Source organism: Pseudoxanthomonas sacheonensis, from assembly GCF_010093305.1.
Lineage (GTDB): Bacteria > Pseudomonadota > Gammaproteobacteria > Xanthomonadales > Xanthomonadaceae > Pseudoxanthomonas_A > Pseudoxanthomonas_A sacheonensis.
On record NZ_PDWS01000009.1, the window covers coordinates 1 to 57671 of the forward strand.

At 63.4% G+C, this 57671-nt stretch carries 47 protein-coding genes, 2 tRNA genes and 2 pseudogenes (1 of these 51 running past the window's edge); 7 read left to right on the plus strand and 44 right to left on the minus strand.

What is annotated here, in order from left to right:
* The 22 genes and pseudogenes from CSC73_RS09250 to CSC73_RS09355 form a co-directional block, all read right to left on the minus strand.
* A pseudogene (locus CSC73_RS09250) lies at window positions 1-180 on the minus strand (sugar porter family MFS transporter); the annotation flags it as partial.
* Between the two features lie 35 nt (window positions 181-215).
* Window positions 216-1562 (minus strand): xylose isomerase, encoded by a 1347-nt coding sequence (gene xylA / locus CSC73_RS09255; protein WP_163840162.1) that lies wholly within the window; start codon window positions 1560-1562, stop codon window positions 216-218.
* Between the two features lie 40 nt (window positions 1563-1602).
* Window positions 1603-3096 (minus strand): xylulokinase, encoded by a 1494-nt coding sequence (gene xylB, locus CSC73_RS09260; protein WP_163840163.1) that lies wholly within the window; start codon window positions 3094-3096, stop codon window positions 1603-1605.
* 284 nt (window positions 3097-3380) lie between these two features.
* Entirely contained in the window at window positions 3381-4076 is a 696-nt protein-coding gene (locus CSC73_RS09265) for a DUF6445 family protein (protein WP_163840164.1), read from the minus strand.
* 28 nt (window positions 4077-4104) lie between these two features.
* Window positions 4105-5628, minus strand: coding sequence for a tryptophan halogenase family protein (locus tag CSC73_RS09270; RefSeq protein ID WP_163840165.1), 1524 nt, complete (start codon window positions 5626-5628; stop codon window positions 4105-4107).
* 48 nt (window positions 5629-5676) lie between these two features.
* Window positions 5677-6699: a cupin-like domain-containing protein gene (locus tag CSC73_RS09275; protein ID WP_163840270.1), complete on the minus strand. Its 1023-nt coding sequence runs from the start codon at window positions 6697-6699 to the stop codon at window positions 5677-5679.
* 5 nt (window positions 6700-6704) lie between these two features.
* Window positions 6705-7463, minus strand: a complete 759-nt coding sequence (locus tag CSC73_RS09280; RefSeq protein WP_163840166.1) for a SapC family protein — start codon at window positions 7461-7463, stop codon at window positions 6705-6707.
* A gap of 167 nt (window positions 7464-7630) precedes the next feature.
* Complete coding sequence (locus CSC73_RS09285) at window positions 7631-10720, minus strand: TonB-dependent receptor (RefSeq protein ID WP_163840271.1); 3090 nt, start codon at window positions 10718-10720, stop codon at window positions 7631-7633.
* A gap of 602 nt (window positions 10721-11322) precedes the next feature.
* The gene (locus CSC73_RS09290; protein WP_163840167.1) at window positions 11323-12747 is read right to left on the minus strand and encodes a glycoside hydrolase family 47 protein; all 1425 of its coding nucleotides are present in this window, start codon (window positions 12745-12747) and stop codon (window positions 11323-11325) included.
* 117 nt (window positions 12748-12864) lie between these two features.
* Window positions 12865-14076 (minus strand): AGE family epimerase/isomerase, encoded by a 1212-nt coding sequence (locus CSC73_RS09295; RefSeq protein WP_163840168.1) that lies wholly within the window; start codon window positions 14074-14076, stop codon window positions 12865-12867.
* Window positions 14060-15064, minus strand: a complete 1005-nt coding sequence (locus tag CSC73_RS09300) for a carbohydrate kinase family protein (protein WP_163840169.1) — start codon at window positions 15062-15064, stop codon at window positions 14060-14062. Before CSC73_RS09300 ends, CSC73_RS09295 begins: the two co-directional genes overlap by 17 nt.
* 8 nt (window positions 15065-15072) lie before the next feature.
* Window positions 15073-15291, minus strand: coding sequence for a sugar MFS transporter (locus tag CSC73_RS09305; RefSeq protein ID WP_163840170.1), 219 nt, complete (start codon window positions 15289-15291; stop codon window positions 15073-15075).
* Between the two features lie 48 nt (window positions 15292-15339).
* Window positions 15340-16416, minus strand: coding sequence for a LacI family DNA-binding transcriptional regulator (locus tag CSC73_RS09310; RefSeq protein WP_163840171.1), 1077 nt, complete (start codon window positions 16414-16416; stop codon window positions 15340-15342).
* 122 nt (window positions 16417-16538) lie between these two features.
* Window positions 16539-19010, minus strand: a complete 2472-nt coding sequence (locus CSC73_RS09315; protein WP_163840172.1) for a GH92 family glycosyl hydrolase — start codon at window positions 19008-19010, stop codon at window positions 16539-16541.
* A 53-nt stretch (window positions 19011-19063) separates the two neighbouring features.
* Window positions 19064-21286 carry a family 20 glycosylhydrolase gene (locus CSC73_RS09320; RefSeq protein ID WP_163840173.1) on the minus strand — a complete coding sequence of 741 codons (2223 nt, stop codon included), beginning with the start codon at window positions 21284-21286 and terminating at the stop codon, window positions 19064-19066.
* Window positions 21287-21413: 127 nt separating this feature from the next.
* Window positions 21414-21599, minus strand: coding sequence for a hypothetical protein (locus tag CSC73_RS09325; protein ID WP_163840174.1), 186 nt, complete (start codon window positions 21597-21599; stop codon window positions 21414-21416).
* Window positions 21600-21601: 2 nt separating this feature from the next.
* Window positions 21602-22975: an alpha-L-fucosidase gene (locus CSC73_RS09330; RefSeq protein WP_163840175.1), complete on the minus strand. Its 1374-nt coding sequence runs from the start codon at window positions 22973-22975 to the stop codon at window positions 21602-21604.
* Between the two features lie 298 nt (window positions 22976-23273).
* Window positions 23274-26093 (minus strand): annotated as a pseudogene (locus CSC73_RS09335) (TonB-dependent receptor plug domain-containing protein); the annotation flags it as partial.
* A gap of 666 nt (window positions 26094-26759) precedes the next feature.
* The gene (locus CSC73_RS09340; protein ID WP_163840177.1) at window positions 26760-27767 is read right to left on the minus strand and encodes a glycosylasparaginase; all 1008 of its coding nucleotides are present in this window, start codon (window positions 27765-27767) and stop codon (window positions 26760-26762) included.
* Window positions 27764-28735 (minus strand): glucokinase, encoded by a 972-nt coding sequence (locus CSC73_RS09345; RefSeq protein ID WP_163840272.1) that lies wholly within the window; start codon window positions 28733-28735, stop codon window positions 27764-27766. The genes CSC73_RS09340 and CSC73_RS09345 overlap by 4 nt, the downstream gene beginning before the upstream one ends.
* A 439-nt stretch (window positions 28736-29174) precedes the next feature.
* Complete coding sequence (locus tag CSC73_RS09350) at window positions 29175-29714, minus strand: DsbA family protein (protein WP_163840178.1); 540 nt, start codon at window positions 29712-29714, stop codon at window positions 29175-29177.
* Window positions 29711-30208 carry a redoxin domain-containing protein gene (locus tag CSC73_RS09355; RefSeq protein ID WP_246197478.1) on the minus strand — a complete coding sequence of 166 codons (498 nt, stop codon included), beginning with the start codon at window positions 30206-30208 and terminating at the stop codon, window positions 29711-29713. Before CSC73_RS09355 ends, CSC73_RS09350 begins: the two co-directional genes overlap by 4 nt.
* A 222-nt stretch (window positions 30209-30430) precedes the next feature.
* Between CSC73_RS09355 and CSC73_RS09360 the strand changes: the two genes are divergently transcribed.
* Together CSC73_RS09360 and CSC73_RS09365 are read left to right on the plus strand one after the other, a co-directional pair.
* Window positions 30431-30856, plus strand: a complete 426-nt coding sequence (locus tag CSC73_RS09360) for a YciI family protein (RefSeq protein ID WP_163840179.1) — start codon at window positions 30431-30433, stop codon at window positions 30854-30856.
* 75 nt (window positions 30857-30931) lie between these two features.
* On the plus strand, window positions 30932-32224 hold the full coding sequence (locus tag CSC73_RS09365) for an RNA polymerase sigma factor (protein WP_163840180.1): 1293 nt from the start codon (window positions 30932-30934) through the stop codon (window positions 32222-32224).
* A gap of 168 nt (window positions 32225-32392) precedes the next feature.
* Here the strand turns inward: CSC73_RS09365 and CSC73_RS09370 are convergent, their stop codons facing one another.
* The 7 genes from CSC73_RS09370 to CSC73_RS09400 all read right to left on the minus strand — a co-directional run bounded on the left by CSC73_RS09370 (window position 32393) and on the right by CSC73_RS09400 (window position 39071).
* Window positions 32393-32980 (minus strand): YceI family protein, encoded by a 588-nt coding sequence (locus tag CSC73_RS09370; RefSeq protein WP_163840181.1) that lies wholly within the window; start codon window positions 32978-32980, stop codon window positions 32393-32395.
* Between the two features lie 193 nt (window positions 32981-33173).
* The gene (locus CSC73_RS09375) at window positions 33174-33821 is read right to left on the minus strand and encodes a glutathione S-transferase family protein (RefSeq protein WP_163840182.1); all 648 of its coding nucleotides are present in this window, start codon (window positions 33819-33821) and stop codon (window positions 33174-33176) included.
* A 33-nt stretch (window positions 33822-33854) separates the two neighbouring features.
* Window positions 33855-34214, minus strand: coding sequence for a DUF1428 domain-containing protein (locus CSC73_RS09380; protein WP_093280185.1), 360 nt, complete (start codon window positions 34212-34214; stop codon window positions 33855-33857).
* Window positions 34215-34395: 181 nt separating this feature from the next.
* Complete coding sequence (locus tag CSC73_RS09385; RefSeq protein WP_163840183.1) at window positions 34396-35298, minus strand: SDR family oxidoreductase; 903 nt, start codon at window positions 35296-35298, stop codon at window positions 34396-34398.
* A gap of 40 nt (window positions 35299-35338) precedes the next feature.
* Window positions 35339-36118, minus strand: coding sequence for an SDR family oxidoreductase (locus tag CSC73_RS09390; protein WP_163840184.1), 780 nt, complete (start codon window positions 36116-36118; stop codon window positions 35339-35341).
* A 24-nt stretch (window positions 36119-36142) separates the two neighbouring features.
* The gene (locus CSC73_RS09395) at window positions 36143-37969 is read right to left on the minus strand and encodes an acyl-CoA dehydrogenase (RefSeq protein ID WP_163840185.1); all 1827 of its coding nucleotides are present in this window, start codon (window positions 37967-37969) and stop codon (window positions 36143-36145) included.
* 34 nt (window positions 37970-38003) lie between these two features.
* Window positions 38004-39071, minus strand: a complete 1068-nt coding sequence (locus CSC73_RS09400) for a phosphotransferase (protein WP_163840186.1) — start codon at window positions 39069-39071, stop codon at window positions 38004-38006.
* Between the two features lie 255 nt (window positions 39072-39326).
* Here CSC73_RS09400 and CSC73_RS09405 point away from each other — a divergent pair, with 255 nt between their 5' ends.
* Window positions 39327-40145, plus strand: a complete 819-nt coding sequence (locus CSC73_RS09405; RefSeq protein WP_163840187.1) for an IclR family transcriptional regulator — start codon at window positions 39327-39329, stop codon at window positions 40143-40145.
* A gap of 45 nt (window positions 40146-40190) precedes the next feature.
* Here the strand turns inward: CSC73_RS09405 and CSC73_RS09410 are convergent, their stop codons facing one another.
* From CSC73_RS09410 to ppsR, 5 genes are all read right to left on the minus strand, one after another.
* On the minus strand, window positions 40191-40346 hold the full coding sequence (locus CSC73_RS09410) for a hypothetical protein (protein WP_163840188.1): 156 nt from the start codon (window positions 40344-40346) through the stop codon (window positions 40191-40193).
* 123 nt (window positions 40347-40469) lie between these two features.
* Window positions 40470-40545: transfer RNA gene (locus CSC73_RS09415), tRNA-Glu, on the minus strand.
* 48 nt (window positions 40546-40593) lie between these two features.
* A tRNA-Ala gene (locus CSC73_RS09420) sits at window positions 40594-40669 on the minus strand.
* A gap of 119 nt (window positions 40670-40788) precedes the next feature.
* Window positions 40789-41283 (minus strand): DUF1249 domain-containing protein, encoded by a 495-nt coding sequence (locus tag CSC73_RS09425; RefSeq protein ID WP_163840189.1) that lies wholly within the window; start codon window positions 41281-41283, stop codon window positions 40789-40791.
* A gap of 141 nt (window positions 41284-41424) precedes the next feature.
* Window positions 41425-42246: a posphoenolpyruvate synthetase regulatory kinase/phosphorylase PpsR gene (ppsR, locus tag CSC73_RS09430; protein ID WP_093280192.1), complete on the minus strand. Its 822-nt coding sequence runs from the start codon at window positions 42244-42246 to the stop codon at window positions 41425-41427.
* A gap of 162 nt (window positions 42247-42408) precedes the next feature.
* Between ppsR and ppsA the strand changes: the two genes are divergently transcribed.
* Entirely contained in the window at window positions 42409-44796 is a 2388-nt protein-coding gene (gene ppsA / locus CSC73_RS09435; protein ID WP_163840274.1) for a phosphoenolpyruvate synthase, read from the plus strand.
* A 7-nt stretch (window positions 44797-44803) separates the two neighbouring features.
* The gene (locus CSC73_RS09440) at window positions 44804-45733 is read left to right on the plus strand and encodes a mechanosensitive ion channel family protein (protein ID WP_163840190.1); all 930 of its coding nucleotides are present in this window, start codon (window positions 44804-44806) and stop codon (window positions 45731-45733) included.
* A 113-nt stretch (window positions 45734-45846) separates the two neighbouring features.
* On the opposite strand, the gene orn is transcribed toward CSC73_RS09440, so the two are convergent.
* Complete coding sequence (gene orn, locus CSC73_RS09445) at window positions 45847-46407, minus strand: oligoribonuclease (RefSeq protein WP_163840191.1); 561 nt, start codon at window positions 46405-46407, stop codon at window positions 45847-45849.
* A gap of 105 nt (window positions 46408-46512) precedes the next feature.
* Between orn and CSC73_RS09450 the strand changes: the two genes are divergently transcribed.
* Window positions 46513-46980 carry a DUF2721 domain-containing protein gene (locus CSC73_RS09450; RefSeq protein WP_163840192.1) on the plus strand — a complete coding sequence of 156 codons (468 nt, stop codon included), beginning with the start codon at window positions 46513-46515 and terminating at the stop codon, window positions 46978-46980.
* 83 nt (window positions 46981-47063) lie between these two features.
* On the opposite strand, the gene tadA is transcribed toward CSC73_RS09450, so the two are convergent.
* The 4 genes from tadA to folD all read right to left on the minus strand — a co-directional run bounded on the left by tadA (window position 47064) and on the right by folD (window position 51791).
* A complete protein-coding gene (tadA, locus tag CSC73_RS09455; protein WP_163840193.1) occupies window positions 47064-47543 on the minus strand; it encodes a tRNA adenosine(34) deaminase TadA in 480 nt (159 codons plus the stop codon).
* The gene (gene guaA / locus CSC73_RS09460; RefSeq protein ID WP_163840194.1) at window positions 47543-49111 is read right to left on the minus strand and encodes a glutamine-hydrolyzing GMP synthase; all 1569 of its coding nucleotides are present in this window, start codon (window positions 49109-49111) and stop codon (window positions 47543-47545) included. The genes tadA and guaA overlap by 1 nt, the downstream gene beginning before the upstream one ends.
* A 102-nt stretch (window positions 49112-49213) precedes the next feature.
* A complete protein-coding gene (gene guaB / locus CSC73_RS09465) occupies window positions 49214-50671 on the minus strand; it encodes an IMP dehydrogenase (protein WP_093280197.1) in 1458 nt (485 codons plus the stop codon).
* A 238-nt stretch (window positions 50672-50909) separates the two neighbouring features.
* Window positions 50910-51791 (minus strand): bifunctional methylenetetrahydrofolate dehydrogenase/methenyltetrahydrofolate cyclohydrolase FolD, encoded by an 882-nt coding sequence (gene folD / locus CSC73_RS09470; RefSeq protein WP_163840195.1) that lies wholly within the window; start codon window positions 51789-51791, stop codon window positions 50910-50912.
* A gap of 49 nt (window positions 51792-51840) precedes the next feature.
* Here folD and CSC73_RS09475 point away from each other — a divergent pair, with 49 nt between their 5' ends.
* Window positions 51841-52137 carry a DUF1244 domain-containing protein gene (locus CSC73_RS09475; protein WP_163840196.1) on the plus strand — a complete coding sequence of 99 codons (297 nt, stop codon included), beginning with the start codon at window positions 51841-51843 and terminating at the stop codon, window positions 52135-52137.
* A gap of 210 nt (window positions 52138-52347) precedes the next feature.
* Here CSC73_RS09475 and CSC73_RS09480 read toward each other — a convergent pair whose 3' ends face one another.
* From CSC73_RS09480 to CSC73_RS09500, 5 genes are all read right to left on the minus strand, one after another.
* The gene (locus CSC73_RS09480; protein ID WP_163840197.1) at window positions 52348-54195 is read right to left on the minus strand and encodes a monovalent cation:proton antiporter-2 (CPA2) family protein; all 1848 of its coding nucleotides are present in this window, start codon (window positions 54193-54195) and stop codon (window positions 52348-52350) included.
* Between the two features lie 71 nt (window positions 54196-54266).
* A complete protein-coding gene (locus CSC73_RS09485) occupies window positions 54267-55457 on the minus strand; it encodes a low temperature requirement protein A (RefSeq protein WP_163840198.1) in 1191 nt (396 codons plus the stop codon).
* A 34-nt stretch (window positions 55458-55491) separates the two neighbouring features.
* Window positions 55492-55743 (minus strand): hypothetical protein, encoded by a 252-nt coding sequence (locus CSC73_RS09490; RefSeq protein WP_163840199.1) that lies wholly within the window; start codon window positions 55741-55743, stop codon window positions 55492-55494.
* A 65-nt stretch (window positions 55744-55808) separates the two neighbouring features.
* Window positions 55809-56942 (minus strand): molybdopterin-synthase adenylyltransferase MoeB, encoded by a 1134-nt coding sequence (moeB, locus tag CSC73_RS09495; RefSeq protein WP_163840200.1) that lies wholly within the window; start codon window positions 56940-56942, stop codon window positions 55809-55811.
* A gap of 165 nt (window positions 56943-57107) precedes the next feature.
* Window positions 57108-57671 carry the end of a molybdopterin molybdotransferase MoeA gene (locus CSC73_RS09500; protein WP_163840201.1) on the minus strand. The gene runs 654 nt beyond the window's last position, so only the last 564 of its 1218 coding nucleotides appear in the window; its start codon lies beyond the right edge, outside the window — the gene reads right to left on this strand; its stop codon occupies window positions 57108-57110.

Genomic DNA, 57671 nt, shown 5'->3' on the forward strand with positions numbered 1-57671 from the left:
ACCGGTTCCGGCCGAACTGGAGTGGAAGGTCTGCTTGAGCCCGTCGACGGTACCGTTGATCACGCCGCTGTCGAAACCGAACAGGAAGCCGCCGATGGTGGCCACGCAACTGATCAGGATGATCAGCGGGGTGTTCTCGCCGCTGTCGGCACTGGTACTGCTCAGGGTGGCACTGGACATGGGTTCACCTTGGTAGAGGGCGGCGGCGGGTCGGATCAGGCGCGTAGCAAATACTGGTTCAGCAGGTTTTCGTAAGCTTCCTGCCGACCGCTGCGCTGCTGCGGCTCGCCGGCCTGCGAAGCCTGCGCGACCAGGTCGGCCAACGTGCGCTGTCCGTCCTCGAACGCCTTGCCTTCGCCGCTGTCGAAGCTGGAATAGCGCTGCTTGCGCCAGCTCTCCCAGGGCGAGGCCGTCAGCAGCGCATGCGCCACTTCCAGGCCGCGTGCGAAGCTGTCCATGCCGCCGATATGGGCGAGGAAAAGATCTTCACGATCGGTCGATTCGCGCCGCACCTTGGCGTCGAAATTCAGTCCGCCAGGTTGCAGGCCGCCCTGGCGCAACACCACCTGCATGGCGCCTACCGTGTCGTAGAGATCGCTGGGGAACTGATCGGTGTCCCAACCGTTCTGCGCATTGCCGCGGTTGGCGTCGATGCTGCCCAGCATGCCCGCGTCGGAGGCCACCTGCAGATCGTGTTCGAAGGTGTGTCCGGACAGCGTCGCGTGGTTGGCTTCGATATTGAGCTTGAAGTCTTTTTCCAGACCATGCTGGCGCAGGAAACCGACCACCGTGGCGCTGTCGAAGTCGTACTGGTGTTTCATCGGCTCCATCGGCTTGGGCTCGATCAGGAAGTTGCCGGTGAAGCCGATGCTGCGGCCATAGTCGCGCGCCATGGTCAGGAAACGCCCCATGTGCGCCAGCTCGCGTTTCATATCGGTGTTGACCAGGCTGGCATAGCCCTCGCGGCCGCCCCAGAACACATAATTCGCGCCGCCCAGTTCCACGGTGGCGTCCAGCGCGGTTTTCACCTGTACCGCAGCGCGCGCGACCACATTGAAATCCGGATTGGTCGAAGCGCCATTCATGTAGCGCGGATGGCTGAACAGGTTCGCCGTTCCCCACAGCAGCTTCATGCCCGTGGCATTCTGGCGTTCCTTGGCGATGGCCACCATATGGCGGACGTTCTTCTCGTACTGGCCGACATCGTCGTTGTCAGGGGCCAGGTCGATGTCGTGGAAGCACCAGTACGGCACGCCCAGCTTGGTGAAGAATTCGAACGCCGCATCGGCCTTGGCTTCGGCCTTCTGCAATGCGCTGCCGGTGCCTGCGTCCCATGGATAAGCGCGGGTGCCGGGACCGAAAGGATCGTGGCCGGCATTGCAGAAGCTGTGCCAGTAGCACACCGCGAAACGCAGATGTTCGGCCATGGTCTTGTCGCCGATGCGCTTGTCGGCGTCGTACACCTTGAAAGCCAGCGGGTTATCCGAATCGCGGCCTTCGAACGGGATGCGTCCGATGCCCGGGAAGAATTCTTTTTCGCCGACGAAATATTGACTGCTCATGAGGGGGTCCTACGGTTTTGTATCGGGTTGGAAAGGCTTGTCACGCGGCGTAGAGGCGCTGCGCGGCGGCAAGGTGGTCCAGGAAACGGCGGTAAGGCTCGCGGTAGGCGACCACCTGCCCGGCATCGGGCGTGCAGGTCAACGCCTGGTCGCTGATCGCGTGCGCGCCGACCAGTTCGGGCAGAGGAGTCCTGTCCCCCTGCGCTTGCGTGAGCGACCACAAGGCCTGCAGCGCAGCGCCGAATGCGGCGCCCTCGGCTTCGCGCGGTACTTCCACGGTCAAGCCGAACACATCGGCGACCATCTGCCGCCAGGCAGCGCTCGCGGAGCCTCCACCGGTCAGAACGATGCGGTCGAACGACATTCCCGCCGCGAGAAAGGCGTCGTATCCGTATTTCAGCGTGAACGTGGCGCCTTCCATGGCGGCGCGATAGAAATGGGCCGGGCTGGCGTTGTGCAGGCTGAGACCGGTCAGCACGCCCTTGCCCAGCGGCAGGTCGGGCGTACGTTCGCCATTCAAGAATGGCAGCATGGTAAGACCGTCGGCACCAGCGGGCGTAGCCGCGATATGCGCATCGCCCGCGCGCGTGCTGAAGCCGAACAGCCTGGCGATGGTCTCGGTGGCCACCGTGCAATTCATGGTGCAGATCAGCGGCAGCCATCCTCCGGTGGAGGAACAGAACGCCGCCCAGCCGCCGGCCGGATCGATCACCGGCGTATCCGAATACGCGAACAGCGTGCCCGAGGTCCCCAGGCTCATCGCCAGCCTGCCGGGCACCACGCAACCGGTGCCGATGGCGGCCATCATGTTGTCGCCGCCGCCTACCGCGACCAGCACGCCTGGCGACAGGCCCAGTTCTTCGGCACGGTCGGCGCGCAGGGGGAACACGCTGTCGGCGGCAACCAGCGGCGGCAGGCACTCGGTGAGATCGCGTTGCGGATCGATGGCTTTCAGCATCGCGGGCGACCATTGCCGCGTGCGCACATCCAGCCAACCGGTGCCCGAAGCGTCGCCGTGTTCGCAGAAGGCTTCGCCGGTAAGCCAGAAATTCAGATAGTCGTGCGGCAGCAGGATCCTGGCCAGGCGACGATAGACCTCGGGCCGGTGTTTGCGCGTCCACGGCAATTTCGAGGCGGTGTAGCCGGCCAGAATCGGATTGCCGGCGATGGCGATGCTGCGTTCTGCCCCACCCACCGCGTCCATGATTTCGACGCATTCAGCGCTGCTGCTGGTGTCGCACCATAGCTTGGCGGGGGCCAGGACTTCACCGTCGGCGCCGACGGGCACGAAGCCATGTTGCTGTCCGGAAACCGCAAGCGCCTGGATGTTCCTGCGAAGGCCCGGATCGATGTTGGCGAAGCATGCGCGTACGGCTTTGACCCACTCGCCGGGATGTTGTTCGCGGCTGCCGTCGTCGCCGCTGATGAGCTCCAGCGGCGCGCTGGCGGCCGCGACTACGCGCCGCGCTTGGTCGTCGTAGACGACGACTTTCACGCTCTGCGTTCCCGCGTCGATTCCGGCGGTAAAAGTCACTGCAGCAACTCTGCCGGAAAAAAAGTTAGCGCTACCATTCCGGTGGCAAAAAAAAGACCAGCTGCTTGAAAGACTCGATTTCACTTCCCGCCCCGATCTGTGCCGCTGATGTTTCGCACTTTAACTATCGCTTCAAGAAAAAGCCTGCTGCAACGCAGAATATGTTTTAAATCAATGCGTTACTAGGCAGCAGTACGCGAATCCTTTCGGGACGCCAGTCGACAGGTTTTCGTTTCGGCGCCTTTTCAGCCTGGGTATGAAGACATCTCTTCCTGCTGGAACCATCAGGGAACCACATCGATGAAGGTATTGATCGATAGCCGCCCCGTCACCGGATCGGCGGGCGGAACCCGCGCCTTGTCGATGCTGCCGGAGGGCAACGAATTTCGCCGATAAACCACCATCCGGTTGAACACGCCTTCCACCTTGGCGACCCGCTCGAACAGCGCCGTGTCTTCACCGATGTAACCGTCCGCGACATCGCTGCCACGGCTCTCCTGTTCCAGGCAATCGAAGTACTCCTTCCGTCGTTGCTCGTCGATGTACTCGAAACCGGTGCGGCGGTGACGATAGAAGGCCGTTCCGCCCCAGTCTGCGTGGAACAGGTAATGCACGGTCGCCAGCCCCTCGCTGCGAAGCGAGTCGATGTGCGGTATGCGCTGCAGGAACAACAGCTTTTCCGCAGGCAGGGTCACCAGCGAAAAGTGGCACATCGGGAACACGAACCGGCCGGGTTCCAAGCCGAAGCATTCCTTCAACAACGGGTTCAGGGTCGTCTCGAGGAAGCGCTGGTACGACAGCGGCGCCTGGGCGCGGATGCCGGGGAACATCGAGGCTTGCCCGACGAAGTGGCTGCGCGCGGCTTTCCGCACCAGCCGCTCGGGATCGGAAACGAGATTGTCGATGACCAGCAGCGGAGCGCCCTCCGTTCCGATCGAAAGCTTGCGGACCTGGAGGCCGGGGTGATGGTTCAGAAGCATGCGTATTCCTCGCTGGCCCCACGCATGGCTACGCCGGCGTCGATCTCGCCCCCCACACCTCGGGCGCGGCCTTGCAATAGCGCTCTATGAATTCCTGCTGCGACGGCATCTGCGCGACCGTCCGCTCGATCGGCTGCCGGATCGAATCCAATAGCTTGCGCATGTCCTGATCGGGCAACGCGCGCGCCAGCGGGTGATGCTGCTCCGGCTCGATGCCCTGCCCCAACAGCACGTGCGTCCACGAGTCCACCCGGAACAGTTCATCCGCGCCCTGCCATGCGTGTGCACGCTCGCGCCACGCGCGCAGGCGCATCGCCAGCGATTCGGGCAACTCCATCTCGCGGCATTCTTTCCACATCGGCTCGTCGCGCTGGTTGGCGTGGTAGTGCAGGATGATGAAGTCGCGCACATGCTCCATTTCGGCGCGGCTGACGTCGTTGTAGATATCGACCAGCGAGGGTGCGATTCCATCGAATGGGAACAGCTGGATCAGGCGCACCACGGCGCTGATGGCCAGGTGGATGCTGGTCGATTCCAGCGGCTCGATGAAGCCGCTGGCCAGGCCCAGCGACACCACGTTCTTGTTCCACGCCTTCAACCTGCGGCCGGTGCGGAACGGTACCAGCCACGGATCCTTGATGGGCCTGGCGCCGACGTCCTGCAACAGCTTTGCCCGTGCTTCGTCGTCGGACATGTGGCGGCTGGAAAAGACCAGCCCGCAGCCGACGCGGTGCTGCAGCGGGATATGCCAACGCCAACCGGCTTCGTGGGCGATGGCGCGGGTGTAGGGCACGGGCGGACCGACCGATTCGGTCTGCACCGCCACGGCGCGGTCGCTGGGCAGCCACTGGTTCCAGTCCTCATAACCGGTGTGCAGGGCCTGCTCGATCAGCAGGCCGCGGAAGCCGGTGCAGTCGATGAACAAGTCGCCCTCGACGACCTGCCCGTCTTCCAGCACCAGCGCTTCGACGAAGCCGCTATCCGCATGCTGCCTGACTTCGTGGATCTTGCCCTCCATGCGCTTCAATCCGTAGCCCTCCGCAATGCGGCGCAGGAAGCGCGCATACAGGCTGGCGTCGAAATGGTAGGCGTAGTTGACCTGCGGCTGTTGCGGCAATGCGAACCGGTCGTCGCGCGAAGCGACGGTTTCCAGACAGAAATCGCCCAGTTCCGATTGCATGCCGCGGCGCAGGCTGTCGAGCCAGAAATGATGGAAAGGACAGACCAGCGTGCCCTGCCCTGTGGTTCCGAAAGGATGGATGTACCGCTCACCGGGCCGGCGCCAGTTCTCGAACGAGATCGAAAGCTTGAAAGTGCCGGCGACGGCGCGCAGGAATTCCTGTTCGTCGATCTGCAGGAAACGGTGGAAAGTGCGGATCGGCGGCACCGTCGATTCGCCGACGCCGACAGTGCCGATCTGTTCGGACTCGACCAGGGTGATGTCCAGCCTGTCACGGAACTGGTGCGACAGGGCGCAGGCGGCAAGCCAACCCGCGGTGCCGCCGCCGGCGATCACCACCTTGCGTATTTGCCCTTTATCCGATCTGTCCAATTCACTCTCCCCTTTTGCAACGGATGCGGCACGAGGACCGTTCGCACCTCAGCGATTCAGCTTTCCAATCAGCATGGCGCGGATCCGCCGCGCGAGCGTTTCGTCCACGGGCCCCAGCACGTTGCGCGCCGCATCCGGCAAATGTTCGCCCGCCCGCTCGGCCGGCCCGAAGACGTAGTACTCGAACACGTCCCGCCAGGCCTGCTTTTCCCTTTCCGGCCGGTCGCGGATCGTCCACAGCGCGTGGTAAAGCGCATGCATCGGCGTGGGCACGTAAGCGGGCGAACTGCTCCACCAGTAATTGACCAGCACGTTGAACGCGTCCAGCGCCTGCACATGGTGCCACCACATGCTGGGGATGAAGATGGCGTCGCCCGGCTCCAGCAACGCGCTTTGACCGCGTGCCAGCGCGTCGCGGAAGTGCGGATAACGTTCGAAGTCGGGAGCGGCGAAATCGACCACGCTCACCGCCTGCCCGCCGGGCGTCGGCTCCAGCGGACCAGGATAGAGATTGGCGATCTGCTCCGGCGGAAACAACGTGAACCGCCGCCGCCCGACCGTGCAGCAGGCGATGTTATTGGGCGCGTCGTAATGGCACGAGGCGGTAACGCGATTACCGACCCAGATACTGGGCGGAGCCTGCACACCATGCGCGGCGAAGTCGAGATCGTTCCCGGCCCGGAAGCCCGGCAGACAACCCTCGATCGGCAGCGACGCCACGTAGTAGGTGGGCGGATGCGCGTCGTCCGCATGCGCGGCGATTTCATCCAGCACCCGATCGAGCCCGCCGCGCCGTACTTCGCAATTCAAGCCGGTGAAATCGTCGTTGTAGAACGGACGCCCGGCCACTTCCGGTCCGCCATAGGAATACTGTACCGGCGCGCCGTTGTAGTAGCCGCGCAAATAAGCCATCGCCGCCTGCATGGATTCCAGTCCGGCCCGCACCAGTCCCCAGTCGCGCGCGATGCCTTTCAGCAACGCCGGCTGTCCCACTGCCAACAACTCGTCCAGCGGCAGCGCGTCGGGCCGGCAGCCTTCGATCACGCGGATATCGCCGGCCACCTCGACCATGCCGTTCACGCCGCGCGTTCGGGCGCCGCAGCGTCGCGCTCGCGCAAGCGGCGCTGTTTTTCGGCCATCAACCGGCGCACGTTGTGCAGCGAAGCCAACACCAGGTAGGCGCCTTCGAGGAAGCCGGCCTGGTTCAGGCGGTGCAGCGATCCGGCGTCGAGCGCGGCCAGTCTCTCGCGATCGATGCCGTACAGGCCGCTCACGCTGACGCGGTGCTTGTCCTCCAGTTGAACCTCCAGATTGACCGGCTGGATGAGGCTCATGGAATCGAACGCGGCGAACATGGCCGCACCGAACTCCACACCGTCGCGAATGCCGCGCAGCACGCCGGCGATGTGTTGCAGGTAAGGACTGTTGCCGCCTTGCGGCAGGAACACCGGTTCGCCTTCGCTGAAACTGACGCGCGGATGCTCCAGATCGACATGCATGACCGGCTCGTTACGCAATTCGCCGTCGATGCGCTGCTCCTGGAAGCCGATCAGGAACGGCCCCTTGGCGATGGCGCCCGGCAGGTAGGCGGCATTCCAGCGGCCGTCCTGCAGGAACAGATTCTCATGCTGTTCGAACCCCAGCAGCGCCACCGATTGCCATTGGCCGCTGTCGCCGTCCTTGCGGAAGAAGATCGGATACTCCCTTTGCAACTCGGCGTACTCGCTAGGGAACGCCGGCACCATGCCGATGTCGTCGCCGAATTGGCGGCCGAAGCCGGTGACCACGCGCAGGTCCTTGTGGGTCACGTTGTCGAGCAGTTCGTATCGGGCCATCAGGATTCCAGCGATTGAATGGATGCGACTCGGTCCACGGCGACGATTGCAGAAAAACCTTGCGCCGGCAAGCGAAAACGCTTGTGCCGAAGGCCCCAATAAAAGGGACCGCTGCTTGCGCAGCGGTCCCGCTTTTGACGACGTTCCAAGCGCGGACTTCGCTGAACTCAGAACTTGTAGCGCACCCCGAGCATGTAGCGCGGGCTCTGATCGGCCAGTTTGACGATCTGCTTGTCGGTGCGGGCGTGCCAGCGCACGTCCTCGCCGGTCAGGTTGATCGCCTCCAGGCCGAACGACCAATGGTCGTCGAGCGCGTAGTTCACGCTCAGGTCCCACTGCTCGTAGGCTTCCACGTAGTACGGATTGCGGCTGCCGCCCTGGTTGGCCAGGATCAGGTACTCGTCGCGCCAGTTCCAGGCCAGTCGCACCGACCAGCCATACTTTTCATACATGAACATGGCGTTGGCGGTATCGCTGAGGCCCGTCAGGGCGAACTGGTCGATGCCCGGATCACCCGCATCGTCATAGCCCACATCGCCCTTGACGACAGTGTAGTTGGCCAGAACGCCGAAGCCGCTGTCACCAAAGAAGTACTGGCCACCCAACTCCCAACCGTGCAACTTGGACTGGTTCTGATTGACCGGCCGGTTGACGTTGAACATGTACAACGGATCGTCGGCTTCGCCGACCAGGTTGTACGCGGTTTCCGTCGCCAGTTGCTGCGCGCCGGTACCGTTGAAGGCCGCCAACCCGGCGGGATCGTTGCGCAATAGCGCCAGCGCGGTGAACAACGAAGTGTCGTTGGCCGAACAGGCCGCGGCGTTGGCGGCGCCCACCTGGGTCACACATGCCGCACTGGTAAGGAAAGCCAGGGCGGCCTGCGCATCCGGACCCGAAGTCGGATCCCGCAGCCCGTAAAGCGACTCTTGGCCGACGGTATTACCGATGAAGTTGTCGACCGACTTGTTCCAGTAGGTCAGCGACAGGTAACTTGCATCCGCGAAATACCACTCCAGCGCCAAGTCCAGGTTGTCCGATTCCAAGGGCATCAGGCCTGGGTTCTGAGCGTTCCCGCTGGCGCGAGCTGCGGAGTCGAGCAGGACCGAGCCAGACGGTTGTTGTGCGCCAGGACCGGCATACAGGTTGCCGTAGGGTGCACGCGCGATGGTTCTGCCGAACGAGGCGCGGCCCTTCAGCTCATCGGTGAAATCGATGCTGAAATCCAGATTGGGCAGGATATAACTGTAGCTGTTCTTCTCGCTGTACGGCTGCTGCTCATCGGACAGCACGATCCTGAAATCGTTGTTCGCCGACCATTCGATTGCTTCCGGTATGGCGATCACCGAAGTCGAGACCAGGTCCGTCTTCTCGTAACGAATGCCGATGCGGGTGTTGGTGCGCATCCCGCCCAGCTCGCCCTCCAGCTGTATCTGCATGTAGGCGGAGTTGGTCTTTTCTTCGACACGGTTGTCAGCCGCGTTCTGCGGACTCACGCCGATGCTGGCACCGTAATGGTCGGCGGCCCATTGCGCCAACTCGCCAGCATCGCCCCGCCACGCGCCATTGCTGCTGCCGACGTTGTAATCGTTGAACAGACCCGCGATGTCGTACGGCTTGATCAGATCCATCAGGCCGTTGGCGACGTCGCTATCCACGTTGGCAACGCCCCAGTCGCCCAGGGTCGAATAGTTTTCCGCAGCCTGCAGCCGGTGGGTCGAAGACTTGGAGCTGTCGACGCCGAACTGGAAACGGCCGCTGTCGAAAGTCCATTCGCCGTCGATACGGCCCTGCTTGATTTCGCTGACCTGGGTCTGTGCGTTGATTCGCAGCACCTGCGAGCCGATTTCGCCCTCGACGAAGCCAGGGTTCACGACACCGTTGGTACCGGCCAGCGCGTCTGCGGTGCTCGGATACCAGGTCTGCGAGCCCCGTGGCAGTCCGCTGTTGAAGAACAGCTCCTGTACCCACGACCCGCCGCAGTGCGGGCCGGTGGTGCAATTGTTGGTGCCCGCGATACTCGAGAAGATCGAGCCGCCGCCGGTCAACGGGTCGTTCGGCCGGCTCTCGTTCTTGGAGTTGTGCGCGTCGAAACTCAGGCGGAAGTCGTCGCTGACATCCCAAACCGCATTGAAGCCCAGCGAGCTCAGCTTGTATTTCTGCATGCTGCGTTGCTGTTCCAGGCCGAAGTCCTTGGTGCCGGCGATTTCGCGGATGTAGACCGGGGTGGCCACTGCGCCGCTGGTATCGAACTCGACGTCGGTGTACTGGCTGTTCTGCAGCCACATGCTTTGCTCGCCACGATTCTCGGTGATTTCGTTGGTCGAGTAGGTGTAGTCCAGGGTCAGGGTCAGGCTGTCGATCGGCGCGAACTGCACCACCGCCTGTCCGTTGACCCGCTCGCGCTCGAACTCGGAGAAGGCATAGCGCAAGTCGTTGGGACGGGCGTAGAGCTCACCGATGGCGGGCGCGTTCACTACGTTCGGGTTGCCGGGCATGGTCCCGGTCCACTGCTGTATGTTCCAGTAGTTCTCGGTCGCCTGCACCGAGCCGCCCTTGCGCTTCTGCGAACTCGCGCTGACGCCTATGCCGAAGGTCTTGTCGGCATTGGTGAAGCTGAAGATACCGGACACCTCCGGGGTGATGTCGTTCCCGAACGGCTGCGACCGGTCGGAGACCGCCTTGACGCCGGCACTGGCGACAATGCCCTCATGGTTGAAGGGCTTGTCGGTCAGGATGTTGATGGTCGCGCCGATGCCGCCGCTCGGAACCTGCGCCTGACCGGTCTTGTAGACCTCGATGCCGCTGATCGCCTCGGCCGCAAGCTGGGCGAAGTTGAACGCGCGGGTACCGCCGTCCACGCCGCCGATCGCCACCTGGCCGGCCGCACCAAAGGCGTCTGCGCCGGGCATCTGGCGGCCATTGAGGGTGACCATGTTGAACTGCGGACCGAAACCGCGCGCGGTGACCTGCGCGCCTTCGCCATCGCGGCGCTCGATCGAGATGCCGGTGATGCGCTGCAAAGATTCGGCCAGGTTGGTGTCCGGGAACTTGCCGATGTCCTCGGCGCTGATCGCATCGACCACGCCGGCGGAGTCGCGCTTGATTCCCATCGCCTGGTTGAGGCTGCTGCGGATGCCCGTCACCACGACGGTATCGAGCGTCGTGGCGTCGTCGGTCGCCTGCTGCGTGCCCTGTGCGGGTGCGTCCTGCGCAAAAGCAGGATTGATGATCAGCATACCGCCAACGAAGGTGAACATGGCCTTCGACTTGAACCGCTTCGACTTGTGACTCATGAGTATTTCCTCAGCACTGGAGTTGGACGGCCAACGGCAAAGTCATTTACTGCATGCGACGCGGCCTTGGCCAAGGCCGCCTTTCGTGCGTGGCACCGGAATCTGCACCCTGTCATGTGTTCTCCCCTCTCTGTTTCGATCCATGGATGTACCGCCCTCCCCTTAGGGCCCCGCGGGCCGCAGCCCGTCCTCTCTCCTAAACCAGGCATTCTGCGAACGCCCTTGCAGCAATATCGGTTGCTGGCTCTGGCAAATCGAAACTGTGTGCAACCGCAACGCTTCACAACGTTTCCGCACAAATCAGCCCATGCCGGGATTCTGTCGTTTTGGTAGCGCTAACATGGGATTGAAGCAATCTACTGACGCTCGCCTGTGTTTGTCACCATGCAGTGCAGCAGAAACCGCTTCCACAGCGATTGCTCGCGTACGCGACGCGATGGAATCCGCTAGCGACGCCAGCGACTGGATCGATTCAAAAGCGCTGGAGACGATGGTCCGACGTGTCATGAGCGGGGCGACCAGCAACAGCGCACCGACGAACGAAGCCTCAGGCGGATCGACGTGCGTCAATCGTTCCAGGTGCGCCTTAAAGGATGGGCCTCGGTGTTGAACACCATGCCGTCGAAATCCAGCGCCTTGCCCGGAGCGAACAGCAAGTAGTAGTACTTGAAGGTTTCCGCGAACAGGAAGCTCTCCATCGAATCTTCCTTTTCCTTGCTGCGCACGTCCTTCAGAGCGGCGAAACCGTGCCCGGTACGGGTATGGCGGACGAAATCCCGGAAGAACTCCTTGCCCATGCCACGATAACGCGCGTCGCCGGTGTAGCGGTACAGGTAATAGGCCGATTCCACTATCTCCGGGCGCAACGGATAGCCGGGCGAACGCACCTGCATATCCGCATAATCGATCGATTCCGGTTCGATGCCGTGCAGGCGCCACATCTTCAGACCGGACTCCTGCAGGCGTTTGGCGCGGTCCAGGTCGCCGCCCAACGCCAGCAGTGCCGGCATGAACGCATCCAACGCACCGTAGACCGTCTGCGTGCGGGCGCCGGTGTTCATGTCGGCATAGCCGTACCAGAGTTCGCCACCGCGCACTTCATCGGACAGGTAGCGATTGATCGGGCCGATGCTTTCGTCCCACATGCGTTTGCAGTCGTCGTCGCCGAAGAGTTTCCAGCATTTGTAGAGGTATTCGTAGTACGAATCGATGCCGCCGGCGATGTGGCTGGTAGGATTGGTCCACTCACCGGTTTGCACGTCGATGCTCAGACCAACCAGCCCGATCTTCGAGCGGCGGTTGAAGGTTTCCACCAGAGCACGCTTGGCCTTGTCGTAGTAGACCGGATCGCCGGTGAGCTTGCTCAGCGTACCGAATTCCAGCAGCAGCGTACCGGTTTCCGCAGGATTGCTGATGGTTCCCCGCACTTTGCCGGTACGCAGGTTGACGTGGGTATAAGGCAAGCCGGTCCGGGTATCGAATACCGGCAACAGGCGCTTTCCGAGGTCTTCGGCAAGACTCAGCAGGCGCTTGTCGCCGGTCAATTGATATCCGGAAATCAGGCCGCCCAGTAGGCGGATGGTGATTTCGAAGTTCTGTACGTACATGTCGCGATCGAACGACAGCTGGCCGACGATCAGTTCGCGGGCTTCACCGGCTTCCTTGTCCAGTCCCAGCAGCACCAGGGTATCCAGCGCGTCGACAGGCGACATCAACAGGGAGTGCTGGTACCAGTCGCGTGGCGCGGCGCTGAGCGGCTTCAGATCGTCGTGGCCTTTCGCGAAACGCATGTAGCCCTGCCAGGCGTGGCGCGCCTCGGCGCGCACTTGCTCGGCCAACCGCGCGGACTCCCGGGCCTCGACGGCCGGCACGGCTTCGACGACATGCTTCGGCACGCCGTCGCTATCCGGCGTTTGCGCACCTGCCGTCCAAGCCAACAACGACAACAATACGATGCCGGCCACTGCCCTGCCCTGCTTTCCCTGGAACATCGGATTCTTCCTTGTCATCTATGGAATACGGTCATGGCTTGCCGGCCGCAATGGCGCCGGCCAGCGAATGTCGCGCCATTGCGCAGCGCCAAGACCCGTCACGGGCCTGGGCAGGCCCTAGTTGCGGTCGCCGTGCCTCACCACGTTCAACACTTCGTGGCAGGCGCCCATGGTGTGGTAGTCGGTCTTGCCGGCCGGGCTCTTTTCGTCGCTGTATTTGCGGTTGTCCGCATCCAGGATGCGGTACCACGCGCCGTACCGGTGGTCGACGAAATGCTTCCAGGCGTAATCCCACAACCGGTCGTACCAGCGCCAGTACGTCTCGTCGCCGGTGCGTGCGGCCAGCAATGCCGCCGCCGCCAGCGATTCGGCCTGCACCCAGAAGTACTTGTCGTCGTCGCAGACGCTGCCATCCGGCGCGAAGCCGTAATAAAGGCCGCCTCGCGCCTCGTCCCAGGATCGCGAGACTGCGGTGTCGAACAGATGGCGCGCGGTAGGTACCAGCCAATCCGCGTCCACGTGCCGGTCCAGGATCAGCAGCAGTTTGGTCCATTCGGTCTGGTGGCCGGGCTGGAAACCCCAGGGGCGGAACAGATGCTTGGGATCGTCCAGGTTGTAGTTCCAGTCGATGTTCCACTGCGTGTCGTAGTGCTCCCACACCAGACCGTCGGCCTTGGCCGCCTGGCGCCGGGTCATGTGGTCGGCCAGGGTCAATGCGCGATCCAGGTAGCGACGCTCGCCGCTGGCCTCGAAAGCCGCCAGCATCGCTTCGCACATGTGCATATTGGCATTCTGTCCGCGGTAATCGCTGAAGTTCCAGTTCGCATCGGCCTCGTCCTTGTACAGGCCGAACTCGGCGTCCCAGAAATACCGTTCCAGCAGCGCCCAGGTTTCGTCCATCCAGCCGCGCGCCTCTTCGAGGCCGGCTTTCAGGCCGCAGGAATAGGCCAGCAACACGAAGGCCACGCCGTAGCAATGGTTCATGTCGTCTTCGACCCGGCCATCGCGCAGGGTCCAGGCATAACCGCCCGTCGCCGGATTGCGATGGACCTCGCGCAGATAGCGCAGCCCATGCTTCACGGCATCCAGATACGCGGCATCGCCGAACTCGCGGTAGGCCATCGCATAGTTGAAGACGAAACGCGTGCTGCTGACCAGATGGCGGTGCGTAGCGTCGTAGACCGAGCCGTCGTCGCGGAAGTAATGGAAGAACCCGCCCGCCGGATCGATGGCCCGCGGGTGGTAGAACGCCATGGTCTTGGCGATGTGCGCGCGCAGGAATTCCGCAGAGCGGAAATCGGGCGGCGTGGCGTCAGATGGAGTGCTCATATTTTCCCTGCAAGAGATGGTTGACTTCTGCTAGCGACGGCATGGCGGCGAAAGCGCCTTTCCGGGTCACCGCCAGCGCGCCTACTGCGGCGGCGAAGCGGATGGCGTCTTCGATGGCTTCCTGGCGCAGGCAGAATTCCGCGAAGCCGTGCCCATCGCCTCCCGCTTCGCCCATGCGGAACAGCAATCCGCCGACGAAGGCGTCGCCGGCAGCGGTGCTGTCGCGTACTTCCACGCGGAAACTTTCCACCTGCCCCGAGGCATGGCGGGTGAACCAGCGGATCGCCGCGGCGCCGTCGGTCACGATGATCCATCGCGCCTCGCCTCCGAACAGGCGCTTGAGCACCGCCGATTCGCCGGTGGCGCCGCCGCCGAATGGATGCGCCAGGTATTCCAGTTCCTCACGCGCCAGTTTGATCAGATCGGCGTTGGCGAGCGCCTCCCACAGGCGCGGCGCCGGATCGATGCCTGCGGGCCACAGCGCTGGCCGCAGGTTCAGATCCAGGCTGACCACCGCGCCTGCCGCACGCGCGCGCAGCATGCCGTTGAACGTGGTTTCGGCGATGGTCGCTTCGGTCAGGCTGTTGGAACAGACATGGAAAGCGCCCGTGCCGGCAAAGCAGCTGGCCTGGAAATGCTCGGTACGGAACAGCAGATCCGCGGCGGGCGGACGATAGAAGCTGAAACTGCGCTCGCCCGTCGCATCCAGCGCGACGAAAGCCAGCGCGGTCTTGGCCTCGCCGGTGCGCACTACGCAATCGGTGGCGACGCCGGCCGAGGCCAGGCTTTGCAACAGGAAATCGCCGAACATGTCTTCGCCCAGCATGCCCGCGAAATGCGCATCCGCGCCCAAGCGCGCCGTCGCGACGGCCACGTTGGCCGGCGCGCCGCCGGCGTATTGCAGGAAGGCGCGCGGCGTATCGGCCGTTGTCGGCGGTTGCGCCAGCAGATCGATCAGGGCCTCGCCAAAACAAACGATCTTCGACATCGCCGGCCTCACGCTTCCTTCGCCAGGGCGACGGAAGCCGGGCGCATGGCGCGCTCGCAATTCGATTCGAATGCCGCCTTCAGATGCGGGATCAGGATGCCGTTGAGGCAGGCCATGAATCTCTTCGTGAAGAAGATCGTGGCGACCGCCGGAAGCGCCATGCGCGTATCGATCGCAAGGGCCGGCGTACCGGCCTCGCGCGGAAGGAGGGTATGGGAAACATGCATGCGTTTACGCGCCTCGTAATGCGGCAGGAACGGACGAAGAAAATGGCATCAGTTGCGCGGCGGACCGCTGCTCTCCCGGACGCGCAGCTCCGCTGGCGCGATGGTGCGCTGCGACTTGGCATCGGGTTCGCCGACCCGGCGCAGCAGCAGTTCCGCCGCTTGGCGGCCGCGTTCGCGCGGATCGACCGCCATTGTCGTCAGCGGCGGCGTGGTGACGGCGGCCTCGGAAATATCGTCGAATCCGGTGACGGCGAAATCGCTGCCCGGGCGGATGCCGCGCGATATCAGGCCCAGCATCAGGCCCAGGGCGACGGTATCGTTGTAGCAGACGGCCGCCGTGGGCGCCCGCTCGCGCGCGAACAGCTCGCCCGTGCGCGCTGCCGCCTCCAGCCGGTTAGGCGCCGATTCGATCATCCATTCCTCTTCGACCTTCAATCCAGCCTCGGCCATCGCTTGCGCATAGCCCGCGCGGCGTTGTTGGCAGGAACTGGAATCGGCATGGCCGCCATAGAAAACGATGCGGCGGTGTCCCAATTCGATCAGGTGCGCGGTCGCGGTATGCGCACCCCGCTGATTGTCCAGCGCCAGGAAGTCCCACTCGGCGCCGGACAGTTCGCGATTGAACAGCAGGACGTTGCTGTGCGCACCCAGCACCTGGCGCAGTTGCGCGGCATCGCTGCCTTCGGCCGGTGACAGGATCAACCCGGCCGGGGTGTGCTCCATCAACGAAGCGAGCACGGCCTGCTGGCGTTCCGGCGACTCGCCCGTACTGCCCAGCAGCGTCACGTAGCCTTTGGCTCCCAGCGCCTCATCCACCCCGGCTGCGAATTCGGCGAAGAACGGGTTGGACAGATCGTTGATCACCAGCGCGATGCTGGACGAGACCTGCCGGCGCAGATTGGCCGCGCCCCGGTTGTAGACGTAGCGCTGGCGGCGTAATTCCGCCTCGACCTTGGCGCGCGTATCCACGTGCACCAGCGGACTGCCGCGCAGCACCAGCGAGACGGTGGCGCGCGATACGCCGATGGCGTTGGCGATATCGGTCACCGTCACCGGCCGATGGCCGGATTTGCGCCCCCCGGCCGAACGTGCGCCTTTTCCTGCGGCAGTGTCTTTGTTTTTCATTTGGATCGAACTATTCCCTATGGAGACGCCAGCCTAAACCATCGCGTTGCGGAAAAATGCCATGCCGGCCGCCTGTCGGCGGGAGAGAGGACCAACTCGGCGGCAGGCACGGCGCAACCGGATTACTCGGGTACCGCGGCCGAAGGCTGCGGCACCGCACAAAACGACGTCGGCAGATCCTGGGGCCGAGTGCCCCATCCCGCCGTCGGTGGGACGGACGTCAAGGAATAGGCGATGGTTCCGCCCTGCCGCAACTTGCTCCAATCCAACCAGACCTGCGGATGCGCGGCGCCGTCCACGCGGACGCCTTCGACGTACTGCAGGCGATCGCCATCGGCGCCCGGCGCATCGATCCGCAGCGTCTTGCCCCGGCCGATATCCAGTTCGATCCGGCTGAAGCGCGGCGCGTGCAGCAGGAACTGGCCGCTACCCGGCACGGCGGGATACAGGCCCATCGCGCTGAACAGATACCAGGCCGACATCGTGCCCAGGTCGTCGTTGCCGGTGACGCCGTTCGGCGCATCGGTGAACAACTGTTGCGCCGCGCGCAGCACGGTGGAGGTCTTCCACGGCTGTCCGATCAGGGTGTACATCCACGGCGAATGCAGATCCGGTTCGTTGTTGGGGTTGTAGCGGTACTGGTTGTAGTAGCTGTACGGCCCCACCACCCACTCCTTGCGCGCGGCATGCAGCGGGTCCTTCGCCAGTGCGTCATAGGCGAAGAAGGCGTCCAGCCGCTGGCCGGTCTTTTCCGCGCCGTGCATGGCCTGGACCAGGCCGGGCACGTCCTGCTGCGCCAGCCACTGGTACTGCCATGCCGTGCCTTCGTGGAACCCATGATTGGAGCGTGGACTGTAGTGGCCTTCCGCAGGCGTGTACCAGCCGCCGCCTTGCAGGCGTGGACGCGGAAAACCGGTGAAGCCGGTTTCCTCGTCGCGTACATCGGCATCCCAAACCTGCCGCCAGTTGCGTCCGCGCTGGCGCAGAACGGCCGCATCGCCGGGCAATCCAAGGCCGTCGGCCATCTGCGCCAGCGAACAATCGGCCAACGCGTATTCCAAAGTAGCAGAGCCGCCATGATGCGGGTCCACGTCCATGCCCTTGGACGGGAAAGCGCGGTCGTACTGCACGAAGCCCTGCGCCAGATAGTTGGGGTTGCCCGATCGTCCCGCATGGCGCGAATTCGTCGGCGGAACCCCGAAAGCGTTCTGCCGCAGCGCCGCGTACGCTTGTTTTTCAAGACCATCCAGCGCGCCGAACCGCCACAAATCCACCAGAGACGGCGTCACCGGATCGCCGGTCATGATGTTGGTGTCGAAATTCGCGTATCCCCAACGCGGCAGCCATCCGCCCTGCTCGTGGATGGCCAACAGCGAACGGGCGATATCGCGGGCGCGCTGCGGCCGCAACAACGCCAACAGCTGGTTCTGCGAACGGTAGGTATCCCACAGCGAAAAATATTCGTAATAGGTCCAGCCATCGGCGCGGTGGATCTGCCCGTCGTAGCCCCGGTAGCGGCCGTCGGCGTCGCTGCCTGTCAGCGGTTGCAGCAGCGCATGGTAGAGAGCGGTATGGAACACGGTGCGGTCGTCGCCGCTGCCGCCCTGTACGCGCACGGTGTCCAGCTCCTTGCGCCATGCCTCCTGCGCCTGTCTACGCATCCGGTCGAAGGCCATCGGCTTGCCGCCCTGCATGCCTTCCTGGCGCAGGTTGTTCCGCGCGCCTTCGGCGTCGACATGGGAAATGGCGCTGACGGCTGTCACCGTTCTGCCGTTGCCGGTGTCGAAGCTGAGCCAGGCGCCATTCGGCTTGATTTCGCCTTCCATGCTGTGGCGCGACCCCGCCACGCCGCCGCTCTCGCCCCAGGTGCCGAAAGCCTTGAACGGCCGATCGAACTCCAGCCGGAACCAGGTGGTGTACTGATGTCCGCCGCAGAAGCTGTTGGTCACCAGCCTACCTTCCACGGCATGGTCGCCCACGATCTCCACCGTACTGCCGACGACCGTGTGGCGTTCGTTGGCCTGGCCCACATTGATCAGCACGTGGCCGGTCTCGGCGCCGGCCGGAAAGGTATAGCGCTCGGCGGCCGCGCGGGTCAGTGCGGTGGCTTCTGCATCGATGCCGCCGTAGTCGAGCAGGCGGACTTTGTAATAACCGGCCTGGCCTATCTCGCCGTCGTGGCTGTAACGCGAACCGTATTGCTTGTGGTCGAAACTCTTGGGCTTGGCGGTATCGAAATCTCCGCCGGGGCCGATGCCGCCGGTGACCGGCAGCACGGACACCTGCCCGCCCTGCTCCCAGCAGCCCGCGCCGGAAAGGAAGGAATGGCCGAAGCCGCGGATCTTGGGGTCGTCGTAACGCCAGCCCGAATAATGCTCGCCGATGGGGCTGACCTGGATCAGGCCGAACGGCGCCGACGCGCCCGGAAACGTATTGCCGTCGTCCTTGCTGCCGATGAAGGTGTTGACCGCCGCCGCGGCATCCCGGCCGCTCGCGCCACCCGCGGCTGCGGGTGGCGAAAACGGAACCGCCAGCAACAGCGCCGCCGCAACGCATAAAGCGCGGGGGAAAACGTTCGCGGCGACATCATTCATCAAGACAGACCTCGGAACTGGGATTGACGGAACACGGAATGCCATGCGCCTCGCTACTCGACGACGATTTCGTCCACGAAGAAATACGCCGGATGCCCGGCGCCCTTGTGGCCGGCTGGCAAATTGCCGTACCCCTCCACTTCCATGCGGACATAGCGCGCGGTCAATGGCTCTTTAGCATGGAAGGCCGCATCTTCGACTTGCCGCTGGTCGTCGTCCGCAGCGGCATCGAAGGACCGCGCATACACCTGTGTCCACTGTTTGCCGTCGGAAGACACCGAATACCGCACGGCCTTCGGCAGCAGGATCCAGGCGTTGCTCTGTTGCAGGAATCTGGCGCTGATGGCATTCACCGGCGTCGGCTTTTGCAGGTCGATGCTGGCGCGAAGAACCTCGCCCTGCCAACCGGTCCACAGGCCATCGGCATGGCTGTCTCCGCCCAGCATCCCGTCGGCCAGCACCTGTTCGCCCGCCTGGCGATAGTTCTGCTGCGGTTGGGAGGAATACTGGATCGGCTTGCCCGCGCCTTTATGCTCCAGCACCAGCAGATCGCGCGGAGAGGCATAGGCGCGATCGCCTCGGAACGGAGTAATCCTGAATCTGCCAGCTTGGCGCAATGTCAGCGAATCGGCGAACTCCGGCGAACTCGGCACCGGATCGCTGCCGTCGGTGGTATAGCGCAGTCGCAGGTCGGCGAAGCCGCGGTCGGCATCGACGCGCGGCGCCTGTTCCGCGGAATCCCAGGCGACATGGAAATCGACGACGTTCCTGTCTTCGGGGCCAAAGCCCACCTGCCATTTCTCCAGCCTGCGATAGTGCGACCGCAACCGTCGCAGGAAATCCGGATAGTCGCGCGTCGCCGCGCCCCAGGTCACGTCCGCGAATGCTATCAGGCGCGGATACAGTAGGGTTTCGGCATTGGCCGTTGTGACCCATTCGGTCCACAGCGGCGCTTCGGCGCCGAGCACCTGTTCGCGATAGGCAGCGTAGGCGGCCGGAACAATCTCAGTGGCGTAGACCTTTTCCAGGGTGAGGGCGCTCAACGGCGAATCCAGATAGAACGGACCGGCGCTGACGATCTTGTTCCCATTGGCTAGCGCCTTGATGCCTTCGGCATCCCCGCGCCAGACTTCGACGATCGCGTTGCGGTCCGCACCGCCTTCCAGGATTTCGTCCCAGCCGATCAGGGTTCTGCCCTTACCGGCGAGGTAGCGCTGGATACGCTTGACGAAGTAGCTTTGCAGCTCGTGTTCGTCCTTGAGACTCTCGTCGCGCAGACGTTTTTGCGACGAGGCGCTTTCCCGCCAACGATCCTTCGGCACTTCATCGCCGCCGATGTGGACGTAGGGCGCGGGGAACAGCGCGATCACTTCATCGAGCACGTTTTCGATGAACTCAAAGGTGAATTCGTCGCCGACGCAGTAAACGTCTTCGATCACGCCCCAGGCATTCGGGACATCGATCGGCTGTTTGCGGCACGAAAGTTCGGGATAGGACGCCAGGGCCGCCGAGGCGTGCCCCGGCATTTCGATTTCCGGAATCACCGTGATGTTGCGCAGACGGGCATATTCGACGATGTCGCGGATCTGGTCCTGGGTATAGAAACCGCCATAACGGCTGCCGTCGGCCTCGGTGCGCCAGGCCCCGACTTCCGTCAATTTCGGGTACTTCTTGATTTCGATGCGCCAGCCCTGGTCGTCGGTCAGATGCCAGTGGAAAGTATTGAGTTTGTAGTAGGAAAGCAGGTCGATCTGCTTCTTGACGAACTCGACCGGCATGAAATGCCGCGCGACATCCAGCATATGTCCGCGATAGGAGAACTGCGGCGCGTCCTCGATGTAGACCGCCGGAACCGGAATGGATGCCTGCCCCTGCTTCAGCGGAAAAAGCTGACGCAGCGTCTGCACCGCCCACAACAGCCCGCGGTGGTTCGACGCCGCCAGAACGATCCGGTCCTTTCCGACGGCCACGCGGTAAGCCTCCTCGCCCGCGATTTCCGGATCCAGGCGCAGCTCGATGGCCTTTCCCTTTCGTCCCTCCGCCAGCGCCAGCCCGGTATCGCCACCGATCGTACTGCGCAGGAAATCCGCGACCTCGCGGCTGCGCACGTCGTCCGGTGCGACGATGCGGACATTGCGATCCAGGCGGAAAGACCCATCGCGACGCTCAAGGCGCTGCGGTTGCGGAATCAGGTCCTGAGCCGCTCCAGGAACGCTCACCCCGGTCGCCAGCAAGCAGATCAGCAGTGCTGCGGTGGATCTGATGTTTATCGGCATAACAGGCCTCGAAGCGTGTTGCGGCAGCTGGAACAACCGGCCGGCAAAGAGAGCCGGCCTTGGTCTGGCAAGCGGGACCATCGAATCGCTCGAACGATCGGATGAACCGATATAGATCGATCTAAATTCAATACCGCTTCATGCTGGTTCGCAATTCCGCAATGGAAAAAGACAGAAGAAATACTGGATAACATTTATAAATCAATGATTTGGCATCGCGCGAACGCCCATGCAGGCAACGCAGAAAACGGACTTCGGTCGCATACTGCGCAATCTCCGCAGCTGCCGGCAGGCGATCGAGCGGGCAGGCCATGATCAATGCCGTGCTTGTGCGGTTTCGACCACGATGACGCTGGCGATCGGATCCGGCGCAATAGCGGGTACCGCCAAGCTCGCGCCCTCTTTCGCGTACTGGATCTTGAGCGGTTGGTCGGGCGCCGCAAGCAGGTAGGCCCGGCTGTACTGGATACCCATCGGAAGCGCCAACCGGCCGTCCTTGGGCCAATCGAACACGTGCAAGTACAGCCGTCCCGGCTTGCGGGTCACCCTGCCCCATGCCAAAGGCGCATCGAACGGGCTGGCCTGCGTGCCGTAGATGGATTCTCCGTTGGCCTTCATCCACTTCCCTACTTCCGACAAGCGTTCGACCGAAGGCTGCGGAATCAATCCTTCGGCGGTGGGGCCGACGTTGAGCAGGTAGTTGCCGCCCTTGCTGGCGATATCGATCAGGTTGCGGACGATGGTTTCCGGAGATTTCCAGTGGTGATCGTTCTTATTGAAGCCCCAGTGATCGTTGAGGGTCATGCAGGATTCCCAGTAGACGCCCGGGCCGTAGCCCAGCGGCGGGATTTCCTGCTCGGGCGTGCCGAAGTCGCCGACTCCCTCGCCTTTGTCCATGCCCTGCATACCGTCGCGGCCTTTGCCGATGCGATTGTTGATGATCAGGTCCGGGTTGAGCGAATGCAGATAAGCGTACAGTTCGCGGCCGTCTTCGTTCGTCCACCAGTTCAACCATTCGCCGTCGAACCACAGGATCTCGGTGCCGGTCCCGGTCACCAGCTCCTTCAGCTCGGCCTTCATCTCGTCGATGTACTCGCGCTTGCGCTGCGGATCGATCCTGGTCGGGTTGTACCGCCCTGGTATCTCTCCCGATTGGGAAGGATGGTGCCAGTCCATGATCGAATAGTAGGTGCCGAAATGCAGGCCTTGGCGGCGAGCCGCATCGGCCAGCTCTTTCAACACGCCTTTGCCATAGGGCGTGCGTTCGGCGATGTTGTAGTCGGTCGCCTTCGTGTCCCACATCGCAAACCCTTCATGGTGCTTGCTGGTGATCACGATGTACTTCATGCCGGCGTTCTTGGCGATGCGGACCCATTCATCCGCGTCGTACTTCACCGGAACGAAATGCTCGGCAAGCCGCTCGTACTCTGCGCGCGGGATGCGTGCCTCATCCATGATCCATTCGCCGTAGTTCTTACCCTCCTTCCATTCGCCGCCAGGCACTGCGTACAGGCCCCAATGGACGAACATGCCGAAACGGGCGTCGGTCCACCATTGCAACCGCTCCGCTTTCTGCTCGGCGGTCTCTACCTGCGCTTGTGCTGCCTGCGCAAAGACGGCGCTGGAGGTCAACGCGGCAGTGGGAATCACTACAGCAAGTGCGAGACGCAACAGCCATGAAGGTTTCATAACATATGACTCCAGATCGGTGGGAACAGACGCTACGAACCCAGCGGACGCTTCTGCTTGATCTCGACATTGGATGGCGCCACAAACCGTCCACATCGGAGCGAGAGGACAGACGGCCCACGGACATCGCACCCTGGCCCCGTTGCGGGGGCCAGGATAGCCACGGCGATCACTCGAAACGGAACACGTATTCCAGCGCGAATTCCCGGCCGATGGGCGACCATACGCGATCATTCGAGAACACGTAATCGCCTTTGAACGGATCCTTGTAGCCGGCGTTGTCGAACAGGTTATTGACGTAGAGATTCACGCTGGCTTTGTCGGTGATCTTGTAACCGGCGGTCAAGTTGAAGATCACCGGCGCCTTCAAGCGGGTCCAGTACCGCGGCGCGGTCGCGTTGAAATTGGCGCTGGTGGGATCGGTTCCCACGCAGGTGTCGTCGTCTATCGCCGTACCTCGCTCGCCATTGGCGAACGGCCAGCAGCCGCCGAAATTGGCGCCCCTGACTCTGGACAGGCGGGTGACCAGCAAGGTGCTGTTGAAGTTGCCCATCTCCCAACCCACGCTGGCGCGCAGCTTGGTGTGGATATCGTTATGCGCGCCCTTCTTGCCATCGGTCCATTCGGCGGCTTCGGAATCGCGTGTCGACAGTTTCATCAGGTTGGTGTAATTCAAACCGAAGGTGAAATCGCCGAACCGTTCGGTGGGCAGCCGGTACTTCGCGGCCACGTCGAAACCGGCGACCCGGCGGCCGGACTTGTTGATGGGACCTTCCCGGACGCCGGTGATGGCTCCATTGGGGCCGTCGCGATCGATGCGCGACTGCATCAACTGGCAGAAATCGGCGGTGGGCGCCTGTCCGGTCAACGGATTGACGTAAGGCGCGCCGTCGACGGTCTTGCCCAGCGCGCAACCGAGTTCGGCGGCCAGGATGTCGTTGAGGCCGATGTTCTCGATGGCGTTCTTCAGCTCGATGTTCCAGTAGTCCGCGCTGACCGACAGGTTGTCGCGGATGTCCCAGACGAAGCCGGCCGTCCACGACTGGCCTTCCTCGTACTTCAGCAACGGCGAACCTTCGCGGCTGGTCACCGAACGGTAGTAGCTGCTGGTGGCCGGGTCGCTGTCGCCATTGGACGGCACGCACTGGCCGTAATTTCCTTGTTGGCCGCAACGCAGCGCATCGACGAGCTGCACGTAGGACTGGCCCCCTTGGGCGTAGACGTAGTGCATGTCCGGCGCACGGAAGCTGGTGGCGTAAGAACCACGCACCAGCAGATTGTCGAGTGGACGCCACTCCAGTCCGGTCATCCAGGTGACCTTGGAGCCGTCCAGGGTTTGACTGTAGTCGTCGTAGCGAGCGGCAACGTTGGCGGTAGCCGAACCCAGCCACGGCGTCTTGCTGTCCCATAGCGGCACACGGAACTCGCTGCCCAGAGCCCAGCGCGTGCGCGATCCGCCGCCCAGGTCGTAGCCGTAGTACGGGCTGCCGTACTCGGTCACGAACAGATTCGGACCTGGCGCGGTCTGGCCGAGCGCGGGTACGGTCTTCGGATCGGGATGGATGCCATAGCTCTGCCGCGCCGCTTCGGCCACGGCCGCGAAGCTGATCGGCCCCGCCCAACCCTTGAACAGATCGCCGGAGATCACGAACTGGAACTGGTTCGACTCCGATTCGGCCCGGTCGTGGCCATGGGTGGATATCGCCCCCCATTGCTGCTTGTCGATCGGGGTGAAGAAGCGGTTGACGTCGGCCGTGTAGATGGGCGTCCCGACCGGAACGCCCGCGTAGCTGGCGTCCGTTACGCCCTGTTGCGCGCCCAGGTAATAGTTGTTGACCAACGCAGGCACTGCGGCCGGATAGCTCTTCTTGAGCTTGTATTCGGCATGGTCGAACGAGGCTTCCCAATCGAAACGGTCCGCGATGCTGCCGTTCAGGCCGAAGGCGACGTCATAGGAACGCTCATTGGTATAGGTCAGCGCGTCGCCGATTTCGCGGCGCGTGAAGAAGCGCTTGCCTTCCACATAGGCGCCGATGCCCTGGTCGTACCACTTCACCTGCGGCACGTAGCCCATCGCGAAATCACCGATGCTGCTGGTGCCCTCGGCATCGAATACCGACACGCTCGACCAAGCGTGCAGCTTGTCGCTGAAATCGTAGGTACCGTACAGGTACAGCGAAGCGCTTTCCTGGCCGTCGCTGATCGTCCAGTTGTGGAAGTTCTTGGCGTTGGCGCAATACTGGCCCATCGACGGCCCCAGCGTATGCGTGGCCTGGTTGTACTCGCGATAGTCCTGCAGACTGGCCACCCCGCCAAAGCCCCGGCTGTCGCAGGCGCCGGCCGGCGGAGAAATACGCATACCGTTGTCCACGCGGCTGATGCGGGCGGTATCGTAGTAATTGTTGAAGTGGTTGCCCTTGGCAAGATCGGCTTCGCTCAAGCTGGGACGCTCGGCGTCGTTCTCCGAATCCATGAAGTCGCGCTGGCCGGCGAACAGCGGCTCGCGCTTGAAGTACTGCAGCGAATAGGTCAGGTTCCATTTTTCGCCGCTGCGTCCGCCCGTCCACGAAAGGTCGGCCAGGTCGCGGCCGCCGCGCGTGGAAACACCGCCCTTGATGCGCAACTCATCGCCGGTGAAGTCCTTCTTCAACACCACGTTGATCACGCCGGCGACCGCATCGGAACCGTAGATGGCCGATGCGCCGGAGGCCAGTACTTCGATACGTTCGATGGCCGCGGCCGGGATGTTGCTGAAGTTCTGGAAATTGCTCTGGCCGCCGTAGGGCAACGGGTAGTCGGCGGCGCGATGGCCGTTGATCAGCAGCAGACTGCGGCCGGGCCCCATGTTGCGCATGTTCAGCGGGCTGGCATTGCTGGTGTGCTGACCCCACTGCGCGTCGCCTTCGACCGTACCGATCGCTTCGGTCAGCGTGCTCAACGCGTCGTAAGCGGTGGCGAATCCCTCTTTCCTGATCTGATCGCCCGTGATGATGTTGACCGGTGCCGGGCCTTCCACCTGAGCGCGCTTGATGCGCGAACCGGTGACCGTAACGGTATCGAGCTGGGTGGCGTCGGGCTCGTTGCCTGAGGCCTCCTGGGCCGCCGCGGCCACGGGCATGATCGCCAACAGCAGCGAGCTGGTCAGAACATTGCGACGAAAGCGAATGGATTTGTCCATTTTTGTAATCCCCGATGATGATGATCGAACGACAGGCGGAACCGTTGCGTTCACGAAACTTGCGTAGATTCGAATTTCAGGCGTTTAGATCGTTCTAAAACAAAGAACAAGCCTCCCCTCCGGATCGACTGAAAACTTAGCACGACAAAAAATCGCACTGCATTGCGCAGTACGATAAAAACTAATGTGATTATTTTCAGTGTAATTTAATCACTGAAATCAGGTACTTGATTACTGTGCTACGGCTAACAGATCAATTTCATACTGTGAGTAGCGACAAAGCTGCGCAGAAAGTCGCCCGCACCACTCGAACGGACAAGCTCTCGGGATGGATCAAGCGGACCATGCTTGGCAGCGAACGGGCAAATGCCGCTTCTGCGCATAGCAAGTGGATGGCGACTCGTGCAAGAACTTCATTGCAGAAGCACACGGGAATTGCGGCCGTTGCCAAATACGCAATTACATATGGCACCGCGCCGATCGCAATCCCCGACATTTAGTCAGCTGCCGCATGGCGTCGTATCGCTCTTCCGCAGCGCAAAGGGAACCTACAGTCGAGCCAACCGGCGCGCAGAATGGAAGCGGGCTATTGCCGCCAGGGACAGGCTATATCTGCGTGGTGGCGTAGACGGAAGCGGATCCGCGCAGGTCCTCGCGCTTGTCCGCATCGCAAACCGCGTAAACGAAGCCTTTGTGCAGCGCGAACGCGCCGACTTCGCCGTGTTTGTTGAGCGCCAGGAAACAGACCTGCAGGGTCTTGCTGGCTTCGGGCCGCTTGCGCACTACCCGGTCGATGGCTTCCCTGCAGGCGTCCGCAGGGCTGCGCCCTTGCCGCATCAATTCCACCACCAGGAAACTGGCGGCATTGCGGATCATTTCTTCGCCGACCCCGGACGCCGTGGCCGCGCCGACTTCGTTGTCTACATACAGGCCCGCTCCGATGATGGGACTGTCCCCCACCCGGCCGTGCATTTTCCAGGCCATGCCGCTGGTGGTGCAGGCGCCCGCAAGCTTGCCCTGCGCGTCGATGGCGAGCATGCCCAGGGTGTCGTGGTTGTCCTTGTTGCCGGGCTGGCTGCGCCGCTCGGCGTTGATTTCCGGCTCGTATTCGGCGGTCTTCAGCCAATCGCGCCAGGCCTGCTCCGCGGTGGGCGTCAGCAGGCGCTGTTTGGCGAAGCCTTGCTGCACCGCGAACTGCTGGGCGCCTTCGCCCACCAGCATCACGTGCGGCGTCTTCTCCATCACCCGGCGGGCGACCGAGATCGGATGCGCGATGTCCTGCAAGGCGGCCACCGAGCCGCAACGGCCATCGCCATCCATGATGCTGGCGTCCAAGGTGAGCACGCCATCCCGATCCGGTCTGCCGCAACGACCGACGGTGGGGTTGCACAGTTCGCTTTCGGCCCAGCGCGCGCCCGCTTCGACGGCATCCAGCGCGCTGCCGCCCGTTCCCAATACACGCCAGGCCGCCGAATTGGCCTGCACGCCGAAATCCCAGGTGGCCACCACGCGCGCGCCTGCGAAGGCGCCTGTCGGTTGCGCACGCATGCCGGGCACCGTCAATGCGCCGGCGGCCAGCATTCCGGCCTGCAGGAATCGTCTGCGATCGATCATTCCGTTATTCCCTCTTCGGCATACCACACCGCCGCCCCGATCACTCCCAACTGGCCATGATCGACGCGCCAGACCGGCGTGTGCCGCAAGACCTCCGACAGCACGCCCTTGTTGAGGTAGCGCGCCTGGAAGCCGCCGCGGCGCAGGAAGCCGTCGATATGGCCGGAAATACCGCCCGCCAGATAAACGGATTTCGCGCCGAAGGCGATCGCCAGATCGCCCACCAGACTGCCCAGCCAAGCGCAGAAGACTTCCATGCATTCCACCGCCAGCGCGTCCTCGCCCGTCTGCGCTGCGGCGATCAATTGCTCTGTCGTGTTCCAGCGCGGGGCGACACCGCGCAGTTCGCACAGGCAGGGGTACAGGTTCATCAGGCCGCTACCGGACAGCACGCGTTCGTTGTCCACGTGCGGCCAACGCGCCATCAGCAGGCGCAGGATGTCCAGCTCCAGCGCATTGCCCGCCGCCAACGCGGAATGCCCCACTTCGCTGGCCAGTACGGGCCGTGCGCCGCCTTCGAACCGCAATGCGGCGCCCAGACCCGTTCCCGGTCCCAGCACGAGCGCTGGCCATTGGAAGGAATGCTCCGCATCGCCGCTCAGGGCAGACAGTTTGCCGGGGTCGAGGTAGGGCATCGCATGGGCCACCGCCTCGAAATCGTTGATGAGCCGCAACTCCTCCAGCCCGGCGGCAAGCCGCGTGCTTTCCAGCGACACGGGCCAGGGAAGGTTGGAGTTCACCAGCGTATCGCCGTCCAGCAAACCGGCGATGGCGACGACCGCGCGCCGCGACTGCCCGGAAGCTCCCTGGCCATCCGCGAAATCGCGCAGGATCGCGGCCAGGCTCGGATACTCGGCACACGCGTGCCGGTGGAAGGCGACGACTTCCGGCGCCCGCCCCGGCGCGACGTGGACCAGGGCCACCCTCGCATAGGTGCCGCCCACGTCGGCGACGATCAATGGATCCAGCGAATGCTCACCGTGGGGCGCAAGAGTTTGGGGTGCTTCAAGATTGACCGGATACGACACCGCTGCGTTCACTCACTTGTCCCATCAATTGGATCGATTCAATTCGCCGATCATGTGGCATCGGAAGCCAATTGAAAAGTTGTGCCCACCATACTGCAGCGTAGCCAGGTCCTTTCAAATCGGGGCCGCATCGATGTCCTTGTCCAGATTACCCACTTTCCAGGACATTACATGACATCGGAATGACTTTGCGGAACCACGAGTCCCTGATTCGTGCAATTCCTTGTCTCATCCCTGACCCGATTCCAGCCCGGATCGCTGTCCCATGCCCATTCTATTCAGCTTGCTCGCGCGAGCACAGTCGCCGGCCGGCAACGGACTCTGCCGTGATCGAGCACGGCAGAGCCGGAGACGGACACTCCAACCCACACGGATCGAGTCACGAGCCCTGCAACTGCAACTCACGCATCGCCTTCAGCAGCTCGATCAGACTGCCCGCGTCGCGCGGCCCGTCGTAACGCTCGCCGTTGATGAACAAGCTGGGCGTGCCGTTGACGCCGCTGCGGACCCCGGTGAGAAAGTCGTGGCGCACGCGGCCCTCGTACTCTTCGTCCAGCACGGTTTGGAACAAGGCTTCATCCAGGCCCAGTGCCCGGGCATGTCCGGCCAGACTGCGATCGTCCAGTTCCGACTGGTGCTCGTATAGCCGGTCGTGCATTTCCCAGAACTTGCCTACCGTGTCGGCGGCTTCGGTCAGCTCGGCGGCATGCACGGCATGGGGGTGCGCTTCGGCCAGCGGAAAATGACGGAACACGAAGCACAGGTCATCGCCCATGGCTGCCTGCACAGCCTTGATCTCGGGATACTGCTCGCCGCAATACGGACATTGGAAGTCGCCATATTCCACCAGCACCAGCGGCGCATCCCGCGGGCCTTGCGCGTGATCGGCCGGACCCACATCGGGCTTCAGAAGGCTCATGCTTTCGCTCCGGCGGAAGTAGGCAGTTTCTCCAACGCTTCCAGAATGCCGTCGGCGCCCGGGTTGATGCCGCTGGGCGATACATAGCTCCAGCGGACGATGCCTTCGGCATCGATCACGAACAGCGCCCGCTCACTGATGCCTTCCGGCATCTGGTACACCCCGTACAACCTCGAAACCGCGCCCTTGGGCTCGAAGTCGGACAGCAAGGGGAAATGCAGTTTGCGATCCAGCGCGAAGGCCGCATGGCACCGTGCGCCGTCGACCGAGATACCGATGACGGCCGCGTGGAAACGCCGGAATTCGGACAGCAGTTCGTTGTACAGCGACATCTGGTCGCCGCAGACCGGGCTCCAATCGGCCGGATAGAACGCCAGCACCACCGGATGGCCGCGCAGCTGGGAAAGCGAGACCGTTTGGTCCGGAGTGGAATGCAAAGTGAAATCCGGCGCCTGCTCGCCGATGGCTGGCATGGGGGACGAAACTTCTGGCATGGGGAAGTGCTCCGGTCAGGACGTGATGGGCGACAGGATTGCCTTTGTTACTGGCGCCGCATATTAGACGCGGACACGTTAGGGACTGGTCATTCCACTCCTCCAAGGCCCGAATGCCTGGGGACTGATTGTCGATTCAGCAGTTCCTGGTTCGTCATGGATAGGTAAGGCCCGGAAAGACAAGAAACAGCCCGGCAACCACCCTGGACAGGAGGAACGACAATGCGATTCATGGTGATGGTCAAAGCCAGCAAGGAATCCGAAGCCGGCGTGATGCCCAGCGAGCAACTGCTGGCCGACATGGGCAAATTCAACGAGGAACTGGTCAAGGCAGGCGTACTGTTGGCCGGCGAAGGCTTGCAGCCCAGCTCGAAAGGCGCACGCGTGCGTTTCTCCGGCAGCAAGCGCACGGTCGTCGACGGACCTTTCGTCCAAACCGGCGAGCTGGTCGCGGGGTTCTGGCTACTGCAGGTGAAGTCCAGGGAAGAAGCGATCGAATGGGTGAAACGCTGCCCCAACCCCATGCCGGGCGAATCGGAAATCGAGATCCGACAGGTGTTCGAGCCGGAGGATTTCGGCGCCGAATTCACGCCCGAGTTGCGGGGGCGGGAACAGCGGCTGCGAACCGGGGTTGCGAGGAAGCAATAACGGAATCGCCGAGCGGCATGAACAAGCTGCACCGCAACTTGCATGGACGCGGCGGCAATGGTCTGATCGGCAACGATGACGACTTCGGATACACACCGCGCGATCGATGCTGTCTGGCGAATCGAGTCGGCGCGCCTCATAGCCGGTCTGGCGCGCATGCTGCGCGACGTCGGCCTGGCCGAAGAGCTGGCGCAGGACGCGCTGGTCATCGCCCTGGAGAAATGGCCCGAATCCGGAGTGCCCGATAACCCGGGCGCATGGCTGATGGCCACCGCCAAGCATCGCGCCATCGACCGCCTGCGCCGGATCAAGCTGCAGCAGCGCAAGCACGAAGAGCTCGGCCACGAGCTCGAACGCGACTGGGAAGACGCCACCGCGGAATTCGAAGCCAACGCGGACGACGACATAGGCGACGACCTGCTGCGGCTGGTGTTCACCGCCTGCCATCCCGTGCTTTCGATGGAGGCGCGGGTGGCCTTGACCCTGCGCATGCTGGGCGGATTGACCACCGATGAAATCGCGCGCGCCTACCTGGTGTCCGAATCCACGGTGGCCCAGCGCATCGTGCGCGCAAAACGCACGCTGGCCGAGGCGCAGGTTCCTTTCGAAGTGCCGCGCGCCGACGAACTGGGCGAACGCCTGTCGTCGGTACTCAGCGTTATCTATCTGATCTTCAACGAAGGTTATTCCGCGACCGCCGGCGACGACCTGATACGGCCCGCCCTGTGCGAGGAAGCCTTGCGGCTGGGCCGCATCGTCGCCGAACTGGCGCCGGAGGAACCGGAAGTGCATGGACTGGTCGCGTTGATGGAAATCCAGACCTCGCGAACGCGGGCACGCACAGGCCCGGACGGCGCCCCGGTGCTGTTGCTGGACCAGGACCGCTCGCGCTGGGACCGGTTATTGATACAACGCGGCTTCGCAGCGCTGACGCGCGCCCGCAAGCTTCGCGGTGCGCTGGGGCCTTACTCCCTGCAGGCCGCGATCGCGGCATGCCACGCGCAAGCGACGACCGCCGAAGAGACCGACTGGAAAACCATCGTGGCGCTGTACGACGCCCTGTCGCAGCTCACCCCCTCTCCTGTCGTGGAGCTCAATCGCGCGGTGGCGGTATCGATGGCTTTCGGACCCGCCGCGGGCTTGGAGCTGGTCGATGCGCTGGTCGCTGAGCCTGCCCTTGCCAATTACCACCTGTTGCCGAGTGTGCGCGGCGATCTGCTGGCCAAACTGGGGCGCCATCAAGAGGCGCATGCCGAGTTCATGCGCGCGGCCGGGTTGACCCGAAACAACCGCGAGCAAGAGTTCCTGACCGAGCGGGCGCGCGTTTCCGCGCCGGACATGGCGCCTCCGTCGGAAATGAAACAGTAGATGCGGTCGCAACCAGCGGCAACAAATAAGAATATGCGTCAGCAAACACATCGTAGGGCGGGCATTGCCCGCCGAAAGGATCTCGAACGCTCGCGGCGGGCAATGCCCGCCCTACCTGTTGCCAACCACTTCGGGTAATCGCGAAAGCAGGCCAGGCGTGAGGGCCGATCAGGGCTTCGGAGCCTTCTCCGGCACCACCGCTTCCATCTGTATGCGCAGGTTCACGTCCATGCTGAAACCGTAGTCCTTGCCGGCGGAGAGTCCGAATTCATCGCGTTTGAACACGGCCGAGGCGTCGGCGCCGCACAGTTCGCGCTTGAACATGGGATGCGGAATGCACTTGAAACGGTTGATCTTCAACTCGACCGGCCGGGTGACGCCGTGCAAGGTCAGCTCGCCCACGACGCGGGTAGGCGCTCCATCGGCGAAGTCCACCAGCTTTCCCTTGTACGTGGCCTGCGGATATTTGGCGCTGTCGAAGAATTCCGGCGACACGGCTTGCTCGTTCATCGCATCCAGGCCGAAATCCACGCTGGCGATGTCTATCTTGACGTCCACGCTGCCCGTCGAAGCTTCTTTGTCCAGGACCATCACACCGGAAGTCTTGTTGAACTTCCCGCGCCAGAAAGAAATGCCCATGTGGTCGGCTTCGAAACTGGGATAGGTATGCATCGGATCGATGTCGTAGCTGACCGGGGCGGCGTACGCGGTGGCGCATGCCGAAGCGAGAACGGTTGAAAGGAGGACTCGTTTCATTTTTTCGTACCTGTCGTTGAGGGAATGTTGATTGGTGGCTGTTGATTGACGCATTTCGGCGCTCGACTCCAAGGGGACCTCCGAACAACCCGAATGTCATCCCGAGCGTAGCGAGGGATCTGCTGTGCTGCGGGGATGAAGCAGATCCCTCGCTACGCTCGGGATGACAGGGAAAGGATTGTTCGGACCCTCACTAAGCGGGAAACATGGAAAAATAGGGTTGCGCTTCCACAAGCGCCCGCGCATAAGACGGCCGCTCCATCAGGCGACGCAGATAGGCGTATACCTGCGGGTAATCATCGGCCAGGGGCATCACCTTGTCGGCATAGAACAGAGCCGGCGCCGCGGAACAGTCCGCCAGGCTGAAACCCCCGCCCGATGCCCACGTCCGCTCGGCCATGTCCTTTTCGACGATGCCGAGGGCCGTACGCATCGTGTCGCGCGCATGTTCCACGCCATGCGGATCGTGGCTACCTTCAGGCCGCAAGCGGTCGCCGACGATCTTCTGCATGGGCAGATGCACGTACAGGTCGAAGAAACGATCCAGGAACCGGACCTCGCGCGCCAGCTCGGAATCATCCGGGATCAGTTTCGTCCTGCCTGGATAATGCTGCTCCAGGTATTCGATGATGATGCTCGATTCCGGGACCGTCCTGCCGCGGGCCTCGTCGTGCAGCACCGGGAACTTCCCTATCGGCCAAAGGCGCAGGAACTCGGCACGGTGGTCGGGATCGGCCAGGTCGACCAGCTTGGGAACGAAGGGCGCTCCGTTCTCGTACAGGGCGATCAGCGCCTTGTGGCAGAAAGAAGAAAGCGGGTGATAGTGGAGTATCAATGGCATGCATATTTCCTTGGCGGTGGCCGCAGCCGGCTATCAGAGTTCGACCAGGCTCTTGAAGCCGCCGAAGATCATCCGTTTGCCGTCGAACGGCAAGTTCTTGGGATCCATCATGCTGTCGAGCCGCGGATCGGCCATGACCTTCTTGTTGATCCGGTCCCGCTGCGAACGCGATTTGTACACGATCCAGGAGAACACCACGGTCTCGTCCTTCTTCAGCTTAACCGCCAGCGGGAACGAGGTGAGCTTGCCGGGCGGCACGTCGTCGCCCACGCATTCGATGTAGGACAGCGCACCGTACTCCATCCAGATCTTGCCGGCCTTGCGCGACAAGCTGCGGTAGGCGGCCAGTTTCTTGACCGGTACCGCCAGCACGAATCCGTCGACGTAGCTCATGGAACCCTCTCTTCGATTGACGCCCTTTCCGGGCGGGATATCAATGCATCGAATGAGCGGGGCCGGAATCGACAAAGGTGCCGACGGCGGTGGTTTTCCGTTCCGCCGGCTACAGACTGGCGAGAGGGCTCGGCCCTGACCGGGACCCCTGCCGATCCGGACTTTCCGGCAGCCCGGCCGCTCAGCCCCGCAGCGCGGCCTGGAGTTGCGCGCGCAGTTCGGGCTTGTGGACGAAGGGATCGGTCGGGTTGCGCAGCGCCACCACGTCTTCGGCCTGCTGGCGAACGCCTTCCAGCGCATCGGGATGGGAGACGATGTAGAAGGAATCGCTCCGTATCGCAACGAAAGTTCGCTGGGCGATATCGGCTGCGGTAAGTTTGCCCGAGGTGACCGCCTTGCTGACCATGGCCTGGGCGATCATTTGCGAACGGGTGGTCGGGGTCGCATTGACCAGATCGGCTGGCCGGTTGCGGTGCGACTGATGGATGCCGGTGGGCACGAAATAAGGACATAGCACCGAGCAATGCACCTGATCGGTCACCAGGGACAGATCGTGGAAGAGCGTTTCGCTCAAGGACACCACCGCGTGCTTGGACACGTTGTAGGCACCCAGGTTCGGTTGATTCAACAAGCCCGCCATCGACGCCGTGTTGACGATATGGCCGCGATAGCCGGGATCGGCCTTGGCCGCGGCCAGCATCAGCGGGGTGAAAACGCGCACGCCGTGGATCACGCCCCACAGATTCACGCCCAGCGCCCATTCCCAGTCGCGCACGGTGTTTTCCCAGATCAGTCCGGCAGCACCGATACCGGCGTTGTTGAACACCAAGTGCACGCTGCCGAAAGCCGCCACGGTGGCTTCGGCAAGTGCCTCGATCTGTGCGCCGTTGGAAACATCCACTACCTGTGCGATGACTTCCGCGCCCTGCGCCTCCACCTCGGCACGCGTTTGCTCCAGTGCGTCGGCCTGGATATCGGCCAGCACCAGCTTCATGCCCAGCGATGCGCCGATGCGCGCGAACTCGCGGCCGAATCCCGAACCCGCACCGGTGATCACCGCCACCTTGCCCTTGAATTCCTTCATGCTGCCCTCCCAGGCGATGCTTCGTTCAAACCGCGCCCGTTCAAACCGCGCTATAGCCGCCGTCCACCGCCAGTATCTGGCCGGTAATATGCTTACCCGCATCGGATGCGAACAACAAAGCCGCGCCCTTGAGGTCCTCCTCGTCGCCCAGCCGTTGCAGCGGCGAATTGCCGATCAGCGTCTCCTCGCCCAGCGCCTTGATCAGCCCCTGCGACATCTTCGAAGGAAAGAACCCCGGAGCCAGCGCGTTGACGGTAATGCCGTACCTGCCCCACTCGCCCGCCAATGCACGGGTGAAGTTCACCAGCGCGCCCTTGCTGGTGTTGTAGGCGATGGTCTGCATGGCGCCGGGCGGATTGCCGCGCAGGCCGGCGATGGAAGCGATATTGAGGATGCGGCCGTACCTGCGCGGAATCATCGAGCGCTTGCCGATCTGCTGGGTGAGCAGGAACAGGCCGCGCATGTTGAGATTGAACACCTTGTCCCAGGCCTCGGCCGGATAGTCCTCGGCCGGCGCGCCCCAGCTTGCGCCCGCGTTATTGACCAGGATATCGACGTGCCCGAGCTTCCCGATCGCCGCACCGGCCAGTAGCGCGATATCGGCGTCCTTCGAGCCGTCGGCGGCCACCCAGTCGGCGTCTATCCCCAGTTTCTGCAGATGCGTCTGCGCCTGCTGCAATTCGTCCGCCTTGCGGGCCGACAGCACGATCCGGGCGCCGTAGCATCCCAGCGCTTCGGCCATCTGCAGGCCCAGCCCGCGTGAGCCGCCGGTGACGAGCGCGGTCCTGCCGGTGAGATCGAAAATATTCTTGTCAGCCATGTTCTATGCCTTGCGAAGAGGGAATCAGAAAAAAGCGTCCTGCATGTCCAGTGCGGTGCGGTCCAGACTGGCCAGCAGATCGAGCTGGGCATCGACCTTGGGCAGTTCCCAACGGAAGAAGTAACGCATGGCGCTGCGCTTTCCTTCGTAGAAACCGCCCTCCTTCGCTTCCGCCGCCAAAGCCTGCTCCAGCCATATCCAGGCGATGGCGATGTGGCCGAAGGCTTCCAGATAGACGGTCGCATTGGCCAGGGTCAGCTGCGCATCGCCCGCCGACCACAAGATGCGCGTCACTTCGGAAAGACGCTGGAAACGCTGCTCCAGGGCATTGGCGGATTCGGCCAGGCTCCCGTGCGCCCGCGCCTTGCCGACGGTTTCGGCCACCCGGCTCGCGAACGATTTGAAAGCCGCGCCGTTTTCCGCCACCACCTTGCGGCCCAGCAGATCCAACCCCTGGATGCCATGCGTGCCTTCGTGGATGGGATTGAGGCGGTTGTCCCGGTAGAACTGCTCCACCTTGTAGTCGCGTGTGTAGCCGTAGCCGCCATGCACCTGGATAGCCAGGTCGTTGGCGGCCAGGCACCACTGCGAAGGCCAGCTCTTGGCGATGGGCGTCAGGATGTCGAGCAAACGCGTCAGCTCCGCGCGTTCATCGGCATTGGTGGTCACCCGAGCCTGATCGACCAGCCGCGCGCAGTAAAGATTGAAAGCCAAGGCGCCTTCCACATACGACTTCTGCGCCAACAGCATGCGTTTCACATCGGCGTGATGGACGATGCGGGTCTGCGGACTGGAAGGATCCTTGCCTTCATTGCCGATAGGACGGCCTTGCGGCCGGTTGCGCGCGTACTCCAGCGCATGCAGATAACCGGTGTAGCCCAGCGCCACCGCGCCCAGGCCTACGCCAATACGCGCCTCATTCATCATGTGGAACATGTAGGCCAGACCGTGGTGGGCTTCGCCGACCAGATAGCCGACCGCCCCGCCTTTTCCGCCGGGACGATGGCGCGTGCCTTCGCCGAAGTTCAACAGGCAATTGACCGTGCCGCGGTAGCCCATCTTGTGGTTGATGCCCGCCAGTTGCACATCGTTGCGCTCGCCGAGCGTGCCGTCTTCGCCAACCAGGAACTTGGGCACCAGCAGCAGCGAAATCCCTTTCACTCCCGGGATCAGCCGGCCATCCGGTCCGGGAATCTTCGCCAGCACCAGATGCACTATGTTCTCGGACAGTTCGTGGTCGCCGCCGGAGATCCACATCTTGTTGCCGGTCACGCGGTACTGGGGACCGAAAGCGGATTCGCCTTCGTAGTCGGCGCGCGTGGCGATGTCGGACAATGAGGAGCCCGCTTGCGGTTCCGACAGGCACATGGTGCCGAAATAACGGCCTTCCAGCTCCGGCCTGACGAACGCCTGGATCTGCGCCTGACTGCCATGCGCCAGCAGCAGATTGGCGTTGCCCATGGTCAGCAGCGGATAGGCGCTGGTGGCGACGTTGGCCGCATACAGATAGGTCAGTCCCGCTTTCTCCACTACCGCCGGCAACTGCATGCCGCCGAGCGCGTAGTCGTGTCCGGCGGCGATCAATCCTGCATCGGCGAAAGCCCGCAGCGCCGGTCCGACTTCCTCTATCACCGCGACCGAGTTGCCGTCGAAATGCGGCTCGTGCTGGTCGGCTTTCTGATTGTGCGGAGCGAACAGTTCGGTGGCGATGCGCTCGCAGGTATCCAGTGCCGCGTCGAAGGTTTCGCGGCTGTGGTCGGCGTAGCGTTCGGCACGGATCAGGGACTCGACGTCCAGCCATTCGTACAGCAGGAATTGCAGGTCGCGACGCGAGAGCAGCAGCGAGTCCATGCGTCGCCTCAACCGTTGGCGGGAAGAAGGCGCATCAGGCGCGTCCGGCCTGTTGCGCGAAACGCCAGCCCAGTTCGGCCAACGGTTTGGCCTGGCGTCCGTATTCGGCGGCCTGCGGGCTGCTGGCGGTGCCTTCCTGCACGCGCTTGGCGATGCCCTGCAGGATCGCGGCGATGCGGAAGAGGTTGTAGGCCAGGTAGTAGCTCCAGTCGCCGGCCGCGCTGCGGCCGATGCGCCGTTCGTAGGCGGTCACGTATTCGGACTCGCTTGGAATGCCCAGCGCTTGCAGGTCCAGCCCGGCCAGGCCGCGCATCGCCCCGCCCGGCACGATATGCCAGCTCATCAAGTGGTAGGCGAAATCGGCCAGCGGATGGCCCAAGGTGGAAAGCTCCCAGTCGATCACCGCCAGGATGCGCGGTTCGGTGGGGTGGAAGATGACGTTGTCCAGCCGGTAGTCGCCGTGCACCAGCGACACCTGCGGACTTTCTTCCTGTGGTATGTGCAGCGGCAGCCATTCGATCAGCTTGTCCATGGCCTCGATGCTGCCGGTTTCGCTGGCGCGGTACTGGCGCGTCCAGCGATCGACCTGACGCGAGAAGTAATTGCCGGCCTTGCCGTAGTCGGCCAATCCCAGCGCGGCGAAATCGACATCGTGCAGTGCGGCGATGACGCGATTGAGCTCGTCGTACAAGGCGGCCCGTTCGGCCGGTTCGACGCCCGGCAGCGATTGCTCCCAGAAGATGCGCCCTTCCACGAAATCCATCACGTAGAAAGCGCGCCCTATCACCGATTCGTCTTCGCACAGGCAATGCATGGCCGCCACTGGAACCGCACTGCCGGCCAGCGCGGCCTGCAGCCGGAACTCGCGCTCCACCGCATGCGCCGAGGGCAACAGCTGGGCTACCGGTGCTGGCTTGGAGCGCATGACGTACTGGCGCTGGGGAGTGCTCAGCAGATAGGTCGGATTGGACTGGCCGCCCTTGAAGCGGGAGACCTGGATGGGACCCTCGAACCCGACGATGTGCTGTTGCAGATACGCGTCCAGGGCTCCTGTATCGAAAGGATCCTGCGTTGCGCCGCTGGATTTCGCTTCGACGGTCATGCGTTCGCCTGGCGCGATGAAGCCGTGGATAGCTGTCGGGAACGGTGGCGCGCGTCTGGCATGGACATGGGTAAGCAATCTTTAGTTCTGTATGATGGAACTAAGTTCCTGAGTATCGATCCATCGTACTGAGTGACTTTGGTCTAAACAAGTTCGACAGTCGTTACGCGGCTAGTTTGCGGGGTCGCATGCCTTTCACGGCTACGCAATGATCAACACAGTTCTGTAATGCGGAACTAACTGGAGATACCGGCAATGGGCAACCCCAAACGCAAGCTCGACGCCTTCAGTCCTCTCGTCGACGAACGCCATCCGCAGTTCGTCACCGCCATCGCACGCGCGTTCTCGATTCTGCGCTGCTTCGAATTCGGCACCCAGCATTTGGGCAACCAGGAACTGGCGCGGCGGACCGGCTTGCCCAAGGCCACGGTTTCGCGGCTGACGTTCACTTTGTCCTCGCTCGGCTATCTCACTTATTCGGCCGCGTTGGAGAAATATTCTTTGGGCACGGCCGTGCTGTCGCTCGGGCATGCCTTCATGAAAGGCAACGATGTGGTGGCCATCGCCCGTCCGTTGATGCGCGAACTGGCGGAGTACACGCAATCGGCGGTGATGCTGGCCGCCGCCGACGGTATGCGCATGGTGTTGCTGGAGGTTTGCCAGGGCGACCCTACTTTCCAGATGAAGCTGGAACCCGGCGCTCGCGTGCCGCATGGCTCCACCGCCTTGGGCCGGGCCGACCTGGCCTCGCGCCCGCAGGAGGTATTCGACCGCAATCTGGCCGAGTTCGAGGCCGAATGCGAACCGGGCCTGTGGCCGAAGATCCGCAGCGGCATCGTGCGGGCGCGGCAGGACTACGAGAACTACGGCTTCTGTTTCTCGCTGGGCGACTGGAACCCGGATGTGTTCGCCATCGGCGTTCCCATGGTCTCGACCGATCGCAGTCGGGTGCTGGCGTTCAATTGCAGCGGGCGGGTGTCGGTGATGACGCGGGAGAAGCTGGTGCAGGATTTCGGGCCGAAGTTAGTGGCTTTGCGCGACAAGGTTTATGAAATGACTGAGGGAAGGTTCTGAGGGGAAATGTCTTCCGTCACATGCTCAACGCTGCTGGCGGCTCGCTTAGCCACTGCCGGAAAGCGGCGGCAGAGGCGGACTATCCCCGTACTCGGGTAATAAGCGGAGCATCAGAATTGCAGTGTGCTCGATGCCTCCGAAGGCCAGGACAAAGCGGCCGACTTCCAAAGCCCACGGATCGTGCCCATCTTTGATAGTCATGGATTTCCCCTGCGAAGCCATAGCTTGCATCAACGCACGCTCTTTAAGACGCGCGGCAGCCCGTACTGATTACCGAAAAACAATTAGGGCCACCTCGCGGCAGCCCTAAGTGTTTGAATCAATTGGCGTCCCCACGGGGATTCGAACCCCGGTGTCCACCGTGAAAGGGTGGTGTCCTAGGCCTCTAGACGATGGGGACGCTGTGAAACTTGTTCCCTACCCCGAACAGGCCTAATTGCCGGGATATTGGTGGAGCCAGGCGGGATCGAACCGCCGACCTCCTGCATGCCATGCAGGCGCTCTCCCAGCTGAGCTATGGCCCCACGGGCTGGAAGGAGCGGAATTCTAGCTATCGCCCACGCATCGCGCAAGCTCTGTGACGAAGAAAGATGACTATTGTTTTCAGATTCGCCGCCGCGCGCAGGCGCCTACCAGCGACTTTTCAGTCCGCCGTGGCCACTTCCGCCACGTTTTCATCGCAGCGGCGCAGCGTGGCCACGCCATGGCCGCGCTCGGCCAGATATTCCAGCCACTTGCCCAGAAAGGTATTCATGCGCATGCGGTGGCCGATCAGCTCGGCCGGCGGCGGGTACATGCCGATCGCGTCCTGCCAGCGGCGGCCCACGTAGCAGTGCGTGGCCTCGGCCTGGCGCGCGTCGCGGTACACGCGCACGAAGGCCGAAGGGTCCGGCTCGCCGGTCTGCGGATCGCGCAGACCGTAGGTGAGGCGAAGCTCGACCGTATAGCGATGGGTCTGGATCACATCCAGATACAGGTCCAGCCCGTCGCCGATGCTGGACAGGTAGCGCCCCTCCACCAGATCGCCCGGCGCGAACAACCGGGTCAGTCTGGCGTGATTCTCCGCGTACAGCGCCATCAGCCAACCGAAACGGTTGAGTTTGGGGATGTTCGCAGTGCGGGCGACGGCTTGAGCCATAGGCCGATCCTACACGTTGATTCGCGATTGCGGCAGCATTGACGAATCGCGCAGAACGGCCTAATTTAAGGTTCCTCCGCACGCCGTTCGGCCTGCGCGATTCCCACCGGCCTTCCACGCACGCCGGCCTGCCCTCCCCGCCTAGAACATCTCCCGCTGCAACCCCAGCGTGGACATCACCTTGCTGGCGATTTCCTCGATGGACGTGTGCGTGGTGCTCAGCGTGGGAATGCGCTCCATCTGGAACATGCGCTCGGCGGCCAGCACCTCGCTTTTGCAGGTTTCCAGCTTGGCGTAGGCCGAATTGGGGCGGCGTTCCTGGCGGATCTGCTGCAAGCGTTCCGGATCGATGGTCAGGCCGAACAACTTGCGCCGATGCGCGCGCAGGCGGACCGGCAGGCGGTCGGTTTCCAGGTCCTGGTCGGTCAGCGGGTAATTGGCCGCGCGGATGCCGTAATGCAGCGCCAGATAGACGCAGGTCGGGGTCTTGCCCGCGCGGGACACCGCGACCAGGATCAGATCGGCCTCGTCGTAGTTGATGGCGATACCGTCGTCGTGGGTCAACGCGTAATTCATCGCGTTGATGCGGCGGTGGTAGGTCTCGAAATTCACCAGACCATGCGCCTGCCCCACCCGCGACTGACGCAAGGCGCCCAGCTCCTTCTCCATCGGGTCGATGAAGGGCGCAAACACGTCCAGCATCAGCGCCCCGCTTTCGGCCAGGACCTCGCTGATGGCGGGGTCTACGTTGGAGTGGATCACGATGGGGCGGGCCTCGTGGCGCTGCCCGGCAGCGCGGATGCGTTCGGCGGCCTCATGCGCCTTGAGCGGGTCGTCAACGAAGGAAATGCGGTCGGTAACGAAACTGAACCCACTGAACTGGGTCAGCAGGCTGTGGCCGATGGTCTCTGTGGTGATCCCCGTACCGTCCGAGACATAGAACACAGGTCGCACGTTGGACATCGATACCACTCCTTCATCAACATGAAAACACTGGAAAATCAAGCTTGTCTGGGCTTGTCTTGCACTGCATCATAGCGATTCTTCCCATGGACACGGCCCTCGCCGTTGATCTTCGGCGAGGCGCACGACCGCTTTGGAGCGTTGCGCTTGAACCAGACCAGCTTGAATCAAAGCATCCTGTGGTTGCACGACCTGCGCCTGGCCGATCTGGCCCGGGTAGGCGGCAAGAATTCCTCTTTGGGCGAAATGATCGGCCAGCTGGCCAATCTGGGCGTTTCGGTCCCCGGAGGCTATGCGACCACCGCGGAAGCCTTCAAGGACTTCATCGCCTACAACGACCTGTCCAAGCGCATCTTCGACAAGCTGGCCACGCTGGACGTGGAAGACGTGGATGCATTGACGGTCGCCGGCAAGGAAATCCGCGACTGGGTGATCGAAGCGCCGCTGCAGCCGCAGTTGGACGCCGATATCCGCACCGCCTACGCGCAACTGGCCGCCGACAACGGCGGCGGCGATATCGCGGTGGCGGTGCGTTCTTCGGCCACCGCCGAGGATCTGCCTGACGCCAGCTTCGCTGGCCAGCAGGAGACCTTCCTCAACGTCACCGGCGCCGATGATGTCGTGCACAAGGTCAAGGAAGTCTTCGCCAGCCTCTACAACGACCGCGCCATCGCCTACCGCGTGCATCACGGCTTCAAGCACGAAGACGTGTTCCTGTCGGCCGGCGTGCAGCTGATGGTGCGTTCGGACGTGGGCGCTTCGGGCGTGCTGTTCACTCTGGACACCGAATCGGGCTTTCGCGACGTGGTGTTCGTCACTTCCAGCCTGGGCCTGGGCGAAATGGTCGTGCAGGGCGCGGTCAACCCGGACGAGTTCTACGTCTACAAACCCACCTTGAAGGCTGGAAAACCAGCCATCCTGCGCCGTTCGCTGGGCAGCAAACTGCTACGCATGGTCTATTCGGACCAGCCCGGCGAGCGGGTGAAGATCGAGGACACGCCAGCCGAGCTGCGCAACAAGTTCTCCATTTCCGACGAAGACGTGCAGGCGCTGTCGAAACAGGCGCTGACCATCGAAGAACACTACGGCCGCCCGATGGACATCGAATGGGCCAAAGACGGCGTCAGCGGCAAGCTGTACATCGTGCAGGCGCGCCCGGAAACGGTGAAATCGCGCGGCAAGGCGACCCAGATCGAGCGCTACCACCTACTGGAACGTGGCCAAGTGATCGCCGAAGGCCGCGCCATCGGCCAGAAGATCGGCAGCGGCGTGGCGCGCGTGGTGCGCAGCCTGGCCGACATGAACCGCGTGCAGCCCGGCGACGTGCTGGTGGCCGACATGACCGACCCGGACTGGGAGCCGGTGATGAAGCGGGCCTCGGCCATCGTCACCAACCGCGGCGGCCGCACCTGCCACGCCGCCATCATCGCCCGCGAGCTGGGCGTGCCGGCAGTGGTCGGCACCGGCAATGCACTGGACCATATCGAAGACGGCAAGGAAGTCACCGTCAGCTGCGCCGAAGGCGACACCGGTTTCATCTACGGCAGCACGCTGAAGTTCGAGCGCATCACCACCGATCTGGCCGACATGCCCCCCGCCCCGCTCAAGATCATGATGAACGTAGCCAACCCGGAGCGCGCGTTCGACTTCGGCCAGTTGCCCAATGCCGGCATCGGCCTGGCGCGGCTGGAAATGATCATCGCCAGCCATATCGGCGTGCATCCCAATGCGCTGCTGGAATACGATCGCCAGGATGCGGAAACCAAGCGCAAGATCGATGCGAAGACCGCAGGCTACGCCGATCCGGTGAGCTTCTACGTGGACCGTTTGGCCGAAGGCATCGCCACCATCACCGCCTCGGTCGCGCCCAACCCGGTGATCGTGCGCCTGTCGGACTTCAAGTCCAACGAATACGCCAACCTGATCGGCGGCGCCAACTACGAACCACACGAAGAGAACCCGATGATCGGTTTCCGCGGTGCCAGCCGCTATGTCGATCCGTCGTTCGAGCCCGCGTTCGCGCTGGAATGCAAAGCCGTGCGCAAGGTGCGCAACGAGATGGGCCTGGACAATCTGTGGGTGATGATCCCGTTCGTGCGCACGCTGGACGAGGGCCGCAAGGTCATCGAAGTTCTGGCCAAGCACGGCCTCAAGCGCGGCGATCATGCTGAAGGACAGCAGGGCCTGAAGATCATCATGATGTGCGAGGTGCCGTCCAACGCGTTGCTGGCCGACGACTTCCTGGACATCTTCGACGGCTTCTCCATCGGCTCCAACGACCTTACCCAGCTCACCCTGGGCCTGGACCGCGACTCCAGCATCGTCGCGCACCTGTTCGACGAGCGCGACCCGGCGGTGAAGAAGCTGCTGTCGATGGCGATCAAGAGCGCCAAGGCCAAGGGCAAGTACGTGGGTATCTGCGGACAGGGCCCGTCCGACCACCCGGATCTTGCGGACTGGCTGATGCAGGAAGGCATCGAGTCGGTGTCGCTGAATCCCGATACCGTGGTCGATACATGGCTGCGCCTGGCCAAGCTCAAGGCGCAGTAAGCCGACGATGATCGCGCAAGCCGTCCAAAAGAATGCCGCTTCCGCAGGGCATCGTGCATTGGATTTCGACAGCATCGACTGGCTTGCCCTACTGACGAACTGGGTGGTCGCAGCGCTGATCGTATTGATCGGCTTTTGGCTGGCCAAATGGATCAGCCGGGCGATCGAAAGAGCTTTGACACGTGCCCACGTGGAAACCACGCTTTCGGGTTTCCTGCGAAACGTCAGCTACGCAGCAATGATGGTGGTGGTATTCATCGCCGCGTTGCAGAAGATCGGAGTGCCAACCACTTCCGTACTGGCGGTCGTCGGCGCGGCCGGGTTGGCGGTCGGCCTGGCCCTCAAGGATTCGCTATCCAATATCGCCTCCGGCGTGATGCTGATCATGCTGCGCCCGTTCCGCGACGGCGACAGCGTGCAGATCGCGGGCCTGGAAGGTACGGTGGAAGAAGTCCGCATCTTCCAGACCCGCATGCGTACGGCCGACAACCGCCTGATCATCCTGCCCAACAGCATGATCACCACCGCGCCGATCATCAACTTCACCGCCAAACCCCAGCGCCGTATCGATATCCCATTGACGGTGCGGTACCAGGACGATCCGGCACGGGCAAGGGAGATACTGTTGGCCATCGCCACTGCCAATCCCCTGGTCCTGAAGGATCCTGCTCCGGCGGTGGATATCGCGCGGTTGAGCGAGGGCGGCGTGGACATGACCCTGTTCGCCTGGGCCAAGACCAAGGACGTGGGCGAAGCGAAGAACCGGATCGCCGAAGCCGTGCGCAGCCAACTGCTGAGCCATGGCATGTCTTTGCCTTTACCCCCGCGCGACCTGCACGTGTATCACCACAATGCCGACGGTACACCGCTGACCGAGATCGTCACCCGTTCGGTCGCCGACGATGGAGATGCGGTTTCCGCAAAGCCTCCGGCGTAGGGGCGCGCAGGGGCGCGTAGGAGCGACGTAAGTCGCGAAGGCTTTCTCGGGTGAACGGCCATTCCGATCGGACCGGCCTTCCTTCGCGACTCACGTCGCTCCTACAAGAGCCTCTAGCCGGCCAGTTCTGCCAGATGCTTGCGGTAGTGGCGCAATTCCTCGATGGAATCGCGCACGTCGCTGAGCGCGGTATGCGCCGACTGCTTGCGCACGCCTTCCAGCACGCTCGGCGCCCAGCGGCGCGCCAGTTCCTTGAGCGTGCTGACGTCCAGATTGCGGTAATGGAAGTATTTCTCCAGCCGCGGCATCAGCCGGTGCAGGAAGCGGCGGTCCTGGCAGATCGAGTTGCCGCACATCGGCGAGGCATTGGCCGGCAGCCATTCGGCCAGAAACGACACCGTCTGGGCCTCGGCCTGGCCCAGCGTGACCGTGCTCTCCACCACCCGCTTCCATAGCCCGGAACGGGTGTGCTGGGCGCGATTCCAGTCGTCCATGGCTTCCAGCACCGCTACGGGATGGGCGATGGCGAACTCGGGTCCTTCGGCCAACACATTCAACTGCGAATCGGTCACCACCGTGGCGATCTCGATGATGGAGTCCTGGCCGGTGTCCAGCCCGGTCATTTCCAGGTCGATCCAGATCAGGCGGTCGCTATTGGGGTTGTTGGCTGACATGCGTCGGTCTTGGTCCTTGAGGCTGCGCATCGCCGTCGGCGAGCGTGTTTTGCGGAAAGATCGCATTGTGCCGCATCATAACGCAGCTCCCCACGGGCACAGGCCATGCTCCAGAACAGCGACCAGTACACGCACTACGCCACGCTCACCGCGATGCTGGCGCCGGCTTTCTTCCTCACGGCGACGGCCTCCTTGCTGCTGTCGGCCAACAACCGGCTGGCCAGGATCATCGATCGCGCGCGTACGCTGCTCAAGGAACTGCACGCCCTGGACGACCCGCTGCAACGCGCGCTTTACGAACAGCGCATCGCGCTGCAGCGCCGGCGCAGCCTGATCATCCTGCGCGCGGGCCAGCTGCTGTATGGCGCCATCAGCCTGTTCGTGGGCACCAGTCTGGCGGTGGCCGCGGACAATCTGCTGGCGCACCGGCTGGGCATGCTTCCCACCGTGCTGGCGGCCCTGGGCGTGCTGGCGATGTTCGCCGCCAGCCTGTTGCTGGCGCGCGAGTCGACGCTGGCGGTCAAGGCGGTCAACGAGGAAATGGACCACCGCCATATCGCCAAGCGGGAGTAGAACGCCTGTAGGAGCGGGCCCTGCCCGCGAGCTCTCTTGTGGGATACAGGCAAGAGCTCGCCGGCAGGGCCCGTTCCTACATTTCAATCCAGTAGCGGCTTGCCGCGCTTGGCCCGGAAATAGTTGGTCAGGCGGCGCGAGGCTTCATCGGCCAGCAATCCGGATACGACTTCGACGCGGTGGTTGTGGCGCGGATCGGCCAGCAGGTCGAACACGCTGCCGCAGGCACCGGTCTTGGGATCGCTGGCCGCGTACACCAATCGCGCCACACGAGCGTGGACCATCGCCATCGCGCACATGGCGCACGGTTCAAGGGTCACATAGAGCGTGCTGCCGACCAGACGGTGATTGGCCAGCTTGGCTCCGGCGCGGCGCATGGCCACGATTTCGGCATGCGCGCTGGGGTCGTGCTCGGCCAGGTTGCGGTTCCAGCCTTCGCCAAGGATTTCGCCATTGGCGCCGACAAGCACGGCGCCCACCGGAATCTCGTCATCCTCGCGCTCCGCCTTGTCGGCGAGCGCAAGCGCATGACGCATCCAGGTTTCATCGTCCTGCGGAGACATCACTCCCACTCGATGGTCGCCGGCGGTTTGCCGCTGATGTCGTAGACCACGCGCGAGATGCCGCGCAGTTCGTTGATGATGCGGTTGGAGACCGTGCCCAGGAAATCGTACGGCAGGTGCGCCCAGTGCGCGGTCATGAAGTCGATGGTTTCCACCGCGCGCAGCGCGATCACCCACTCGTAGGCGCGCGCGTCGCCCACCACGCCCACCGACTTCACCGGCAGGAACACGGCGAAGGCCTGGCTGGTCTTGTCGTACAGGTCGGCCTTGCGCAGTTCTTCGATGAAGATCGCATCGGCCTGGGCCAGCAGCTCGGCGTATTCGCGTTTCACTTCGCCCAGGATGCGCACGCCCAGGCCGGGGCCCGGGAAGGGATGGCGGTAGACCATGGCGCGCGGCAGGCCCAGCTCGACACCCAGGCGCCGCACTTCGTCCTTGAACAGTTCGCGTAGCGGTTCCACCAGACCCATCTTCATGTGCTCGGGCAGGCCGCCGACATTGTGATGGCTCTTGATCACGTGCGCCTTGCCGGTCTTGCTGCCGGCCGATTCGATCACGTCCGGATAGATCGTGCCCTGCGCCAGCCAATTGGCGTTGGCCAGCTTGCTGGATTCCTCATCGAAGATCTCGACGAACAGGTTGCCGATGATCTTGCGCTTGGCTTCGGGGTCGGCCACGCCTTGCAGCGCCTTGAAATAGCGGTCGGCCGCATTCACCCGGATCACCTTGACGCCCATGTGCTCGGCGAACATCGCCATCACCTGGTCGCCTTCCTGCCAGCGCAGCAGGCCGGTATCCACGAACACGCAGGTCAGCTGTTCGCCGATGGCCTTGTGCAGCAGCGCGGCGACCACCGAGGAATCGACGCCTCCGGACAGACCCAGGATCACTTCGTCCGATCCTACCTGCGCACGCACGCGCTCGATCTGGTCGTCGATGATATTGGCTGCGGTCCACAAGGTGGCGCAGCCGCAGATATCGACCACGAAGCGGCGCAGCAGCGCCTGGCCCTGCAGGGTGTGGGTGACTTCGGGATGGAACTGCACGCCGTACCAGCGCTTGTCTTCGTTCGACATCGCCGCAACCGGAATGCGGTCGGTGATGGCGGTGATGGTGAAACCAGGCGGCGCCTTAGAGACGTGGTCGCCGTGGCTCATCCAGACATTCAGGCGCGGCGGTTTGCCGGCGTGGTCGTTGAGGCCCTTGAACAGGGCGTCGGGCGCGATGACTTCCACTTCGGCATGGCCGAACTCGCGCGCATCCGCCGCTTCGGTGGCGCCGCCCAGCTGGGCCGCCAGGGTCTGCATGCCGTAGCAGATGCCCAGGATCGGCAGTCCGGAGTCGAACACTTGCTGCGGCGCGGCCGGGGCGCCGGCTTCGGTGGTGGATTCCGGGCCGCCCGACAGGATGATGCCCTTGGCGCCGTAGGCCGCGATTTCCGCCGGATCGTGGTCCCAGGCCCAGATCTCGCAGTAGACGCCGATTTCGCGGATGCGGCGTGCGATCAGCTGGGTGTACTGCGCGCCGAAGTCGAGGATCAGGATCTTGTCGGTGTGGATGTTGGTCATAGGGCCGGGAATCGAGAACGGAGAATCGGGAATAGGCAAAGCGTGTCGGCGATGAGGACTGATCGATTCCCGATTCCCGATTCCCCATTCGCGGATGGGCGTTCAGCCCATCCGGTAATTCGGCGGCTCTTTGGTGATCTGCACGTCGTGCACATGGCTTTCGCGCTGGCCCGCACCGGTGATGGTGACGAAGCTGGGTTTCTTCTGCATCTCATCAATGGTGGCGCAGCCCACATAGCCCATGGTGGCGCGCAGGCCGCCGACCAGCTGGTGGATGATGTTGCCGACCGATCCGCGATACGGCACGCGGCCTTCGATGCCTTCGGGCACCAGCTTGTCCGCATCGGACGCGTCCTGGAAATAACGGTCCTTGCTGCCCTTTTCCATCGCGCCCAGGCTGCCCATGCCGCGGTAGCTTTTGTAGCTGCGGCCCTGGAACAATTCGACTTCGCCCGGCGCTTCTTCGGTACCGGCGAACAAACCGCCGATCATCACCGTGGAGGCGCCGGCCACGATCGCCTTGCCGATATCGCCGGAATAGCGGATGCCGCCGTCGGCGATCAGCGGAATACGGTCCTGCAAGGCTTCGGCGACCATCGACACCGCAGTGATCTGCGGCACGCCGACGCCGGCGACCATGCGCGTGGTGCAAATGGAGCCCGGACCCACACCGACTTTGACCGCGTCGGCACCGGCATCCATCAAAGCCAGCGCGGCATCGCCGGTGACGATGTTGCCGCCGATCACTTGCAGCTGCGGGAAACGCTTCTTGATCCAGGCCACGCGATCCAGCACGCCCTGCGAATGGCCGTGCGCGGTGTCGACGATGACCACGTCCACACCGGCAGCGACCAGCGCTTCCACGCGCTGGTCGGTGTCGCCGCCCACGCCCAGCGCCGCGCCGACCAGCAGGCGCGTGGCGCTGTCCTTGGCGGCGTTGGGATTGTCGGTCTTCTTCTGGATGTCCTTGACCGTGATCAGGCCGCGCAGCTCGAAGTTGTCGTTGACCACCAGCACCTTCTCGATGCGGTGCTTGTGCAGCAACTGCACCACTTCGCCGTCGCTGGCGCCTTCGCGCACGGTGACCAGGCGATCCTTCTTGGTCATGATGTGGCGGACCGGGTCGTCCAGCTTGGTTTCGAAACGCATGTCGCGGCTGGTGACGATGCCCAGCAACTGGTTGCCATCGACCACCGGCACGCCGGAGATATTACGGGCGCGAGTAAGCGCCAGCACGTCGCCGATAGTGGTCTCAGGACCTACGGTGAAGGGGTCCTTGATGACGCCCGCTTCGAATTTCTTGACCTTTGCCACCTCAGCCGCCTGCTGCTCGACGGTGAGGTTCTTGTGCAGGATGCCGATGCCGCCCAGCTGTGCCATGGCGATGGCCAGGCGCGCTTCGGTGACGGTGTCCATGGCGGCGGAGACGATCGGCAGCTTCAGCCGCAGGTCGCGGGTCAGGCGCGTGCCGAGGTCGACATCCTTGGGCAGGACAAGGGAATGCGCGGGGACGAGGGAAACGTCGTCGTAGGTGAGAGCTTCAGCCTGGATGCGTAGCATCGGCGGACCCGTTTGGTGGGGAAGCGCGTAATTGTACTATTTTGGCGGCTCAAATGTCCCTACGCGGACGATGCAACGAAGTGTTGCGCTCCCTTCTCCCCTCGGGAGAAGAGCCTGCCCCGTACTTGATACGGGGTGCCCGAAGGGCGGATGAGGGTACGGCGGAGTCCAGTTGGTTCTCACGCTACTGACTTCGCCGCACCCTCACCCCAACCCCTCTCCCGCTGGGAGAGGGGCTTTAAGCTGCGGCTTCCGCCGCCTCCAGCGTGTTCTGCATCAGCGTGGCCACGGTCATGGGCCCTACCCCGCCTGGAACCGGGGTGATCCAGCTGGCACGCTTGGCGGCGGCGTCGAAGCCCACATCGCCGACCAGGCTGCCGTCCTCCAGGCGATTGATGCCCACGTCGATGACCACCGACCCGGGCTTGACCCACTCCCCCGGGATCAAGCCGGGACGGCCGGCGGCCACCACCAGGATGTCCGCGTCGCGCACCCTCGCCTCCAGCACGGCGGCGGGCGTGAACTTGTGGCAGCTGGTCACCGTGCAGCCCGCGATCAGCAGCTCCAGCGCCATCGGCCGACCCACATGGTTGCTGACCCCGACGATGGTCGCGTTCTGGCCGCGCACCGGCTTGTCGGTGTAGCCCAGCAAGGTGGTGATGCCGCGCGGCGTGCAGGGACGCAGGCCGAACTCGCGCAGTGCCAGGTGGCCGACGTTTTCGGGGTGGAAGCCGTCCACGTCCTTGCGCGGGTCGATGCGGTGGATCAGGCGGCTGGCATCGGGAATGCCGGGCAGCGGCAGCTGGACCAGAATGCCGTGGACCTTGGGGTCGGCATTGAGCCTGTCGATCAGGGCCAGCAACTCGTGCTCGGAAGTCCCGGCCGGCAAATCGTGGTCGAAGGCCTCTATGCCGACCTTCTCGGCCGCGCGGCGCTTGTTGCGCACATACACGGTGGAAGCCGGGTCGCCCCCGACCAGGACCACCGCCAGGCCCGGGCGCGGCAGACCTGCGGCGACGCGGGCGTCGACCTTGGCCTTGAGCTCGTCGAGCAGGTTCTCGGCGATGCGGCGGCCGTCGAGGATGCGGGCGGTATGGGCGCTGGGGGAAGCTGGGGTCATCTAGGGCGCGGGTGTAAAGTCGTTGGCCCCTATTGTCCCCGATTCAGCCATGTCCGACACCACCGAACTCGAAGCCGCCGCCTTCCGCCGCCTGCTGCGGCACCTCAACGTCGAACGCAGCGACGTACAGAACATCGATCTGATGATCCTGGCCGGCTTCTGCCGCAACTGCCTGTCCGACTGGTACCGCGAGGCCGCCGAAGCCGCCGGACAGCCGATGAGCAAGGACGAAGCGCGCGAGCGCGTGTACGGGATGCCGTTCGCGGAATGGAAGGCGAAGTTCCAGCAGGAAGCCACACCGGAGAAACTGGCCGCATTCGCCGAAGCGCAGCGGGGCCACGGCTGATGCGGCGGCTGGTGAACCCGCTGCTCGGCATCGCCGTGCCGTAGGCGCTGCTTCTGCTTTATGCGGGCATCTGCACCCTGCACTTCTTCAGGCAACTTCCAGACAACTCGAATGCTATCCCGAGCGTAGCGAGGGATTTGCTCTTGCCTGCAAAAGCAGCAGATCCCTCGCTACGCTCGGGACGACAAGACGAGGGTCGTTGGGACCCACTTAACCGGTGCGCGAATCCGGATCGGGACTGTTGATGATGTCCGCGGTTTCCTTGTTCAAGGCCTGTCCTTCGCGCTTGGGCGTGGTGAACGGCGTGGGCGTGGGCTTGGGAGCGTTGCCCAACATCAACGGAATACCGGCGCGAACGTCCCCGGCCGCCATTTCCAGTTCGAAACGTTCGGCATCCCGGCGCCGGATCTCGGTGGCGATGCGTTCGGCCTCTTCCTGCGCGACTCCCAGCTCGACCAGCGCCGCGACGCCGAAATTCACCGCCGATTCGAACGTCTCCCGGATCTGGTAGTCCACGCCGGCGTTGATCAACTCCAGCGAATGCTCGCGGTCGTAGGAGCGCACCAGCAGCCGCGCCTGCGGGAACTGCGCCTTGGCCAGTTCCACGATGCGCGTGGCCGCAACCTTGTCGTCGACGCACACCGCGATCGCGCGCGCGCTGTCGGCGCCCGAAGCGTGCAGCACGTCCAGCCGCGTGCCGTCGCCGTAATAGATCTTGAAACCGAACTCCTCGGCGCTGCGGATCATCTCGATGTCGGTGTCGATAATGGTCACGTCCACGTCGCGCGCCAGCAGCGACTGGCTCATGACCTGGCCGAAGCGGCCGAAACCGATGATCAGCACGCTGCCGCTCAGTCCGCGCGCCTCGTCGATGCCTTCCAGCGACTCCTGCGCCTTCGGCGTCACCCGCCTGAGCAGGATCACGAACAATGGCGTCAGCCCCATCGACAGCACCACGATGGCGGTGAGGTTGGCGTTGACCGTGGCGTCGATGACACGGGCGGCGGCAGCCGCGGAGAACAGCACGAAGGCGAATTCGCCGCCCTGCGCCATCAACACCGCCCGGTCCAGCGCCTCGCGGTGCGGGCTGCGGGTGGCACGGGCCACCACATAGATGCACAACGCCTTGGTCGCCATCATCGCCAGCACACCGGACACGATCAGCGGCCAGTTGCGCGCCACCACGGCCAGATCCAGCGACATGCCGACGCTGAGGAAGAACAGGCCCAACAGGATGCCGCGGAAGGGTTCGATGTCCGCTTCGATCTGGTGGCGGAAGGTGGATTCGGACAACAGCACTCCCGCCAGGAACGCGCCCATCGCCATCGACAGGCCGCCGATCTGCATCAGCAGCGCCGAACCCAGCACCACCAGCAGCGCCGCCGCGGTCATCACCTCGCGCGCCTTGGCAGTCGCGAGAATCCGGAACAGCGGATTGAGCAACCAGATACCCGCGGCGATGAGTCCAGCAAGACTGGCCACGCCGATGCCCACGCTCAGCCATCTGGAGCCATCGGCATGGTCCGGCACCACGGGGGACATGAAGGCGACGATCGCCAGCAACGGCACGATCAACAGGTCTTCGAACAAAAGGACCGATACGATCTTCTGCCCGCGCGGCAGCGCGATGTCGCCGCGTTCGCCCAGCAATTGCATGACGATGGCCGTCGAGGTGAGCACGAAACCGGCCGCGCCGACGAAAGACACCGGCACGCTGAAACCGTAAGCCAGCCCGACGCCAGTCAATGCGACCGTGCAGACCGCGATCTGCAGGCTTCCCAATCCGAATATCTGCCGACGCAGGCCCCACAGGTGCGAGGGCCGCATCTCCAGACCGATGACGAACAGGAACATCACCACGCCCAATTCAGCGACATGCAGGATGGATTGCGGGTCGGAAAACCAGGCGAAGCCGAAGGGCCCGATCAACAACCCGGCGGCCAGATAGCCCAACACCGAGCCCAGACCCAGGCGGCGGAACAGAGGCACGGCTACTACGGCCGCACCCAGCAGTGCGACGACCTTGATCAGATCGCTGGAGACGGCTTCTGTGGCCAAACTGGAATTTCCTGCGGCGGGCATTACAGGTTAACCGCTGCCAGCCGCGATTCCGAGTCCGGACGAAGCTTTCAGTGTTTCGTACGCGGCACTCTGCGCAGGGCGAAGCTTTCCCAAGCCGCGACCAGGACCATCACGCCGGTGGTGAACGCGCCCAGAGCCAATGCCGACAACTGGTGCGCGAATGCGAAAGGCGCCACCGCCGCCAACAGCGCAAGCCCCGCCAGATGCGACAACGGGGGCAGTTTGCGGTCGTTCGATGTCCATTTGAACAAGGCATTGCCCAGCAGATACAGCGCCGGGCCGGCAAGAATGACGGCGACGCCCAAGGTTTCGGCATGCCCGGGATGCACCAGCACGATTTCATCGGCCACCGCGCAGACGATGATGCCGGCGACGATCAGCAGATGCAGGTAGGTGTAGGCCAGACGCGCGATGCGGCCAGGGTCGTCGGAATGCGCGATGCGGTGGCTGGCGCGTTCGGAGGCAGTGTCGAAATACATCCACCACATGGCCACGCTGCCCAGGAAGGAAACCAGGAAGGCGGCTACGGTGGCGGGGTTGGTCGGCAATCCGGCGAATGTCGCACCCGTGACCAGGATCGATTCGCCTAGCGCGATGATCACGAACAACGCGCAGCGTTCGGCTATGTGGCCGCCGTCCACATCCCATTCCGCCGTGGTCGAACGCCCCAGCCCGGGCACCCAGAAGGCGACCGATGGCGATACGTATTCGATGGCGATGGCCACCAGCCACAAACCGGTGCGTAGCGCGCCCTGCTCGAAACCACCCCATACCCAGAACACCGCGGAAGCCAGAAACCAGATCAGGATGCGTTGGAAATTATGCGACTGCGCGGCTCCTTCCCCGCGCAGAGCCCAGAGCATGAACAAGTTGCGGCCCACTTGCATTGCCGCGAAGGCGCAAGCGAACAGCAGGCCTTTTTCGCCGAACGCTTCCGGTATGGAAGACGACATCAGCAGCCCGCCCAGCATCAGCGCGAACAGCATGACCCGCACCGGCACTTTTTCCGGATCCAGCCAGTTGGTGACCCACGAGGTGAATATCCACAACCACCACACCGCCATCAGCAGCATCAGCGTATGCAGCGCGCCGGTCGGCGTCAGATGGGCCAGCAGGCCGTGCGACAACTGGGTGACGGCGAAAACGAAGACCAGATCGAAGAACAACTCGACCATGGAGACCTTGCCGCTGTCGTGCTGGCCACGTTTGCGCAGCAACGAATGGGAATGGATGTTCATACTAGCGATCCTTTCGCGAACCCGTGTCGCGGCATCAACGGCCGCGGCCCTTCCAGGCCAATAGCCATGCGCCTAGTACGGGGATCGCGAAGATGACCGACTGGATCGGCAACTCTTCCTGCAGCGAATATCCGTGCGACATGCCGGTGCGCAGATTCCACAACGTCGCCAGCAACCAGACAGCCGTGAATATCCAGGCGGTAGTGGTGCGTTTGGCGGACTTGGTCAACCACATAGCCAACGCCATGAACACCAGACCGGTCACGATGAAAATGAGGGTACGCATAGCCAACTCCCCAGTTGAATGATCTCATGGCGAACGATATCGGATTTTCTTCTGCGACGGTCGAATCAGCCCCCGCAGAATTTCTGATAATCGATATAGCCCGGAAACGGCTTGTCCGGCGCGCAAACCACGCAATCGGGGTCCGGCCGCAAGCGCATTTCACGGAAGCGCATTGCCAGCGCATCGAATTGCAGCAACCGACCGCTCAGCGGTTCGCCGATGCCCAGCAACAGCTTGATCGCCTCGTTGGCCTGCAGCAGCCCGATCACGCCGGGCAATACGCCCAGCACGCCGGCCTCGGCGCAATTGGGCGCGAACTCGGCCGCCGGCGGTTCCGGGAACAGGCAGCGGTAGCACGGCGCCTGCCCGCGATGGCGGCCGGCGTCGAACACGCTCACCTGCCCTTCGAAACGCTGCACTGCGCCGTACACCAGCGGCTTGCCCAATTTCACGCAGGCGTCGTTGAGCAGATAGCGCACCGGAAAATTGTCGGCACCGTCGATCACCACATCCACGTCCGCCAGCAGGCGTTCGATGTTGCCGGCCACGACGCGTTCGGCGACCGCTTCGATCCGCGTGCGCGGATTCAAAGCCGAAAGCGCGATCTGGGCCGAGACGACCTTCGCTTCGCCTATCCGCGCCTCGGTATGCAGGATCTGGCGCTGCAGGTTGCTGCGGTCTACCACGTCGTCATCTGCGATACGCAGATGGCCGATTCCCGCTGCGGCAAGATAGAACGCCGCCGGCGAACCCAGCCCGCCGGCGCCGATCATCAACACCCGAGAAGCCTCGAGTTTGCGCTGGCCCTCCACACCCACTTCCTGCAGGCGCAGATGGCGCGAATAGCGGTCCATGAAATCGGCTTCATCGGCATCCAACTGCGGCCTGACCACCGGCAGACCTTCGGCCATCCAGCGCGTGGTGCCGCCGGCGACGGAAGACAGATTCAGGTAACCGGCCTGGTTGAGGAAGGCAGCCGACTGCATGGATCGGGCGCCGCTCTGGCAGATCAGCAGGATCTCCGCGGCGCGTTCGGGCAGGTGCAGGCCGGGGTCGGCTTCCAGATCGGCTTTGGCTATGCCCAGCGAACCTTCGGCCTGCCCGCCGGCGCGCTCGTGCGCTTCGCGGACATCGATCAGTACGGCGCCATGGGTCTGGCGCTGGCGGGCTTGGGTGGGGGTGATTTCGGGGATGGACATGGCGGGATTATCGCGCTGTTTGCTTCCCTTCTCCCACTGGGAGAAGGTGGCGCGTAGCGCCGGATGAGGGAGGGAGAACGACTTGCAAGAAGAAGGTTCAGTCAAGCTGATGATCCACTCCCTCATCCGCCCTTCGGGCACCTTCTCCCTCCGGGAGAAGGAAAGCTAGTACGCCAGCACTTCCACGACGCTGCCTTCTTCGAATTCCTGTACCCCCTCCCCCAAAACGATCAGGACATCGCTGTCGGCCGCCGCACGCAGGCGGTGGGAGGCATCGGCGCTGTTCGGCGCCACGCCAAGCACGCCGTCCTGTCCGCACTGCAGGCGCCCGCGCAGGAACTCCAGGCGCTCGTGCGATTTATTCCACGACGCTGTGAGCCGCGCGAAACGCCTTGCACGCGGCTCCGCCCTGCCCTGCAAGCCGTCCAGCAACTGGCGCCCCAGGGTGAGAAAAGTGGCGAGCACCGAAACCGGATTGCCGGGCAAACCCAGAAACAGCGCCCGATCCAGATTTCCGAAAAGCACCGGCATGCCCGGTTTCATTTTCACTTTCCAGAAGTGGATCTCGCCCTGCGCGCCCAGCAGCGCGGGCAAGTGGTCTTTCTCACCGGCCGAAACACCGCCGCAGGTGATGACCAGGTCGAACGCCGAAGCCGCATCGCGCAGCGCGGTTTCGATGCGGGCCGGGTCGTCCGGCAAAGCTGGCCAAGCGACGGGTTCCAGGCCTTC

What these genes read in the sequence shown, in the direction of transcription:
- CSC73_RS09295 (WP_163840168.1), bottom strand. Translation starts at nt 14,076, where the DNA reads ATGAGCACTCCATCTGACGCCACGCCGCCCGATTTCCGCTCTGCGGAA.
- CSC73_RS09380 (WP_093280185.1), bottom strand. Translation starts at nt 34,214, where the DNA reads ATGAGCTACGTCGACGGATTCGTGCTGGCGGTACCGGTCAAGAAACTG.
- CSC73_RS09490 (WP_163840199.1), bottom strand. Translation starts at nt 55,743, where the DNA reads ATGCGTACCCTCATTTTCATCGTGACCGGTCTGGTGTTCATGGCGTTG.
- CSC73_RS09405 (WP_163840187.1), top strand. Translation starts at nt 39,327, where the DNA reads ATGGGCAACCCCAAACGCAAGCTCGACGCCTTCAGTCCTCTCGTCGAC.
- CSC73_RS09290 (WP_163840167.1), bottom strand. Translation starts at nt 12,747, where the DNA reads ATGTTCCAGGGAAAGCAGGGCAGGGCAGTGGCCGGCATCGTATTGTTG.
- CSC73_RS09425 (WP_163840189.1), bottom strand. Translation starts at nt 41,283, where the DNA reads ATGGCTCAAGCCGTCGCCCGCACTGCGAACATCCCCAAACTCAACCGT.
- tadA (WP_163840193.1), bottom strand. Translation starts at nt 47,543, where the DNA reads ATGTCTCCGCAGGACGATGAAACCTGGATGCGTCATGCGCTTGCGCTC.
- CSC73_RS09385 (WP_163840183.1), bottom strand. Translation starts at nt 35,298, where the DNA reads ATGAAGGAATTCAAGGGCAAGGTGGCGGTGATCACCGGTGCGGGTTCG.
- CSC73_RS09280 (WP_163840166.1), bottom strand. Translation starts at nt 7,463, where the DNA reads ATGGCCCGATACGAACTGCTCGACAACGTGACCCACAAGGACCTGCGC.
- CSC73_RS09400 (WP_163840186.1), bottom strand. Translation starts at nt 39,071, where the DNA reads ATGACCGTCGAAGCGAAATCCAGCGGCGCAACGCAGGATCCTTTCGAT.
- orn (WP_163840191.1), bottom strand. Translation starts at nt 46,407, where the DNA reads ATGTCAGCCAACAACCCCAATAGCGACCGCCTGATCTGGATCGACCTG.
- CSC73_RS09305 (WP_163840170.1), bottom strand. Translation starts at nt 15,291, where the DNA reads ATGCATGTTTCCCATACCCTCCTTCCGCGCGAGGCCGGTACGCCGGCC.
- CSC73_RS09375 (WP_163840182.1), bottom strand. Translation starts at nt 33,821, where the DNA reads ATGCCATTGATACTCCACTATCACCCGCTTTCTTCTTTCTGCCACAAG.
- CSC73_RS09350 (WP_163840178.1), bottom strand. Translation starts at nt 29,714, where the DNA reads ATGAGCCTTCTGAAGCCCGATGTGGGTCCGGCCGATCACGCGCAAGGC.
- CSC73_RS09310 (WP_163840171.1), bottom strand. Translation starts at nt 16,416, where the DNA reads ATGAAAAACAAAGACACTGCCGCAGGAAAAGGCGCACGTTCGGCCGGG.
- CSC73_RS09355 (WP_246197478.1), bottom strand. Translation starts at nt 30,208, where the DNA reads ATGCCAGAAGTTTCGTCCCCCATGCCAGCCATCGGCGAGCAGGCGCCG.
- CSC73_RS09475 (WP_163840196.1), top strand. Translation starts at nt 51,841, where the DNA reads ATGTCCGACACCACCGAACTCGAAGCCGCCGCCTTCCGCCGCCTGCTG.
- CSC73_RS09265 (WP_163840164.1), bottom strand. Translation starts at nt 4,076, where the DNA reads ATGCTTCTGAACCATCACCCCGGCCTCCAGGTCCGCAAGCTTTCGATC.
- guaB (WP_093280197.1), bottom strand. Translation starts at nt 50,671, where the DNA reads ATGCTACGCATCCAGGCTGAAGCTCTCACCTACGACGACGTTTCCCTC.
- CSC73_RS09450 (WP_163840192.1), top strand. Translation starts at nt 46,513, where the DNA reads ATGCTCCAGAACAGCGACCAGTACACGCACTACGCCACGCTCACCGCG.
- CSC73_RS09285 (WP_163840271.1), bottom strand. Translation starts at nt 10,720, where the DNA reads ATGTTCACCTTCGTTGGCGGTATGCTGATCATCAATCCTGCTTTTGCG.
- CSC73_RS09300 (WP_163840169.1), bottom strand. Translation starts at nt 15,064, where the DNA reads ATGTCGAAGATCGTTTGTTTTGGCGAGGCCCTGATCGATCTGCTGGCG.
- CSC73_RS09340 (WP_163840177.1), bottom strand. Translation starts at nt 27,767, where the DNA reads ATGATCGATCGCAGACGATTCCTGCAGGCCGGAATGCTGGCCGCCGGC.
- CSC73_RS09440 (WP_163840190.1), top strand. Translation starts at nt 44,804, where the DNA reads ATGATCGCGCAAGCCGTCCAAAAGAATGCCGCTTCCGCAGGGCATCGT.
- xylA (WP_163840162.1), bottom strand. Translation starts at nt 1,562, where the DNA reads ATGAGCAGTCAATATTTCGTCGGCGAAAAAGAATTCTTCCCGGGCATC.
- CSC73_RS09370 (WP_163840181.1), bottom strand. Translation starts at nt 32,980, where the DNA reads ATGAAACGAGTCCTCCTTTCAACCGTTCTCGCTTCGGCATGCGCCACC.
- CSC73_RS09390 (WP_163840184.1), bottom strand. Translation starts at nt 36,118, where the DNA reads ATGGCTGACAAGAATATTTTCGATCTCACCGGCAGGACCGCGCTCGTC.
- moeB (WP_163840200.1), bottom strand. Translation starts at nt 56,942, where the DNA reads ATGTCCATCCCCGAAATCACCCCCACCCAAGCCCGCCAGCGCCAGACC.
- CSC73_RS09365 (WP_163840180.1), top strand. Translation starts at nt 30,932, where the DNA reads ATGACGACTTCGGATACACACCGCGCGATCGATGCTGTCTGGCGAATC.
- ppsR (WP_093280192.1), bottom strand. Translation starts at nt 42,246, where the DNA reads ATGTCCAACGTGCGACCTGTGTTCTATGTCTCGGACGGTACGGGGATC.
- CSC73_RS09360 (WP_163840179.1), top strand. Translation starts at nt 30,431, where the DNA reads ATGCGATTCATGGTGATGGTCAAAGCCAGCAAGGAATCCGAAGCCGGC.
- CSC73_RS09315 (WP_163840172.1), bottom strand. Translation starts at nt 19,010, where the DNA reads ATGAATGATGTCGCCGCGAACGTTTTCCCCCGCGCTTTATGCGTTGCG.
- CSC73_RS09395 (WP_163840185.1), bottom strand. Translation starts at nt 37,969, where the DNA reads ATGGACTCGCTGCTGCTCTCGCGTCGCGACCTGCAATTCCTGCTGTAC.
- folD (WP_163840195.1), bottom strand. Translation starts at nt 51,791, where the DNA reads ATGACCCCAGCTTCCCCCAGCGCCCATACCGCCCGCATCCTCGACGGC.
- CSC73_RS09410 (WP_163840188.1), bottom strand. Translation starts at nt 40,346, where the DNA reads ATGACTATCAAAGATGGGCACGATCCGTGGGCTTTGGAAGTCGGCCGC.
- CSC73_RS09275 (WP_163840270.1), bottom strand. Translation starts at nt 6,699, where the DNA reads ATGGTCGAGGTGGCCGGCGATATCCGCGTGATCGAAGGCTGCCGGCCC.
- CSC73_RS09485 (WP_163840198.1), bottom strand. Translation starts at nt 55,457, where the DNA reads ATGAACATCCATTCCCATTCGTTGCTGCGCAAACGTGGCCAGCACGAC.
- CSC73_RS09330 (WP_163840175.1), bottom strand. Translation starts at nt 22,975, where the DNA reads ATGAAACCTTCATGGCTGTTGCGTCTCGCACTTGCTGTAGTGATTCCC.
- CSC73_RS09320 (WP_163840173.1), bottom strand. Translation starts at nt 21,286, where the DNA reads ATGCCGATAAACATCAGATCCACCGCAGCACTGCTGATCTGCTTGCTG.
- guaA (WP_163840194.1), bottom strand. Translation starts at nt 49,111, where the DNA reads ATGACCAACATCCACACCGACAAGATCCTGATCCTCGACTTCGGCGCG.
- CSC73_RS09325 (WP_163840174.1), bottom strand. Translation starts at nt 21,599, where the DNA reads ATGGCCTGCCCGCTCGATCGCCTGCCGGCAGCTGCGGAGATTGCGCAG.